At 61.8% G+C, this 55,994-nt stretch carries 53 protein-coding genes and 1 tRNA gene (2 of these 54 running past the window's edge); 25 read left to right on the top strand and 29 right to left on the bottom strand.

Features of this window, described 5'->3' with window-relative positions; all coding sequences use genetic code 11:
• The 3 genes from argF to AKV04_RS06925 form a co-directional block, all read left to right on the top strand.
• Positions 1–768, top strand: the 3' portion of a protein-coding gene (gene argF / locus AKV04_RS06915) for an ornithine carbamoyltransferase (RefSeq protein ID WP_054005719.1). It extends 159 nt beyond the left edge of the window; 768 of the gene's 927 nt are visible here — the last part of the coding sequence; the start codon falls outside the window, past its left edge; the stop codon is at positions 766–768.
• 179 nt (positions 769–947) lie between these two features.
• On the top strand, positions 948–1,436 hold the full coding sequence (locus tag AKV04_RS06920) for a DUF1993 domain-containing protein (protein ID WP_054005720.1): 489 nt from the start codon (positions 948–950) through the stop codon (positions 1,434–1,436).
• A 2-nt stretch (positions 1,437–1,438) separates the two neighbouring features.
• Complete coding sequence (locus AKV04_RS06925; protein ID WP_054005721.1) at positions 1,439–1,996, top strand: isochorismatase family protein; 558 nt, start codon at positions 1,439–1,441, stop codon at positions 1,994–1,996.
• 19 nt (positions 1,997–2,015) lie between these two features.
• Here the strand turns inward: AKV04_RS06925 and AKV04_RS06930 are convergent, their stop codons facing one another.
• The 3 genes from AKV04_RS06930 to AKV04_RS06940 all read right to left on the bottom strand — a co-directional run bounded on the left by AKV04_RS06930 (position 2,016) and on the right by AKV04_RS06940 (position 5,307).
• The gene (locus AKV04_RS06930; RefSeq protein ID WP_054005722.1) at positions 2,016–3,173 is read right to left on the bottom strand and encodes an MFS transporter; all 1,158 of its coding nucleotides are present in this window, start codon (positions 3,171–3,173) and stop codon (positions 2,016–2,018) included.
• Between the two features lie 172 nt (positions 3,174–3,345).
• A complete protein-coding gene (locus tag AKV04_RS06935; protein ID WP_054005723.1) occupies positions 3,346–4,296 on the bottom strand; it encodes an aldose epimerase family protein in 951 nt (316 codons plus the stop codon).
• Positions 4,297–4,386: 90 nt separating this feature from the next.
• On the bottom strand, positions 4,387–5,307 hold the full coding sequence (locus AKV04_RS06940; RefSeq protein ID WP_054005724.1) for a zinc ABC transporter substrate-binding protein: 921 nt from the start codon (positions 5,305–5,307) through the stop codon (positions 4,387–4,389).
• A 69-nt stretch (positions 5,308–5,376) separates the two neighbouring features.
• On the opposite strand from AKV04_RS06940, the gene AKV04_RS06945 reads away from it, so the two are divergent.
• The 4 genes from AKV04_RS06945 to AKV04_RS06960 all read left to right on the top strand — a co-directional run bounded on the left by AKV04_RS06945 (position 5,377) and on the right by AKV04_RS06960 (position 10,120).
• Positions 5,377–5,892: a Fur family transcriptional regulator gene (locus tag AKV04_RS06945; RefSeq protein WP_054005725.1), complete on the top strand. Its 516-nt coding sequence runs from the start codon at positions 5,377–5,379 to the stop codon at positions 5,890–5,892.
• A complete protein-coding gene (locus AKV04_RS06950) occupies positions 5,889–6,662 on the top strand; it encodes an ATP-binding cassette domain-containing protein (RefSeq protein ID WP_054005726.1) in 774 nt (257 codons plus the stop codon). Before AKV04_RS06945 ends, AKV04_RS06950 begins: the two co-directional genes overlap by 4 nt.
• Entirely contained in the window at positions 6,655–7,464 is an 810-nt protein-coding gene (locus AKV04_RS06955; protein ID WP_054005727.1) for a metal ABC transporter permease, read from the top strand. The genes AKV04_RS06950 and AKV04_RS06955 overlap by 8 nt, the downstream gene beginning before the upstream one ends.
• 160 nt (positions 7,465–7,624) lie before the next feature.
• Positions 7,625–10,120, top strand: a complete 2,496-nt coding sequence (locus AKV04_RS06960; RefSeq protein WP_054005728.1) for a GcvT family protein — start codon at positions 7,625–7,627, stop codon at positions 10,118–10,120.
• A 290-nt stretch (positions 10,121–10,410) separates the two neighbouring features.
• On the opposite strand, the gene AKV04_RS06965 is transcribed toward AKV04_RS06960, so the two are convergent.
• From AKV04_RS06965 to AKV04_RS07010, 10 genes are all read right to left on the bottom strand, one after another.
• Entirely contained in the window at positions 10,411–11,091 is a 681-nt protein-coding gene (locus AKV04_RS06965) for an SOS response-associated peptidase (RefSeq protein ID WP_054005729.1), read from the bottom strand.
• Between the two features lie 89 nt (positions 11,092–11,180).
• Entirely contained in the window at positions 11,181–11,594 is a 414-nt protein-coding gene (locus AKV04_RS06970; protein ID WP_054005730.1) for a hypothetical protein, read from the bottom strand.
• Positions 11,591–11,833 carry a hypothetical protein gene (locus AKV04_RS06975; RefSeq protein WP_054005731.1) on the bottom strand — a complete coding sequence of 81 codons (243 nt, stop codon included), beginning with the start codon at positions 11,831–11,833 and terminating at the stop codon, positions 11,591–11,593. The genes AKV04_RS06970 and AKV04_RS06975 overlap by 4 nt, the downstream gene beginning before the upstream one ends.
• A 118-nt stretch (positions 11,834–11,951) precedes the next feature.
• A complete protein-coding gene (locus tag AKV04_RS06980) occupies positions 11,952–12,740 on the bottom strand; it encodes a glycoside hydrolase family 25 protein (protein ID WP_054005732.1) in 789 nt (262 codons plus the stop codon).
• Between the two features lie 142 nt (positions 12,741–12,882).
• A complete protein-coding gene (locus tag AKV04_RS06985) occupies positions 12,883–13,959 on the bottom strand; it encodes an NAD(P)/FAD-dependent oxidoreductase (RefSeq protein ID WP_054005733.1) in 1,077 nt (358 codons plus the stop codon).
• A 201-nt stretch (positions 13,960–14,160) separates the two neighbouring features.
• The gene (locus AKV04_RS06990) at positions 14,161–14,643 is read right to left on the bottom strand and encodes a VOC family protein (protein ID WP_202905576.1); all 483 of its coding nucleotides are present in this window, start codon (positions 14,641–14,643) and stop codon (positions 14,161–14,163) included.
• A 113-nt stretch (positions 14,644–14,756) separates the two neighbouring features.
• Positions 14,757–15,839 (bottom strand): BMP family ABC transporter substrate-binding protein, encoded by a 1,083-nt coding sequence (locus tag AKV04_RS06995; RefSeq protein ID WP_054005734.1) that lies wholly within the window; start codon positions 15,837–15,839, stop codon positions 14,757–14,759.
• Positions 15,840–15,860: 21 nt separating this feature from the next.
• Positions 15,861–16,805 carry an ABC transporter permease gene (locus AKV04_RS07000; protein ID WP_054005735.1) on the bottom strand — a complete coding sequence of 315 codons (945 nt, stop codon included), beginning with the start codon at positions 16,803–16,805 and terminating at the stop codon, positions 15,861–15,863.
• A complete protein-coding gene (locus AKV04_RS07005) occupies positions 16,802–17,893 on the bottom strand; it encodes an ABC transporter permease (protein WP_054005736.1) in 1,092 nt (363 codons plus the stop codon). The genes AKV04_RS07000 and AKV04_RS07005 overlap by 4 nt, the downstream gene beginning before the upstream one ends.
• Positions 17,883–19,439: an ABC transporter ATP-binding protein gene (locus AKV04_RS07010; RefSeq protein ID WP_054005737.1), complete on the bottom strand. Its 1,557-nt coding sequence runs from the start codon at positions 19,437–19,439 to the stop codon at positions 17,883–17,885. Before AKV04_RS07010 ends, AKV04_RS07005 begins: the two co-directional genes overlap by 11 nt.
• A gap of 475 nt (positions 19,440–19,914) precedes the next feature.
• On the opposite strand from AKV04_RS07010, the gene AKV04_RS07015 reads away from it, so the two are divergent.
• The gene (locus tag AKV04_RS07015) at positions 19,915–20,391 is read left to right on the top strand and encodes a nucleoside deaminase (RefSeq protein WP_054005875.1); all 477 of its coding nucleotides are present in this window, start codon (positions 19,915–19,917) and stop codon (positions 20,389–20,391) included.
• Positions 20,392–20,541: 150 nt separating this feature from the next.
• On the opposite strand, the gene AKV04_RS07020 is transcribed toward AKV04_RS07015, so the two are convergent.
• From AKV04_RS07020 to xdhA, 4 genes are all read right to left on the bottom strand, one after another.
• A complete protein-coding gene (locus AKV04_RS07020; protein ID WP_054005738.1) occupies positions 20,542–21,831 on the bottom strand; it encodes an amidohydrolase family protein in 1,290 nt (429 codons plus the stop codon).
• 49 nt (positions 21,832–21,880) lie between these two features.
• Positions 21,881–22,825 carry a xanthine dehydrogenase accessory protein XdhC gene (gene xdhC, locus AKV04_RS07025; RefSeq protein ID WP_054005739.1) on the bottom strand — a complete coding sequence of 315 codons (945 nt, stop codon included), beginning with the start codon at positions 22,823–22,825 and terminating at the stop codon, positions 21,881–21,883.
• 192 nt (positions 22,826–23,017) lie between these two features.
• Positions 23,018–25,357, bottom strand: coding sequence for a xanthine dehydrogenase molybdopterin binding subunit (xdhB, locus tag AKV04_RS07030; RefSeq protein WP_054005740.1), 2,340 nt, complete (start codon positions 25,355–25,357; stop codon positions 23,018–23,020).
• On the bottom strand, positions 25,354–26,748 hold the full coding sequence (gene xdhA, locus AKV04_RS07035) for a xanthine dehydrogenase small subunit (protein WP_054005741.1): 1,395 nt from the start codon (positions 26,746–26,748) through the stop codon (positions 25,354–25,356). The genes xdhB and xdhA overlap by 4 nt, the downstream gene beginning before the upstream one ends.
• A gap of 227 nt (positions 26,749–26,975) precedes the next feature.
• Between xdhA and dnaE the strand changes: the two genes are divergently transcribed.
• Positions 26,976–30,458, top strand: a complete 3,483-nt coding sequence (gene dnaE, locus AKV04_RS07040) for a DNA polymerase III subunit alpha (RefSeq protein WP_054005742.1) — start codon at positions 26,976–26,978, stop codon at positions 30,456–30,458.
• Between the two features lie 187 nt (positions 30,459–30,645).
• Positions 30,646–31,407 (top strand): sulfite exporter TauE/SafE family protein, encoded by a 762-nt coding sequence (locus AKV04_RS07045; protein WP_054005743.1) that lies wholly within the window; start codon positions 30,646–30,648, stop codon positions 31,405–31,407.
• Here AKV04_RS07045 and AKV04_RS07050 read toward each other — a convergent pair whose 3' ends face one another.
• Positions 31,408–31,605, bottom strand: a complete 198-nt coding sequence (locus AKV04_RS07050) for a SlyX family protein (protein WP_054005744.1) — start codon at positions 31,603–31,605, stop codon at positions 31,408–31,410.
• Positions 31,606–31,677: 72 nt separating this feature from the next.
• Between AKV04_RS07050 and hisS the strand changes: the two genes are divergently transcribed.
• The 4 genes from hisS to AKV04_RS07070 all read left to right on the top strand — a co-directional run bounded on the left by hisS (position 31,678) and on the right by AKV04_RS07070 (position 35,379).
• Entirely contained in the window at positions 31,678–33,168 is a 1,491-nt protein-coding gene (hisS, locus tag AKV04_RS07055) for a histidine--tRNA ligase (RefSeq protein WP_054005745.1), read from the top strand.
• Positions 33,165–34,268, top strand: coding sequence for an ATP phosphoribosyltransferase regulatory subunit (locus AKV04_RS07060; RefSeq protein WP_054005746.1), 1,104 nt, complete (start codon positions 33,165–33,167; stop codon positions 34,266–34,268). Before hisS ends, AKV04_RS07060 begins: the two co-directional genes overlap by 4 nt.
• Positions 34,265–34,969 (top strand): ATP phosphoribosyltransferase, encoded by a 705-nt coding sequence (gene hisG / locus AKV04_RS07065; RefSeq protein WP_054005747.1) that lies wholly within the window; start codon positions 34,265–34,267, stop codon positions 34,967–34,969. Before AKV04_RS07060 ends, hisG begins: the two co-directional genes overlap by 4 nt.
• A gap of 68 nt (positions 34,970–35,037) precedes the next feature.
• Entirely contained in the window at positions 35,038–35,379 is a 342-nt protein-coding gene (locus tag AKV04_RS07070) for a hypothetical protein (protein WP_054005748.1), read from the top strand.
• On the opposite strand, the gene AKV04_RS07075 is transcribed toward AKV04_RS07070, so the two are convergent.
• Together AKV04_RS07075 and AKV04_RS07080 are read right to left on the bottom strand one after the other, a co-directional pair.
• Entirely contained in the window at positions 35,380–36,264 is an 885-nt protein-coding gene (locus AKV04_RS07075) for a DMT family transporter (protein WP_054005749.1), read from the bottom strand.
• A 122-nt stretch (positions 36,265–36,386) separates the two neighbouring features.
• Positions 36,387–36,812, bottom strand: coding sequence for a DUF1489 family protein (locus AKV04_RS07080; RefSeq protein WP_054005750.1), 426 nt, complete (start codon positions 36,810–36,812; stop codon positions 36,387–36,389).
• A 163-nt stretch (positions 36,813–36,975) separates the two neighbouring features.
• On the opposite strand from AKV04_RS07080, the gene AKV04_RS07085 reads away from it, so the two are divergent.
• Positions 36,976–39,252, top strand: a complete 2,277-nt coding sequence (locus tag AKV04_RS07085) for an adenosylcobalamin-dependent ribonucleoside-diphosphate reductase (RefSeq protein ID WP_054005751.1) — start codon at positions 36,976–36,978, stop codon at positions 39,250–39,252.
• Between the two features lie 43 nt (positions 39,253–39,295).
• Positions 39,296–39,369, top strand: a tRNA-Gly gene (locus tag AKV04_RS07090).
• A gap of 183 nt (positions 39,370–39,552) precedes the next feature.
• Here the strand turns inward: AKV04_RS07090 and AKV04_RS07095 are convergent.
• The 4 genes from AKV04_RS07095 to fabA form a co-directional block, all read right to left on the bottom strand.
• Positions 39,553–40,332, bottom strand: coding sequence for a site-2 protease family protein (locus tag AKV04_RS07095; RefSeq protein ID WP_054005752.1), 780 nt, complete (start codon positions 40,330–40,332; stop codon positions 39,553–39,555).
• 6 nt (positions 40,333–40,338) lie between these two features.
• Positions 40,339–41,127, bottom strand: a complete 789-nt coding sequence (locus AKV04_RS07100) for an enoyl-ACP reductase FabI (protein WP_054005753.1) — start codon at positions 41,125–41,127, stop codon at positions 40,339–40,341.
• Positions 41,128–41,151: 24 nt separating this feature from the next.
• Positions 41,152–42,381: a beta-ketoacyl-ACP synthase I gene (gene fabB / locus AKV04_RS07105; protein WP_054005754.1), complete on the bottom strand. Its 1,230-nt coding sequence runs from the start codon at positions 42,379–42,381 to the stop codon at positions 41,152–41,154.
• A gap of 64 nt (positions 42,382–42,445) precedes the next feature.
• Positions 42,446–42,955 carry a bifunctional 3-hydroxydecanoyl-ACP dehydratase/trans-2-decenoyl-ACP isomerase gene (gene fabA, locus AKV04_RS07110; RefSeq protein ID WP_054005755.1) on the bottom strand — a complete coding sequence of 170 codons (510 nt, stop codon included), beginning with the start codon at positions 42,953–42,955 and terminating at the stop codon, positions 42,446–42,448.
• Positions 42,956–43,103: 148 nt separating this feature from the next.
• On the opposite strand from fabA, the gene irrA reads away from it, so the two are divergent.
• Positions 43,104–43,556, top strand: coding sequence for an iron response transcriptional regulator IrrA (irrA, locus tag AKV04_RS07115; protein WP_328287141.1), 453 nt, complete (start codon positions 43,104–43,106; stop codon positions 43,554–43,556).
• Between the two features lie 244 nt (positions 43,557–43,800).
• Here irrA and AKV04_RS07120 read toward each other — a convergent pair whose 3' ends face one another.
• Entirely contained in the window at positions 43,801–44,355 is a 555-nt protein-coding gene (locus tag AKV04_RS07120; RefSeq protein ID WP_054005756.1) for a fasciclin domain-containing protein, read from the bottom strand.
• Between the two features lie 124 nt (positions 44,356–44,479).
• Positions 44,480–45,988: a bifunctional metallophosphatase/5'-nucleotidase gene (locus tag AKV04_RS07125; RefSeq protein ID WP_054005757.1), complete on the bottom strand. Its 1,509-nt coding sequence runs from the start codon at positions 45,986–45,988 to the stop codon at positions 44,480–44,482.
• Positions 45,989–46,136: 148 nt separating this feature from the next.
• On the opposite strand from AKV04_RS07125, the gene AKV04_RS07130 reads away from it, so the two are divergent.
• The 7 genes from AKV04_RS07130 to AKV04_RS07160 all read left to right on the top strand — a co-directional run bounded on the left by AKV04_RS07130 (position 46,137) and on the right by AKV04_RS07160 (position 51,356).
• Positions 46,137–46,475 (top strand): DUF952 domain-containing protein, encoded by a 339-nt coding sequence (locus AKV04_RS07130; RefSeq protein WP_054005758.1) that lies wholly within the window; start codon positions 46,137–46,139, stop codon positions 46,473–46,475.
• A complete protein-coding gene (locus AKV04_RS07135) occupies positions 46,472–47,533 on the top strand; it encodes a quinone-dependent dihydroorotate dehydrogenase (protein WP_054005759.1) in 1,062 nt (353 codons plus the stop codon). The genes AKV04_RS07130 and AKV04_RS07135 overlap by 4 nt, the downstream gene beginning before the upstream one ends.
• The gene (locus AKV04_RS07140; protein ID WP_054005760.1) at positions 47,524–47,970 is read left to right on the top strand and encodes a GNAT family N-acetyltransferase; all 447 of its coding nucleotides are present in this window, start codon (positions 47,524–47,526) and stop codon (positions 47,968–47,970) included. Before AKV04_RS07135 ends, AKV04_RS07140 begins: the two co-directional genes overlap by 10 nt.
• A gap of 121 nt (positions 47,971–48,091) precedes the next feature.
• On the top strand, positions 48,092–49,321 hold the full coding sequence (trpB, locus tag AKV04_RS07145; protein WP_054005761.1) for a tryptophan synthase subunit beta: 1,230 nt from the start codon (positions 48,092–48,094) through the stop codon (positions 49,319–49,321).
• Positions 49,322–49,703: 382 nt separating this feature from the next.
• Positions 49,704–50,147 carry a PepSY domain-containing protein gene (locus tag AKV04_RS07150; protein ID WP_054005762.1) on the top strand — a complete coding sequence of 148 codons (444 nt, stop codon included), beginning with the start codon at positions 49,704–49,706 and terminating at the stop codon, positions 50,145–50,147.
• A 179-nt stretch (positions 50,148–50,326) separates the two neighbouring features.
• A complete protein-coding gene (locus tag AKV04_RS07155; RefSeq protein ID WP_054005763.1) occupies positions 50,327–50,773 on the top strand; it encodes a hypothetical protein in 447 nt (148 codons plus the stop codon).
• A gap of 61 nt (positions 50,774–50,834) precedes the next feature.
• Entirely contained in the window at positions 50,835–51,356 is a 522-nt protein-coding gene (locus AKV04_RS07160) for a helix-turn-helix transcriptional regulator (protein WP_082351548.1), read from the top strand.
• Between the two features lie 16 nt (positions 51,357–51,372).
• On the opposite strand, the gene AKV04_RS07165 is transcribed toward AKV04_RS07160, so the two are convergent.
• Complete coding sequence (locus AKV04_RS07165; protein ID WP_054005764.1) at positions 51,373–51,741, bottom strand: DUF2237 family protein; 369 nt, start codon at positions 51,739–51,741, stop codon at positions 51,373–51,375.
• A 21-nt stretch (positions 51,742–51,762) separates the two neighbouring features.
• Positions 51,763–52,974 (bottom strand): FAD-dependent oxidoreductase, encoded by a 1,212-nt coding sequence (locus AKV04_RS07170; protein WP_054005765.1) that lies wholly within the window; start codon positions 52,972–52,974, stop codon positions 51,763–51,765.
• Positions 52,975–53,091: 117 nt separating this feature from the next.
• Between AKV04_RS07170 and AKV04_RS07175 the strand changes: the two genes are divergently transcribed.
• Positions 53,092–55,911 carry a DUF2339 domain-containing protein gene (locus AKV04_RS07175; protein ID WP_054005766.1) on the top strand — a complete coding sequence of 940 codons (2,820 nt, stop codon included), beginning with the start codon at positions 53,092–53,094 and terminating at the stop codon, positions 55,909–55,911.
• Here AKV04_RS07175 and AKV04_RS07180 read toward each other — a convergent pair.
• Positions 55,888–55,994: the 3' portion of a group III truncated hemoglobin gene (locus AKV04_RS07180; RefSeq protein WP_054005767.1), read on the bottom strand. 298 nt of this gene lie beyond the right edge of the window; only the last 107 of its 405 coding nucleotides appear in the window; its start codon lies off the right edge, out of view; it ends in the stop codon at positions 55,888–55,890. The genes AKV04_RS07175 and AKV04_RS07180 overlap by 24 nt on opposite strands.

A 55,994-nucleotide genomic window follows, 5' to 3' on the forward strand; every position in this document is an offset into this window, starting at 1 on the left:
AAACCCTCCACACGGACGCGGGTGTCGTTTGATGTCGGGGTGCGGCAGTTGGGCGGGCAGACCATGGTGCTTTCCGGCAAGGAAATGCAGTTGGGCCATGGTGAGACGATTGCCGATACCGCGCGGGTTTTATCGCGCTATGTCGATCTGATCATGATCCGCACCTTTGAAGAGGCCACGCTGCTGGAGATGGCTGAGCATGCCACGGTGCCGGTGATCAATGGGCTGACCAACCGCACGCATCCCTGTCAGATCATGGCGGATGTGATGACCTATGAAGAACATCGCGGGCCGATTGCGGGCAAGAAGGTGGTCTGGGCGGGCGACGGCAACAACGTCTGCGGCAGCTTCTTGCATGCGGCGGGGCAGTTTGGCTTTGATTTCACCTTCACCGGGCCGGAGACTTTGGAGCCGGAGGGTAAGTTCATCGGGTTTGCCCGCGAGAAGGGCAGCCGGGTGACGATTGAGCGCGATCCAGCCAAGGCGGTCACGGGGGCGGATTTGGTAGTGACGGATACTTGGGTGTCGATGCACGACCCGGAGTCGGCCAAGGAACGGCGGCACAATCAGTTGCGGCCTTATCAGGTCAACGAGGCTTTGATGGCCCGGGCCAAGCCGGATGCTTTGTTCATGCATTGCTTGCCCGCGCATCGCAATGATGAGGCGACTTCTGCGGTGATGGACGGGCCGCATTCGGTGATTTTCGATGAGGCGGAAAATCGGCTGCATGCTCAAAAGGCGGTGATGCGCTGGTGTTTGGGGGTTTGAGGTTTTGGCTGTCCACGCGTGGACATGGGTGCTGATTCATAAGAGTCAATGAGTTACCCGGCGCTGGTTTACATTTTGTTAACCAGCGCCGGATTGAGGGGAGCGATAGCCCCCCTTGCATATTTGGGCTTTGTGCGGCCATCTGCTGGGGATAAATTATCACCCGAAAGGCCTCTCCCATGCAAAATCCGGTTCCGTTCTTCACCCATTCCCTCACCGCGTTGTCGAAGATCCTTGATAAAGCCGAGGCTTTTGCCGAAGCCAAGAAGATCAAGCCTGAGGTGATCCCGCAGTTGCGGTTGATCGCGGATATGTTGCCGCTGTGGCGGCAGGTGACGATTGCCTGTGATCACGCCAAAGGCGCCCCTGCGCGGCTGGCGGGGGTTGAGGTGCCGAGCTTTGCCGATACCGAAACAACGCTGGCTGAATTGAAAGAGCGGATCGCCAAGACCATCGCGTTCCTCGCCACCATTCCGGCAGAGGCGTTTGACGAGGCCGAGGCGCGCACCATCAGCGTTAAGGCGGGGCCGCGCGAGTTGTCGTTTCCGGCGGTGAAGTATTACCACGGCTATGCGGTGCCGAATTTCTATTTCCACATGGCGACAGCCTATAACATCCTGCGCGCCAATGGCGTGGATGTGGGCAAGACTGATTTCTTGGGGGCATAACCATGTCCACGGCTTTGCTGGTGATCGACGTGCAGATGGCCTTTGTGGCGCGGCGTGAGGCGGGCTTTGTCTGGGGCAATCCTGACGCCGACACCAGTATTGCGACCCTGTTGGCCGCCTTTCGCGACAAGGGCTTGCCGGTGCTGCATGTGCATCACAACGACCCGAACCCCGGCGATAGCTTTCATGCCGATCAGCCCGGATCGGCGGTGCAGCCGTTGGCTGCTCCGCTGGCGGACGAGGCGGTGTTTATCAAGCAGGGCTCGTCTGGGTTTATTGGCACGGGGCTGGCGGATCATCTGACCGCCGAGGACATCACCGGGTTGGTGATTGTCGGCGGGGCGGCGAATTACTGTGTGGAATCCACCGCGCGGATGGCGGGGAATTTGGGTTATGCCACCACGGTGGTAGGCGATGCCTTGATCAACTTCCGCCAACGCCTGCGCGATGGCCGCGAAATGGCGGCGAGCGATGTGCTGGCGCTGACTTTGGCCAATCTGGACGGCGAGTTCGCGCATATCGCCTCGGTGAATGAGATTCTGACTCAGGTGGCGAGCTGACCTACGGTCGCCGCAGCCGTCAGAGCGGCTTCAGCCCGTCGGCGGCGGCGGTGCGATGCGCCAGCGCCGTGACGATCAGCAGCACGACGGCGAGAGCGGCGTAGGTGGCGCGAAAGCCGATGTGGTCGGCGATGAAACCGATGCTGGACGGGGCCACCAGAATGCCCGCATAGCCGACCATGGTGACGGTGGAAATTGCCGCTCCGGCGGTCATGCCGGGGTGGTTGCCTGCGGCGGAGAACAGGATTGGCACCATGTTGGCGACGCCCAGCCCTGCAAAGGTAAAGCTGGCGATGGCTATGATGTCATTCGGGGCCAGCGCGCCGCCCAGCAGGCCAGCGGCAGAGATAAGCCCCGAAATTTGTAGAGTTTTTACCGCGCCAAAGCGATTGCGCAAACGATCACCTACAAAGCGCATCGCAGCCATCGCCGCAGCGAATCCGGCAAAGCCAAGGCCCGACCGGAACAAATCCGAGCCTAGTTCTCGGCTGAGGTAGATCGCGGCCCAGTCCAGCACCGCCCCTTCTGGGACCATGCAGAACAGCGCCATGAAGCCCAAGATCCACAGGCTGGCATCACGGGGCAGCAGGGCGTGCGGTTTGGGTTTGGTCTCGACGGGATGGGGGGCGTCGGCGATCAGTTTTGGACTTGCCAGCAGCACGGTGCCAAGCGCGATACAGGCGACGATCAGGGCTTGGGTCTCGGCCCCCCAATGGGCTACGACATAGCTGCCCGCAAAGCCGCCGATGAAGCCGCCCAAGCTCCAGAAGCCGTGGCTGGAGGACATGATGGCGCGACCCATGCGGCGTTCGACCTCGACCGCATTGGCGTTCATCGCCACATCCATCGAGCCGAGCACCGCGCCCATCAGCGCCATCGCCGGGGCCAGCAGCCAGAGGTTTGGCGTAAGCACCACCAGCGGCAGGGTCGGTGCGGCGGCAAGGCCGAAGGCGCAGGCGATGCGGCGCGAGCCATAGGTTTGGATCAGGCGACCGGCGAACAGCATGGCTCCGACCGCACCAAGGCCGAGCGCGAGGATCAGCAGGCCAAGCGTGGTGGCGCTGATGCTGTGGCGGGTCAGCAGCAGCGGGATTTGCGGCGCCCATGCGCCCATCACGAAGCCATTGGTGGCAAACATCGCCGCCACAGCCCAGCGTGCCGATTGTATCTGTTGCATCGTGGCCCTCCCGTTAGCGCTGACAGGCTTAGGGTTTGGCGCGGGCGAGGGAAAGGGGCAGCGCTGCACCTTTTGTTTCAACTGTTTCAGGGCGGCGCGCGGGTTTCTGCGCTGTGGCCCGCCGGTTTGCTGTCAGGGGTAGGAGTCTGCGCCTGATCTTAAGGGTTTGGTTTTATGCGACCGCCTTGAAGCGCCATTCGGTGATTTGGGTCAGGGTTTCGCCTTTCGCCAAGGTGATCGGCGGGAAGCCGGGTTTGTTGGGGGCATCGGGCCAGCCTTGGGCTTCGATGGCGAGGCCTTTGTAGGCGTCGTGGCGGCAATCGTAGATCTGGATGCCGGGTTCGGTGGTGGCGACGGTCATTTCGAGGTTTGATTGGCCGGTTAGGGTGAGGACATCGCGCAGGGGGTGCTGCGTGGTACTGAGACAAAAGCAATTATCGAGGTCGGGGGTGTGGGGGGCGACGGGCTTGGCGTTGCGGAAATCGAACAGTTCGGTGGCGGGGCGGATTTCTCCGGTCGGGATGAAGTCTGCGGTGGCGGGGAGGTAGTGGTCGGCTTTGATCTGTAGGCTGTGGCCGGTGAAATCCGCTGTGCCGTCGAGGTTCCAATAGCTGTGGTTGGTGGCGTTCAGCAGGGTGTCGGCGTCGGTTGTGGTGGTGATGGTTAGGCGCAGGGTGGCAGGGGCGGCAAGTTGGAACAAAGCGGTGATGCGGCGATTGCCGGGGAAGCCGCCTTCGTTGTGCGGCAGGGTGAGGGCGAGCAGGCACTCGGTTTCGGTCGCGTGGATGAGGTGCCAGACCTTCAGATGGGTGCCTGCGTCGCCGGAATGTAGGCAGTGCTGGCCGTTGAAATTGACTTGGAAGTTGAGAGTTTTGTCGTGGAGCGGGGCTGCCGCGCGGGTCAGGCGGTTGACCACGGGGGCGATGATCGAGCCGTGATAGCGCAACGGGCCTTCGTAATCGGCGAGGGTGTTGGAGCCTAGGGTGAGATCGTGAGGGATTTGGCCGAGGCGGACGGATTGCAGGACGGCACCCCAAGTCAGGATCGCGACGCTGAGATCGCCTGCGGTGAGGGTAATTTTCTCCACCGCTTCGCCTGTGGTGGTGGTGCCGAAATATGCCATCTGTGCCTGCCGTTTTGATCCTAACCTGCGGCGATGAAGCTGTATCGCCGCCGCGAGGTCAAGCGGGTTTGGCGGTGGCGTTGGAGCGTGTCAGCCGTTCAGGCAATCGGTCAGGGTGTTGGCGATGCTGCGCATCAGATTGTCGTAGGCGTCGGGGCCGAAGGGCAGCGAGGAGCCGACGGGATCAAGGGCTGCGCCGAGTTTGGTGGCGGTGCCTTGCATCAGTTGCGTCAGCATCGCGGGGTCGTGTTGCACTTCGGGGAAGGCGCAGCTGTAGGCACCGGATTTCAGCTCGGCTTGCAGTTCGGTCAGCTTGGCAGCACCGGGGGTGGTGGCGTCGCCAAGCGCGAGTGATCCGTGATGGGCAAGGCCGTAATGGGCGGCGAAATAGCCGTAGGCGGCGTGGAAGGTGACAAAGGGTTTGTCTTTGATGGCAGATAGTTGCGCGGTGATTTCTGCATCCATCGCTTGGATGCGGGCCTTGGTCGCGGCGGCGTTGGCGGCGTAGGTGGGGGCGTGTTCGGGGTCTAGCGCGCTGAGGTCGGCGGCGATCAGATCTGCCCAGATCGCGGCATTGACGGGGTTCATCCAGGCGTGGGGGTCGGTGCCATCGTGGGCGTGGTCATGTTCGGTGTCGGTCGCGGCCTCGTCATGGGCTTCTTCTTCCTCGCCCTGACCCTCGGGATAGGCTTGGGTTTCGGTGTCTTTCGCATCCAGCAGCACCAAGGATACCGCCTTGCTGTCGGTCATCGCGCGGTCGAGCCATGGCGTCAGTTCCGGGCCGATCCAGATCACGGTGTCGGCGTCGGCAATGCTTTGCATCTGGCTGGGGCGGAGTTGGAAATCATGCTCATCCGCGCCCTTTTCCAGCAGCAAGATTGGGGTGCCGAGGTTGCCCATCACCTGGGCAACCAGCGCGTGGACCGGGGGAATGTCGGTGACGACATTGGGAACTTCGGCGAGGGCTGCGGTGGGCAGGGTGGCAAGGGCGAGAGATATGATATAACGCATCGGGAGGGCCTTTTGTTTGGCGGCAAGAGGCGGTATGATTGTTATAGTATAACATGTCAAGGGGGCCGCATGGCGCATTCTCATATCGACGCTTGCCCCGGCTGCGAAGCGCCGGATCTGGCCTTTGCGGCGCATGACCACGCGCATTGCAGTGCGGATGCGCTGGCACGGGCTGAGGCTTTGGTGGCTGAAAAGGGCCTGCGGCTGACACCGGTGCGCCGGAGGGTGCTGGAGATTTTGCTGGAGGAGCATCGGGCGCTTGGGGCCTATGATGTGCTGACACGGCTGGCCGCCGAGGGCTTTGGCAATCAGCCGCCTGTGGCCTATCGAGCGCTGGATTTTCTGGAAGAACAAGGACTTGCGCATCGCATTCGGCGTTTGAACGCCTTCACCGCCTGTATGCATCCGGGCGAGGCGCATGCGCCTGCTTTTCTGATTTGCCGGGGCTGTAATGTGGTGGCCGAAGCCCCCGCAGCGCCTGTGATGGCGGCTTTGCAGGCGGCAGCGGGGCAGAGTGGGTTCGTGATTGAACGCTCCACCATCGAGGCTTTGGGGCTGTGCCCAAGCTGTCAGGTGGCAGCATGAGCCTGCTTGCGGCGCAGAATATCACCGTGCGGTTTGGCGGCGAGGCGGTGCTGTCGGATGTGTCCTTGGCGATTGAGCCGGGGGAGATTGTGACGATTCTGGGGCCGAATGGCTCGGGCAAATCGACGTTGTTGCGGGCTTTGCTGGGGATTTTGCCGCTGGCTGCGGGGGTTGTGACGCGGGCTGCCGGGCTGCGTTTGGGCTATGTGCCGCAGAAGTTGAGCATTGATCGCTCGATGCCGATGACGGTGCGGCGGTTTTTGTCGCTTCCGGTGCGGGTGGGGGACGTTGAGGCCACGTTGGCGCTGGCGCGGGTGGGTCTGCCGGGGCTGGAGCAGCGGCAGATGGCGGGGCTGTCGGGCGGGCAGTTTCAGCGGGTGCTGTTGGCGCGGGCGTTGTTGTCTGCGCCGCAACTGCTGATCTTGGACGAGCCGACGCAGGGTCTGGATCAGCCCGGTGAGGCCGGGTTTTATCGGCTGATTGAGGAAGTGCGGCGTGAGACTGGGGCGGCGATTTTGATGGTCAGCCACGATTTGCATGTGGTGATGGCGGCGTCGGATCGGGTGATTTGTCTGAACGGCCATATCTGCTGTCAGGGCTCGCCTGTGGTGGTCTCAAACGCGCCGGAATATCGCGCGCTGTTTGGGCTGGGATCGCAAGGCGCGCTGGCTTTGTATCAGCATCGGCATGATCACAGCCACGAGCCGGATTTGGTTGATGCCCATGGCCGCGCGCCGTCGGACCCGCATCATGGACATAATCATGCTTGATAACCTGCTGGGGCTTGACGATTTTCTGGTGCGGGCGGCTTTGGCCGGTCTGGGCTTGGCGCTGGCGACCGGACCTCTGGGGTCATTCGTGGTCTGGCGACGGATGGCGTATTTTGGCGATGCGACCAGCCATGCGGCGATTTTGGGCGTGGCTTTGGCGCTGGCGTTGCAGTTGCCGATTGGGGTGGGCACGCTGCTGGTGGCGCTGGCGATGGCGGGGACGGTTTCGACCTTGGCCGCGCGCGGTTGGGCGATGGATACGACGTTGGGCGTACTGGCCCATTCGGCTTTGGCGTTTGGTCTGGTAGCGATTTCCTATGTGCCTGGGGTGCGGGCCGATCTTTCGACCTATCTGTTTGGCGATATTCTGGCGGTGTCCAAGGCCGATCTGGGGTTTATATGGGCCGGGTCTTTGGGGGTGGTGGCGCTGCTGGTCTGGCGTTGGCAGGCGCTGCTGACTGCCACGCTGAATGAAGATCTCGCCCATGCTTCTGGCCTGAACCCGGATCGCGAGCGGTTGGTTTTGACGCTGGCCTTGGCTTTGGTGGTGGCGGTGGCGTTGAAGATCGTCGGGGCTTTGCTGATCGCGGCGATGCTGATCATCCCGGCGGCGGCGGCGCGGGGGCTGGCGCGGACGCCGGAAAGCATGGCGGCTTATGCGACGGGGTTTGGCGGGCTGGCCTGTTTGGTCGGGCTGCGGCTGTCGTTGTGGCAGGATACACCTGCGGGGCCGTCGATTGTCAGTGCGGCTGCGGTGATTTTTGCGCTGGTGGCGGTGTTTGGCAGGATACGACGCGCGTAGAACCGGGCCACGATTTTTCTCAAAAATCGTCTCGGTTGCGCGCGCAGCGATGCCGCTTTCTGGCGACTATGTCGTTTTCGTCTGTCGAATGTCGGCTGCCCTAGCTCGCCAGAGCGTGCTTGCGGCACATATGGGTGCAAATCCCATTCGGAGAGACTCGATGAAGACTCATGTCAAAGCGCTGGTTGTTGGCGGTGGTGCGGTCGGCAATGGCATTGCCTATCATCTGGCGAAGGCCGGATGGGATACCATGCTGGTGGAGCGGGATGAGTTGACGAGCGGGTCAACTTGGCACGCGGCGGGGCTGCTGCCTTTGTTCAACATGGGCTATGCGACGACGCATATTCACAAGTATTCGGTGGATTTCTATAAATCGCTGGAGGCTGAAACCGGGCTGAACGCTGGTTTCGCCGTGGTGGGTAACTTGCGGATGGCGCAGCATCAGGAACGGATGGATGAGTATATGCTCTATTCATCGGTGGCCGAGACGGCGGGGGTTTATCACGAGTTTCTTAGCCCTGCGCAGATGAAAGAGCGTTGGCCGTTGTTGCGCACCGATGATCTGGTTGGCGCGCTGTACCACCCGCAGGACGGCTATATTAACCCGGCGGATGTGACTCAGGCGATGGCCAAGGGCGCGCGTCAGCATGGCGTGACGATTGAGCGTAAGGTGCAGGTGGACGGTTATAAGTGGACCGGCAGCGAGTGGATTGTCTCGTGCACCCGGATGGTCGAGCAGGGCGGCAATCTGGTCGCCTCGGACGACAAGTTTGAAATCCGGGCTGAGCATGTGGTGACGGCAACTGGCAACCACGCACAGCGCACGGCGCGTCTGTTGGGCGTGAAGATCCCGGCGATTCCGGTAGAGCATCAGTTTATCGTGACCGAGCCTGATCCGATGTTGGTGGAGTATCGCAAGAACAACCCGGAGCATCCGGTTTTGCGCGATGCCGATGCGAAATGGTATGTTCGCGAAGAACGCGGCGGCTGGATTTTGGGGCCGTATGAGAAGGGTGCGCCCGCGCGGTTTGAATATTCGGTGCCGGATAGCTTTAGGGCAGACCTGTTCCCGCTGGATCTAGAGCGGATCGAGGCCGAATATATGGCGATGATCCACCGCTTGCCGTCCTCGGAAGTGGTTGGTTTGAAAGACGATTTCAACGGCCCGATCTGCTACACACCGGATGGCAACCCGCTGGTTGGCCCGGTGCCGGGCTTGCGCAATATGTGGATTGCCGAGGGTTTCAGCTTCGGTATCACGGCGGCGGGCGGCACGGGGTATTACCTCGCGCAGTTGATGGTGAATGGCGAGGCTGAGATCGACATGGCCTCGCTCGATCCGCGCAGGTATGGCTCGTGGATCACGACTGAGTATGCGGCGCGCAAGAACGAGGAATGTTACGACCACGTTTTCGTGCTGCACCACCCGGATGAAGAACGTGAGGCGTGCCGTCCGCTGCGGACTGCTCCGGTCTATGATCGGCAGAAGGCTTTGGGCGCGCAATTTGGTCAGGTGAATGGCTGGGAGCGGCCGATTTATTACGGGCCTTTGGATGCACCGGAGGATTTCGATCACAAGTCGCGCAGTTTCCGCCGTGGCGCTTGGTGGCAGTATGCCGTCGAGGAAGCCAAGGCGATCCGCGAAACCGCTGGTTTGATTGATGCAACTGCGTTCACCAAGCATGTGGTGAAGGGGCCGGGGGCGACGGCGTTCCTCGATTGGTTCACCTGCAACGCTTTGCCGAAAGTGGGCCGGATCAACCTGACCTATGCGCTGACCCCTGCGGGGACGACGCGGACGGAATACACCATCGTGCGCAATGGCGAGAATGACTATTATCTGGTCAGCGCCGGGGCCTGGACGGCCTATGACGCGGATTATCTGCGCAAATGTGCCGAGGATAAAGCGCCGGAGTTCGGCTATATCGAGATCCATGATGTGACGACGCAGTGGGGGGTGTTCGCGATTGCGGGACCGAAGGCGCGGGCGATTCTGGCCGAGCTGATCAAGGATGAAAACCCGGCGACGGCCCTGTCGAACAAGCGCTTCCCGTGGCTGTCGGCGCGGCGGATTGAACTGGGGATGTGCCCAGTCAATGCGATCCGGGTGGCTTATACCGGCGAGTTGGGCTGGGAATTGCACCATCCGATCGAGATGCAGCGCTATTTGTGGGATCAGTTGATCGCCGCTGGGGCGAAGCATGGCATGAAGCTGGTCGGCGCGCGGGCGCAGAACTGGCTGCGGCAGGAGAAATCTTACCGTGCGTTCGGCAACGAATTGGGTCGCGATGCGACGCCGTTGGAGGCGGCTTTGGATCGGTTTGTCGATCTGAAGAAGGATTTCCAGGGCAAGCAGGCGATGCTGGATGTGGGTATTCGCTCGAAGTGCTGCACGTTGTTGATTGATGGGCCGTCGGATACTGATCCGTGGGGTAAAGAGGCTTTGTTGCTGGACGGCGTGAAGATTGGGCGGCTGACTTCGGGTGGCTATTCGGTGGCGTTCGGCAAGCAGATCGGGATGGGCTATGTGCGGCCTGATCTGGCGGAAGTTGGCACCAAGCTGAAGGTTCGGATGAACCGCGAGCTTTGGGATTGTGTGGTGGTCGAGGATTCGCCGTTTGATCCAAGCAACGCTCGGATTCGGGTGGATGGCTGATTTGTCCGCGCGTGGGCGCTGGGGCTAGTCTTTTAGGATCAAAGGGTTAGGTTTCGGTGTTTGCGAATTGTTAAGGATTGGGGGCGGTGGGAGTAATCCTGCCGCCCTTGGCTTTTGTTGCTGGTCGCCGGGGTTTCACACCCCGGACCCCGTGGGATATTTGAGCCAATGTGAAATTAGAGAGCCGCGTGTGTAGGGCAGGGAAAATTTTAGGCAAATTGTTGGGGTTTGAGGGTGGGACTGTATCGGTCAAGTTGAGGGACGCAGTAGATACCGCGCGGGGTGCAAGATCATGTCGCGTCTTCTCGCGCGCCTTCCAGCACGATATCCAACTCACCATCGGGAAGGGCGTGTTGCAGGTGCAGCGCTTGTTTGATCGGAGCTGTCAGCCAGAGGCGGCATTCCTCGGGGCGTAGCAGGATGACAGGCATCGCCTTGGGGTGAATGCGTGCGACCTCGCGATTTGGTTCGCAGGTGAGGAAGGCGAAGGCCTCCACCGTGACCTCGCCCTCTTTCAGCTTGCGGGTCGAGGTCCATTCGGTACGAATGCCTGCGAAGAAAGCCAGCGGACGATCCGCGCCAAGAGCGAACCAAACTGGCTTACCTTTGTTCGGGCCGGATCGGCTGTCCGGCTCGGCAAAGCTGGTGAAGGGCACCAGGCAGCGATGTTCGACCCCCAGCCATCTTTGCCAATGCGGGGAGGCAAGGTTGCGGATATTCGTCACCCCCGGATCGGTGCGTTTGCCGTGTAGAAACTGCGGCGGCGTTGGCAGGCCCCAGCGGGCCATCGACAACTGCCAACCGCCAGTGGCAGCGGGGCGGAGGATTGGCGCGGCATAGTCGGGGTAGATGCCTGACAGAGGCGGTAGATTGCCGGTAAAATCTTCGATCACGTCATCGTCTTCGGCGATCTCTTTGGAGGCTTGATGTACCTCGTCTTGGCTTTTGGTCTGCGAGTAGAGATTGCACATTTGTGTTGCCGGGAATGAGAAGGCTGCCAAGGTGGGAGCACTTTGGCAGCTTGTCCAGTGCTGGATGTGCTTTGAGAGTCTTTCCGGGGTTACTCGGCAGCAATCCGTGTATCCGTGACGATCAGCGCGCAGGTGGCGCAGGCTTTCGGGCCGGTTTGAGCGAACCAGCGGCAACTGGCGCGGATGGTGCAGGGGGGCAGGTCGGGAGTTGCATGGGCTTGCAGGGCTTCCATCGCGCGGTCGATCACGCCGCAGCGGCTGCCTGTCCATTGGACGCACGCCGAGGTTTGGCAGGTGCCTGAGAAGCGCATGCGGGCTTCGGGTGGGCCTGCGGCTTTCGCGGCGTTCAGGAAATCTGCGTCGACCGTCATCGGTGTACGCAGGTTGTGGATGCGACCGTCCGGGCCCAACACGCCGATGAGACCAGCGCCCGCGTTCGCGGGGGCGCTGGGGCAGGTGTAGGGCGCGCGGGCGGTGGGGGGATCACCGCCCGCGGCACTCATAATCCGGCCCTTGCGGTGACGAAGGCGCGGTTGAGTTGCTTTTCAGCGTCAAACAGCATGTCAAAATCATGCCGGGCAACCAGCCCCCACCAATCGCGGGGGAATTTGGTCACGAAGGGTTGGTCATACCGGATGCCCGCCAAATGGCCGAGCACCAGCTTTTGCATGTCGCCACTGATGGCGGCCTGCGTCTCTTTCGACAGGGCAATATCGCCCAGATCAACCACAAAACGGGTCATGCGAGCCTCCTGAAAATCGCGATGCGCTTGAAATATGCGGCGCAGGGTCAGGCTAGCTGAGAATCGCCTTTAGGGCGAGTCTGTGGCAGGTATGGAATTCCGTAGGGTGTAAGGGGCGTCAGCGCTGGCTGGCCGCCAGCCATGCTTGCCAATCGCGGGCGTTGCCCGCGAAGGCGTTTAGGTCAACTTTGCCTGTGATACCGGGGACTTGACCGGTGCCGCTGTATTGCCAGAAGGTCCAGCGCTGGCCCGCGTAAAGGTCGCGCGGATGGGCTGCGACCGAGCGCAGCCAGAAATCGGCGCCTTGGACTTTCCACATCTGGTTGTCTTCAAAGAAGTCGATGGCGGTGTAGACGATCGGGCGCTGGCCGTAGTGCGATTGCAGCGCACGGATGAAGATTTGCGCCTCGGCGCGGATGTGTTCGGGGCTGTTGCGGATGCGGCAGGTGGGGGAAGTCGGGGTCCATTCCATGTCGAGGACCGGGGGAAGCGCTCCGGGCGTGCGGGGGACATGGGCGATGAACCAGCGCGCCTGCTCGATGGCGGGGCGGCAGTGGTAGAAGAAATGGTAGGCGCCGCGTGGGATCCCAGCGCGGGCGGAGCCTTGCCAGTGTTGGGTGAACAGCGGATCGGCTTGGTCGCCGCCTTCGGTGGCTTTGATGAAGGCAAAGCTGACGCCATTGGCTTGCGCGGTTTGCCAATCAACGGCGGTCTGGAATTTCGAGACGTCGATGCCGTGGATGCGGTGGTCTTGGGGGGCAACCGAACCGAAATCTTGCGGATGCCCATCGCCGAAATTGGCGCGGTTGGGGGTGGCTGTGTGCGAGGCGGTAGATTCGTGGGTTTCACGGCGACCGCCGCAAGCGGCGAGGGTGAGGATCAGGGCGAGGGTGAGGGCGTGGCGCATTAGGGCAAAATGCCAGAGCCTGTGGGATTTGTCAGTGGGGGAAATTGTGAGATCGGCGGGATTCCCCGGCGGTTTTTCGGCGGCCTCATGCGGTGGGGATCAGGAGGCCCCGGCTTTCGCCGGGGCGCCTTGGCGGAGGGGGTTAGCCGAAGCGCGAGGGCGACAGCGATGCGATCAGCGTGGCGCTGGCGCTGGGTGGGGTGGCGGTGATCAGATCGGCGGCGAGTTGGCTGGCTGCGGGGCTGGATTGAAAGCCGTAGCCGCCTTGGCCTGCGAGCCAGAAGAAGCTGGGATCGGTGGCGTCGGGGCCGATCACCAGCACACGATCGGGCGAGAAAGTGCGCAGGCCGGCCCAGTTCGACAGCAGCTTGGTGACGGGTTCGGTGACAAATTCTTCGTAGCGCGCGAGGCCTTCGGCCAGCACCATATCGTCGGCCCAAGCGTCATGCGGCTCCATCGGGTGTTCTTCGGCGGGCGAGACGATCAGCGCGCCTGCGTCGGGCTTGGCATACCATGTCTCACCACAGCCGAATATCATCGGCCAGTTTGTCACATCATGGCCGCCGGGGGCCGGGATACGGGCCATAGAGCGGCGGTTCGGTTGGAAGCCTAAGGGGGTGATGCCTGCCATCTGCGCGGTGTGATCGACCCAAGCACCGGAGGCGTTGATCAGGATGGCGGCTTCGTATTCGCCGTTCGCGGTGCTGACACGCCAGCCTTTGGCGGTTTTGCTGATGGCGGTGGCGCGGGCGTTGAGGTGGAATTCTGCGCCGTTGGCTTTGGCTTCGCGGGCGAAGTTTTGCAGCAGGAGATCGGTGTCGATGTCCCATGCGTGCGAGGCGAGGGCAGCACGGGTGACGGTTTCGGGGTTGAGGATGGGGACGATGGCGCGGGCTTGCTCAAAAGCGATTTCGGGCAGTTGCATGTCGGCGATGTCATGCTCGAAGGCTTTGTCTTCGCCGGGTCGGCCCAAGATCATGATGCCGCGGGGGGAGAGAACGTTGGCCTGCGCGCGGAAGAAATCGCCGGAGGCGATGGAGAGTTCGACGACGGGGGCGAGGCCGTAGCGGGGTTCATAGAGGGCGGCGGAGCGGCCCGATGCGTGGTGGGCGAGGTTCGATTCAGCTTCCAGCAAAGTGACTTTGCCGTGCTGTGACAGGCGCGCTGCGGCGGAAACGCCTGCGATGCCGCCGCCGATGATCAGGAAATCTGTCTGCATATCCGCCCCCGTGATTTTGCGCGATTGGTTGGTATTGGGGGGCGGAATGCAAGGGGGCGGCGGCAAAATGGTGTGGGATTTCGGCGATATGGCGGGTGCGGCGAAGTGAGCTGTGGCGAAGTGCGGGTTGGGTCCGCGCAGTTTGAGTATTTGAGAAAGAGCAATTCTGTGTTGGTTCGGTTTGGGGGCGGGGCGGAGCGGTCAGCCGCGTCGGGCGGCGTCGATTTTGGCGACATCGATCTTTTGCATCGTCATCATGGCGGCAAAGGCGCGCTGGGCTTCCGCGCCGCCTGCGGTCATCGCGTCGGTCAGGGTGCGCGGGGTGATTTGCCAGTTGATGCCCCATTTGTCTTTGCACCAGCCACATTCGCTGGTCTGGCCGCCATTGCCGACAATGGCGTTCCAGTAGCGGTCGGTTTCGGCTTGGTCATCGGTGGCGATCTGCATGGAGAAGGCTTCGGTGTGTTTGAACGCAGGGCCGCCGTTCAGGCCGATGCAGGGGATGCCGCAGACGGTGAAATCGACAGTGAGGACATCGCCTTTTCGGCCCGAGGGGTAGTCGCCGGGGGCGTGGAAGACGGCGTTTACTTTGGTGTCGGGGAAGACGGAAGCGTAGAAGTTTGCGGCGGCTTCTGCGTCTTTGTCATACCAGATGCAGATAGTATTTTTGGCGATCTTTGCCATTGGGCGGTCCTTTCGGTCTGCGGGGATGGGCTTAGTTTTCCACCTGAACGGACGTGTGGCAAGCAAAAGGCCCGCGCTGGGTGCGCGGGCCTCCTTTGGTGGCAACGATTGGCTTAGGAAGCGCTTTCGACGCCTTTGACGAACCAGTCGATGCTGGCGAGTTGTTCCAGCGTCATGATCTCACCGGCTTTGACCTTTTCCACCCCGTCTTGGTCGAAAATCGGGCCAGTGAAGATGTCGTAGCTGCCGTCTTTGTAGCCCGCTTGCACGCCGTCGGCCAAGGCCACCACGTCGGCGGGAACGGCGGCGTTGTAGGGGGCGATCACCACGGTGCCCTCTTTCATGCCATCCCAAGTGTCGGTCGAAGTCCAGGTGCCGTCCACAATCGCCTGCGCGCGGGCGACGTAATAGGGGCCCCAGATATCCTCAATCGCGGTCAGGTGGGCGGTGGGCGCGAAGGCCGACATATCGGCGCCTTGGCCAAAGCCGTAGAGGCCTTTCTGCTCAAGAATTTGCAGCGGGCCTGGGCTGTCGGTATGGGTGGTGACGATATCGCAGCCGAGGTTGATCAGGGTTTCGGTCGCGGCGGCTTCTTTCGGTGGGTCGAACCAAGAGTCGATCAGCACCAGTTTCACGGTCGCAGCGGGGTTTTGCTTTTGCGCGGCGAGGGCGAAGGCGTTCACGCCCAAGACGACCTCGGGAACCTTGTAGGAGCCGAGATAGCCCAGAGTGCCGGATTTAGACATTTTGCCCGCGATGGTGCCCAGAACGGCGCGGCCTTCGTGGAATTTGGAGTTATAGGTCGCGACGTTATCGGTGCGCTTGAAGCCCGTGCAATGTTCAAACTTCACATCGGGGAACTCGGCGGCGACGGCAAGGGTTTGGTCCATGTAGCCGTAAGAGCAGGTGAAGATCAGCTTGCAGCCTTGTTGGGCCAGATCGCGGATCAGCGGGATGGCAGAGGCGTCTTCCATGACGTTTTCGACATAGATCGTCTCGACCTTATCGCCAAGCGCGGCGTCCACCGCCTCGCGGCCTTTGTTGTGGGCCCATGTCCAGCCATAGTCGCCAATCGGACCAAGGAAGATGAAGCCGATTTTGATCTTGTCATCGGCACGGGCTGCGGTGCCGACCAGCGAAAGCGTGGCAGCAGCGCCTGCGGCTTTCATCAGGCTGCGACGGTTGAGTGTCGTCATTTTAGTCTCCCTGTTGGTGTTTTAGGTAGAGGGTAGGAATGGTTTGCCGAGGCAGGCGGGGGCAGAGGCCCCGACATTGCCACGGGACGAAATCAGGGTCAGGGCCACCACTGTCATAACGTATGGCATAGCCGCCCAGAATTGCGAGGGAATCGCTTGGACAAACGGCAGGCTGTTACCAAAGCCATTGGCCTTGGCGAACAATTCCAGCCACATCAAGAAGCCGAAGAAATACGCCCCCGCCAGCAAGCGCCCGGTGCGCCATCCGGCGAAGACCACCAGCGCCAGCGCGATCCAGCCACGCCCGGCGGTCATTTTCTCGGCCCACATTGGGGTGATCACCATGCTGAAGTATGCGCCGCCGATGCCTGCCATAGCACCACCGAAGGCGATGGCGGCGTAGCGCACGCCAGTGACGGAATAGCCGATAGAATGGGCGGAATGGTCGTTTTCGCCCACCGCGCGCAGGATCAGGCCGGCCCGGGTGGATTTGAGGAACCATGCGGTCAGTGGCACCATGGCAAGGGCGAAATAGACCAGCGGCGAGTAGCCGAAAAACAATTTCAGGATCGGGTCTTTCGCGAGCGCATCGGGGAAGATTGAGCCGAACTGCGGCACGATGCGGCCAGTGAACGAAACACCGATCAGCGAGGACAGGCCAGTGCCGAAGATCGACAGCGCAAGGCCGGTGGCGACTTGGTTGGAGTTGAGTTGCAGCACGAGGACGGCGAACAGCATCGACGAGAGCGCGCCACCTGCGGCGGCACCGATGACGCCAAGCCACGGATTGAACGTCAGGGCGGTGATGACGAAGCCCGAAATCGCCCCCATCAGCATCATGCCTTCGACGCCGAGGTTCAGCACACCGGACTTCTCGGTGATCAACTCGCCCAAGCCCGCCAGCAGGATCGGCGTGGTGAGGCCGATGATGGTGACAATGGAGGCGATGACGAATTCCGGGCTCATGTGTGCGCTTCCGTTGAGTTGGCGGGTTTTTTGGCGATGAAGCGGACGCGGTAGCGGATCAGGATGTCTGAGGCGAGGATGAAGAACAGCATCATGGCTTGGAAGATGCCCGCGGTGGAATTCGGGATATGCACGGTGGTTTGCGCGACTTGGCCGCCGACATAGGTGACGGCCAGCACAAAGCCTGCGATCAGGCAGCCGATGGGATTGAGGCGGCCGAGGAAGGCGACGATGATCGCGGTGAAGCCGTAGCCGGAGGGGAAGCCGAGGTTGATGGCTTTCAGGCTTCCGGTGAATTCTAAGGCTCCGGCAAGGCCTGCCATGCCGCCGCCGATCAAGAGGGCCATCCAGATGGTTTGCTTGGCGTCAAAACCGCCGTGGCGGGCGGCGTGCGGGGCGGAGCCGACGACGCGGATCTGGAAGCCGAAGACGGATTTGGACATCAGCACCCAGAAGACGAAGGGCAGGATCAAAGCGATGGCGACGCCAAGGTGGACAGTGGTGCCGGGGAACAGGATCGGCAGAGTGAGGCTTTCAGGCAGGGGGGCGGTGGCGGGGAAGTTGCGGCCATTGGGGTCTTTCCACGGGCCGCCGACGAGATAGCCCAAGACTTGGAATGAGACGTAGGTGAGCATCAGCGAGGTGAGGATTTCGTTCACATCCCAGCGTGTTTTCAGAAACGCCGGGATGGCTGCCCAAGCCGCACCGCCGACGATGCCGGCGAGGATCATTAAGATCAGGGTGAAGGGGCCGCCCGTTGGGCCTGCGGCAATACCGACGCCCGCCGCAAACAGCGCGCCCAGCACATATTGGCCCTCGGCACCGATGTTCCAGATTTGCGCCCGGTTGCCGATGGAGAGGCCAAGCGCGATGATGATCAGGGGGGCGGCTTTGACGGCGACGTCCTGCCATTTGTAGCTGGCGAGGATCGGGGTCAGGAAAATGTCGATCACCGCACGTTCGCCCTCGATGCCAATGGCGTCGAACACGATGACGCCGATCAGCATGGTTAATAACACCGAAGCGATGGGCGTGGCGATCAGCATGAAGGTGCTGGGGGCCGGGCGTTTTTCCAGCTTAATACGCATGGGCGACCTCGCTGGAGATATGGGTGGGCGCATTGGGGTCGCCGTGGACGCCGCCCATCAGCAGGCCGATTTCCTCGATATTGGCACCCGCGACAGGCATCGGTTTTGAGAGGTTGCCTTCGTTGATCACCGCGAGGGTATCGCAGAGCGAGAGCAGCTCATCCAGATCTTGGGAGATCACCACGATGGCCGATCCGGTGGCGGCAAGGTCTACCAGCGCCTGATGGATGGCGGCGGCAGCCCCGGCATCGACGCCCCAGGTCGGCTGGCTGACCACCAGAACCTGCGGCTTTTGCATGATCTCGCGGCCCATGATGAATTTTTGCAGATTGCCGCCGGAAAGGCTGTCGGCCATCGCACCGGGGCCGGTGGCTTTGACTGAGAAGGCGGCGATCACCTCGCCTGCGTAGGTGCGGGCGGATCGGGCGTTGACCATACCGCCTGACACCATGCCCATGCGGTCGCGCGCGGTGAGGATGGCGTTGTCGGACAGGCTGAAATCGGGCACGGCGGCGTGGCCGTTGCGTTCCTCGGGGACAGACGCCATGCCAGCGAGGCGGCGTTGTTTGGCGGTGAGGGCGGCGATTTTGCTGCCGTCGATCTGGATGGCGTCGGGTTTTAGCGACGGGGTTTCACCTGAAAGAGCGAGCAGCAGGGCGTTCTGGCCATTGCCCGCGACGCCTGCGATGCCGAAGATTTCGCCTGCCTTCACCGAAAAGGAGATGTCTTTCAGCGCGATACCGAAGGGGCCGTCTTTCGGGATGCTGAGGTTTTGGACTGTTAGCTTGGCAGTCCCCAAGGCGCGACCTTCGCCGCGTTGAATGTCCTTCAGGCTGCCGCCGATCATTTTCTCTGCCATCGAGCGGGAGGTTTCCTTCGCCGGATCGCAGGTATCGACCAATTTGCCGCCGCGCAGGATAGTGGCGGTGTCGCACAGGGCTTTGATTTCGTGGAGTTTATGCGAGATATAAAGGATCGAGCAGCCTTCCTTGGCCAGTTGCCGCAAGACGACGAACAGCTGTTCGACCTCTTGCGGCGTCAGCACCGAGGTCGGCTCGTCCATGATCAGAAGGTTGGGGTTCAAGAGCAGGGCGCGGACGATCTCAATCCGTTGACGCTCACCTACGGAAAGCGTCGAAACGATGCGGTGAGGCTCAAGTTTCAGCCCATACTGCTGCATCACAGCGACGATTTTTGCCTCAAGATCGCGGGCGGGGATTTTGGCGTCCATGCCAAGCGCGATGTTTTCCAGCACCGTCATCGCCTCAAACAGCGAGAAATGCTGGAACACCATGCCGATGCCAAGTTTGCGGGCGGCTTTGGGGTTGGCGATGGTGATGCGCGCGCCGTTCCACGCGATCTCGCCCGCGTCGGGCTGCATGATGCCGTAGATCATCTTTACCAGCGTCGACTTGCCCGCGCCATTTTCGCCGAGCAGCGCGTGAATTTCGCCGGGTTGCACCGCAAAGCTGACCTGATCATTGGCGAGCACGCCAGGGAAGCGTTTGGTGATGCCCGAAAGATCAAGGCGGGGCGGGGTTTGCATCGGGCGCTTGGTCCTTAAGGCTGGGACGTGGTGGCGTAGTGGACACTGTGACAGGCTTGGGTGGCTATGCGGATTGAGGTTGAAAGACTTTCAAGATTTCTCTGGGTAATGGCCTTGGTTTTTCTTGAAAGCGGCATGGTTTTTTGGGTTTCCCAACGGACGGCAGATGCCCGATTTTTGCGCAGATGGGCTGAGTGAGGTTAGACCGGATGCGCGCAGGCTCGCAAGCGTTGGCTCGGGGGATGGGTGAGAATTATGACAGAGGCGCAGGTAGAGATATTCGATATATATCAATGGTGTAGACGGTATTTTATGCAGTTTCGGTCCGGGTGGACGCGAGGGCGCGCTTGATTATCAGGCGAAGACAGAAGCAGTTGCGGATTTTTGATGCAGTTTCAGGGTGAAACTTGGCTTGATTGACGGTTGGGATGGCGCGACTCTGTCGCCAACAGATTGGGCGGAAAAGGAGCAAGCGATGGCGGAATTGGATCATGTGGCACTGCTGCGGCTGGCGATTGCGGAGTCGGAGAAAGCCAAACGGGCCGGGGTGCATCCGTTTGCGTCCATTTTGGTCGGGCCGGATGGCGCGGTGCTGATGACGCAGCACAACGCCTTCATGCCGGATCACGATATGACCGGCCATGCCGAGCGGGTTTTGATGACGCGGGCCTCGACATCGCTGCCGATCGCATTGCTGCGCGAGTGTACGATTTACACCTCGGCCGAACCCTGCGCGATGTGCGCGGGGGCAATTTATTGGACCGGGCTGAAGCGGGTTGTCTACGGCATGTCAGAGCATCAGTTGAAGCAGATCACTGGCAATCACCCCGAGAATCCGACCTTGGATTTGCCTTGCCGGGTGGTGTTTGACGCCGGGCAGCGGCAGGTCGAGGTGATTGGGCCGATGCTAGAGGATGAAGCGGCTTTGGTGCATGAAGGGGTCTGGGGATAGCGATTTATGAGGCCATAAATCGGAGGGGCTGTCAGCCCCCCCGGCTTCGCCTCACCCCTGCGCGTATTTCGGAAAGAGCAACTGCTTGAGAGAATTGCTCTTTTTGAAATACTCCCGCCGGAGGCTTGCATAGGCGGCGCAAGCGCGGCGCTAGTAATCTGGTGCGAAGTCAATCGCGGGGTCGATTGCAGACGGGCGACCTTCTAGGAACAGCGTTCCCACACGCGGGGCGGTGCGGGCGATGATTTTGCCCGCTTTGATCACCAGCAGTTTAGTGGCTTTCAGGCGCAGGGCCTCGGCGGGATCGCGGGCTTGCAGCAGAATCAGGTCGGCGTTGCGGCCTTTCTCCAGCCCGTAGTTTTCCAAGCCCATGGTTTTGGCTGAGTTCACCGTCAGGGCGTTGAAGATCTTGGTTTTGTCTTCCAGAGAGGCCATCTGGGCACTGTGGATGGCCATATGGCCGACCTCCAGCATGTCGCCAGAACCCATCGCATACCACGGGTCCATCACGCAATCATGGCCGAACGAGACGTTGACACCAGCGGCCATCAGTTCCGGCACCCGGGTCATGCCACGGCGCTTGGGGTAGCTGTCGTGGCGGCCTTGCAGCATGATGTTGATCAGCGGGTTGGGGATGACGTTCATCTGGGATTCCGCGATCAGCGGGATCAGTTTTGAGACGTAGTAATTGTCCATCGAATGCATCGAGGTCAGGTGCGAGCCCGCAACGCGGCCTTGTAATCCGTGGCGGATGGTTTGCTGTGCGAGGGTTTCGACGTGGCGTGACATTGGGTCGTCGGTTTCGTCACAATGCATGTCGACCGGCAGGCCGCGCTCGGCGGCGAGGCGGCAGAGGGCTTCGACGCTGGCTTGGCCTTCGGCCATTGTGCGCTCGAAATGCGGGATGCCACCGACGATATCGACGCCCATGTCGAGGGCGCGGGTGAGGGATTTCACCCCTTCGGGCGCGCGGTGGTAGCCGTCTTGCGGGAAAGCCACCAGTTGCAGGTCGATGTAGGGGGCAACGCGGCGTTTGACCTCCAGCATCGCCTCAACGGTGGTGAGTTTGGGGTCAGAGGTGTCGACATGGGTGCGGATCGCCAGCAGGCCTTGGGTGACGGCGAGGTCACAGTAGCGCAGGGCGCGGGTGACGAGGGCGTCGATGGTCAGTGTCGGGCGGAGTTCGCCCCAAAGCGCAATGCCTTCTAGCAGGGTGCCAGAGCGGTTCATCCGGGGCAGGCCGAGCGACAGGGTGGCGTCCATATGGAAATGCGGGTCGACGAAGGGCGGCGAGGCGAGGCGGCCTGTGGCGTCGATGTCTTCACGGGCGCCGGCTTGGATGTGGGGGGCGATTTCGGCGATTTTGTTGGCCAAGATGGCGATGTCTTGGCCTTTGCGGCCATCGGGGAGGTTGGCGTTTCTTAGGATCAGATCGAACATGGGCACCCCTTGGAGGTTTGCGGCAGGGTTGAGGGTTTTCGCTTTGGCGTCAAGCGGTGCGGCTGGGGGCGGTTAGGCTGTAGCCAGCCTGTGCGGTGGGGCGCAACACGTGGGCGGCGACGCCGATGGCGATGGCATTTGGGTGTTTGCCAAGGCTGGGGTCGCCGATCGGGCAGGTGATTTTGGCGATGGTTTGGGGGGCGTGGCCGAGGGCTTTCAGGCGGCTTTGGAAGCGGGCCCATTTGGTTTGTGATCCGATCAGGCCCAGCGATTGGAAGCCGTGCAGCAGCAGGCGGTGGCAGAGGTCTAAGTCCAGGGCGTGGGAATAGGTGAGGACCAGATGCTCGGCACCATGGGGGGCGAGGGCGACGGCGTTGGCGGGGTTTTCGACGGGGAGGGCGGTGGCGTTGTGGGGGACGGCGTCGGGGAAGCGGCTGGGGGCTACGTCGATCCAAGTGATGTGGAGGTCAGGCAGCGGGGCGAGGGTGTGGACGAGGGCGCGGCCGACATGGCCTGCGCCCCAGATCCAGAGTTCGCGCATCGGGCGGGCGAGGGGCTCGATCATCCAGCCTTGCAGCAGGTGGGGGCTGGGGAGTGTGCCTTGGTTACGGGCGTTTGCCAGCAGGCGTTTGACGGCGAGCGGCATCGGCTGGTCGGTGGTGGGGCGGGCGATCAGCGGGCTGGGTTCGGGCAGGGTTTCGCTGGTGAAGACTTCGGTGAACAGGGTGACCGCGCCGCCGCAGCATTGGTTTAGTTTTGGGCCGAGGGCGGTGTGGGTGACGGATTTTTCTTGGGTTTGCAGCAGGGTGCGGGCGTGTTGGGTGGCTTGATGCTCTAGCGCGCCGCCGCCGACGGTGCCGGATTGGCCCGTGGACCAGACCAGCATGGATGCACCGACTTCGCGGGGGGAGGAGCCCTGATGCGCGGCGATGACGATGCGGGCGGTGGGGCCGTGTTGGGTGACGGTTTGGCTGAGGCTGGCAAGGTCAAACATGGCGGGGCCGGGGGCAGGCGCGTGCAGCCGCCAAAGGGGTGGGGCGGTGGCTTGCGGTTATTGGTTTCGCGCAGTGGAAAAGATGTGATGCGGTGGCTGGGCCGTGACAAGCCGTGCTTTGCGACAGAGCGACGTGGCGCACAATCTGCAAGCCGGGGCCACGATTTTTCTCAAAAATCGGCTGCGGGCGGGTCATGCGCGTTGACCTTGCACGGCGGCGAGGATGCGTTCGGGGGTGGCGGGGGCGTCGAGGTTTGGGTAGCGCGTACCGTCTCCGCAGGCGGCTATCGCGTCGGATAGGGCGAGGAAGGCAGAAATGCCGAGGTTGAAGGGGGGTTCTCCGACGGCTTTGGATTTGCCGACGGTGTTTTCTCGGTTGGGGCTATCCCACAAAGCGACATTGAAGATTGGCGGGCGATCCGAGCAGGCGGGGATTTTGTAGGTGCTGGGGGCGTGGGTGGTGAGTGCGCCTTTGGCGTTCCAGACCAGTTCTTCGGTGGTCAGCCATCCGACACCTTGAACGTAAGCGCCTTCGACTTGGCCGATGTCGAGCGCGGGGTTCAGGCTGGTTCCGGCGTCGTGCAGAATGTCGGTGCGCAGGATGCGGTTTTCGCCGGTGAGGGTGTCGATGACGACTTCTGTGATGGCGGCTCCGTAGGCGAAATACAGGAAGGGGCGGCCTTTGCCTTTGACGCGGTCCCAGTTGATTTTGGGGGTGGCGTAGAAGCCGGTGGAGCTGAGGGAAATTCGGGCTTGGTAGGCCCATGCGACGACTTGGGCGAAGGGGTAGGATTCGCCGCCTGCGCGCACGGTTCCGTTCTCAAACCGGACTTCGTTGGGGTGGGTGCCAAGCTTGTCGGCGAGGAAATCGGCCATGCGGGCGCGGATGATCTCGCAGGCGTTTTGCGCGGCCATGCCGTTCATATCAGCCCCGGATGACGCGGCAGTGGCGGAGGTGTTGGGGACTTTTGCGGTATCGGTGGCGGTGATTTTTACTTGGGATGTGTCGACGCCGAACACCGAGGCTGCGACTTGCGCGACCTTTTGGTTCAGGCCCTGGCCCATCTCGGTGCCGCCGTGGTTGAGGTGGATCGAGCCGTCTTGATAGACATGCACCAAGGCTCCCGCTTGGTTCAGCCAAGTGAGGGTGAAGGAGATGCCGAATTTGACCGGGGTGAACGCGAGGCCACGTTTTAGGATCGGGTTTGTGCTATTCCAAGCGGTGATTTCAGCACGGCGGGACTGGTAATTGCTTGATTTTTCTAAGGCATCGTGGATGTCTTGGCCGACGAAGTCTTCGACTTCCATGAAATAAGGGGTGGTTTGTGGGGCGGAGTTCGCGGGGGAATAGGTTGAACCAATCCGGTGGCCGGTGCCGGGTCCGGTGGGGCCAGCGGCGCGGTAATAGTTAAGTTTGCGGATATCGTTGGGGTCTTTTTTCAGCGTGTGGGCGATGTGGTCGATCACTCGCTCAATCCCGATGATGCCCTGCGGGCCGCCGAAGCCGCGGTAGGCGGTGGCGGATTGGGTGTTGGTTTTCAGGCGGTGTGACTCGATGCGAATGTCGGGCAAATGGTAGCAGTTGTCGGCGTGCAGCATGGCGCGGTCGGCAACGGCAAGCGACAGGTCTTGCGCCCAACCGCAGCGGACGAGATGGGTGAAATCCATGCCAAGGATGCGGCCTTCGGCGTCAATTCCGGCGCGATAGGTGATGCGCAGATCGTGGCGTTTGCCGGTGATCATCATATCGTCGTCGCGGTCGTAGCGCATTTTGCAGGGCTTGTTCAGGTCTCGGGCGGCGATGGCGCAGGCGATGGCGAGGGCGTTGCCTTGGCTTTCCTTACCGCCGAAACCGCCGCCCATGCGGCGGGTTTCTACGCGGACGGCAGACATCGGCAGGTGCAGGGCGTGCGCGACTTTGTGTTGGATTTCCGTGGGGTGCTGGGTGGAGGAATAGATATGTATGCCGTCTTCTTGCGGGACTGCGGCGGCTATTTGGCCTTCGAGGTAGAAGTGTTCTTGGCCGCCGACTTCTAGCGTGCCTTCGATGATCTGGGCGGCGGTGGCGATGGCTTTGGCGGCGTCGCCTTTGGCCCAGATGATCGGGCCTTGCTCGAAGCGGGAGTTGGCTTTGAGGGCGTCGTCTACCGTCAGCAGGGCGGGGAGGTCGGCGTAGGTGATTTGGCCCAAGCGCGCGGCTTTGCGGGCGTTGAGATGGGTGTCGGCGATGACGAGGAAAACGGGTTGGCCGAAGTAGTGGACTTTACCCACGGCGAGCAGGGGCTCGTCGTGGATGGAGGGCGAGCAATCCGGCATCTCGGCGAAGTCGGCAGTGCTATAGACTTTGATCACGCCGGGGGCGGCGCGGACTGCGGAAAGGTCGATGGCGGTGATGCTGCCGTGGGCGCAGATGGAGAGGCCGAAGGCGGCGTGCAGGGTGCCTGCGGGCAGCGGAATGTCGTCAAGATAGCGGGCTTGGCCTGTGACGTGCAGGGGGGCGGAGTCGTGTGGGAGGGGTTTGCCCATGGTCATAGCGCGACCTCCAAAACGTTTGTCGCGGTGCCGTTGAGGTCGTGGAAATAGCGGATCAGCAGGTTTTGTGCGGTGGTGAGGCGGTAGGTGGACGAAGCGCGCATGTCGGTGAGGGGTTGAAAATCTTTGACGAATTCGGGGAGGGCGGTTTGCAGGGTTTCTAGGGTGAAGGGTTTGTTTAGGACGGCGGTTTCGACATGGCTGGCGCGTTTGGGGATGCCTGCCATGCCGCCGAAGGCGATGCGGGCTTGGGTGATTTGGTTGGCCTCAACGGTGATGTTGAAGCAACCGAGCACGGCGGAAATGTCTTGATCGAAGCGTTTGGTGAGTTTGTAGCAGCGTAGGGCGGGGGCGTTTGACGGGATGGATATGCCTGCGACGAACTCACCGGGGTGGCGGTCTTGTTTGCGGTATTCGATGAAGAAGGATTCGAGGGGGATCGAGCGGAGGTCGTGGCCTTTGCGCAGGTGCAGCGTGGCACCGAGGGCGATCAGGGCGGGCGGGCCGTCGCCGATCGGCGAGCCATTGGCGATGTTGCCGCCGATGGTGGCGGCGTTGCGGACTTGCTCGGAAGCATAGCGGCGCAGCAGTTCGGCGAAGGAGGGGTGGTGCGGCAGCAAGGCCTCGCGCAGCTGATTAACGGTGACGCCCGCGCCGATGTGGAGCTGGCCGGGGGAGTGTTCGATCTGTTGCAGGTCGGTGACGGCGTTCAGGAAGGCCACCGGGCCGAGGTCGCGCAGTTGTTTGGTAACCCAGAGACCGACATCGGTGGCCCCGGCGATCAGGGTGGCGTTGGGGTTTTGCTGATACCAGTCGGCGAGATCATCGCTGTTGGTGGGGCGGAACGCGCCGGGGAGGCTATGCGCCTCCCCCGTCCCCACCGTGTCGGGCAGGCTGTGTTGGTCGGTTTGCATCCAGTCGGGGATCGGGGCTGATTCGGCGGCTTTTGCGGCGCGGATGATCGGGGCGTAGCCGGTGCAGCGGCAGAGGTTTCCGGCGAGGGTGGTGTCGTGGTCGGTGCGGTTCAGGGTGTGGGCGATGGCCATTGAGGCGATAAAACCGGGGGTGCAGAAGCCGCATTGGCTGCCGTGGTGGGCGATCATCTCGGCTTGGACAGGATGGAGGGTGCCGTTCGGGCCAGAGATGCCCTCGACGGTGCGGACGGCTTTACCGTGCAGTTGTGGTAGGAACAGGATGCAGGCGTTCAGGGCTTTCGGGCCATTGGCATCGGTGACCATGACAGTGCAGGCGCCGCAATCGCCTTCATTGCAACCCTCTTTGGTGCCGCAAAGGGATTTATCTTCGCGCAGGTATTCCAGCAGGGTGCGCGTCGGACTGCCGCCTGCGATGCGCACCGGCGTTCCGTTCAAGAGAAACGCTGTCTCGGTCATGGTCTATCCTGCCGCTGTCTGTCTCAACTGGGCCTTGTGCGCGCCCGCCCGATGCGGCGTAAAGCGGGTCGCGCGACCTTAAGATTGGTCCGTGTCAGGATTTATCAAGCCTGCACCGACATCGTTTGGCAAGCATTACCTTTTTGGCGCTGAGGATAGCAGTTTCAGGATTTGCCTGCGAATAGGGCGGGCTTTTGTTCCGGGCGCCGGTTGGTTAGGCTAGGCCCATGTCAGCACCTCGATTCATCCATCTGCGCACCCATACCGAACATTCACTGTTGGAGGGTGCTGTGCCTGTGAAGGCGCTTTTGAAGCTTTGTGCCAAGCATGAGATGCCTGCGGTGGCGGTCACCGACAGCAATAACATGTTCGCGGCGCTGGAGTTTTCGGTTTACGCGAAAGACGCCGGGGTGCAGCCGATTGTGGGCTGTCAGGTGTCTGTCGCTTATGATCCGGGGGCGGCGGGGGAGAAGGTGAAGGCGGCGGCTTCGGTTGTGCTGCTGGCGCAGAACGAAGCGGGTTACATGAACCTGATGAAGCTGAACTCTTGTCTTTATATCGACAAGGGCGGGGCTTTGCCGGAGGTGACGGTTGCGGAGTTGGAGCGGTATTCGGATGGGCTGATCTGTTTGACTGGCGGGGCGGATGGGCCTTTGGGGCGGTTGGTGCAGACGGCGCAGCTGCCGAAAGCGCGGGTGTTGTTGGAGCGGTTGGCGGCGGCTTATCCGGGGCGGCTTTATGTGGAATTGCAGCGGCATCCGGGCGAGGGTGGGCGGCTGACGGATGCCGAGGCGGGCACCGAGCGCTGGTTTATTGAGACGGCTTACGAGTTGGACCTACCTCTGGTGGCGACCAATGACGTCTATTTCCCGGCGGCGACGATGTATGAGGCGCATGACGCGCTGATTTGCATTGCCGAGGGGGCTTATGTGGATCAGCAGCAGCCTCGGCGGCGGCTGACGCCACAGCATTATTTCAAGACCGAGGCCGAGATGGTGACTTTGTTCGCCGATCTGCCGGAGGCGGTGGAGAATACGGTAGAGATCGCGCGGCGCTGTGCGTTTGCGGCGTTCAAGCGCGCGCCGATTTTGCCGAAGTTCGCCGATGATGAGGTGAATGAATTGCGGCGGCAGGCCAATGCGGGCTTGCAGGCGCGGCTGGCGATTATTCCGCATGCGGTGAGCGTCGAGGAATATCAGGCGCGGTTGGACTTTGAGCTGGGCATCATCGAGAAGATGGGGTTCCCCGGCTATTTTCTGATCGTCGCGGATTTCATCGGTTGGGCGAAGAAAGAGCATATTCCGGTGGGGCCGGGGCGGGGTTCTGGTGCGGGTAGCCTCGTGGCTTATGCGCTGACGATCACTGATTTGGACCCTTTGCGCTATGCTTTGCTGTTTGAGCGGTTTTTGAACCCCGAGCGGGTGTCGATGCCCGACTTCGATATCGACTTCTGCATGGATCGTCGGGGCGAGGTTATTCAATACGTTCAGGGCAAGTATGGCCGTGATAAGGTGGGGCAGATCATCACTTTCGGCGCTTTGCTGTCGAAGGCGGCGGTGCGCGACGTGGGGCGCGTGTTGCAGATGTCTTATGGGCAGGTGGACCGGCTGTCGAAGATGATCCCGGTGGAGGGGGTTAAACCCGTCAGCATTACCAAGGCGTTGGCGGATGAGCCTCGGCTGCGCGAGGCGGCGAAGGAGGAGGTTGTCGCGCGGCTTTTGGACTATGGCGCGCAGATTGAGGGGCTGTATCGGAATGCGTCTACCCATGCCGCCGGGGTGGTGATTGGCGACCGTCCGTTGGATGAGTTGGTGCCGCTGTATCAAGACCCGAAATCGGACATGCCTGCGACGCAGTTCAATATGAAATGGGTCGAGCAGGCCGGGCTGGTGAAGTTCGACTTTCTTGGGCTGAAGACGCTGACGGTGATCCAGAACGCGATTGACCAGATCAACAATGGCAAGCGGGCGCTCAATCAGTCGGCGGATGGCCGGGTGTTGTATGAGGCGAAACCGGGGGCGGAGAACGACATCGGGCTGATCCCGTTGGACGATAAGGCGTCGTATGAGCTTTATGCGGCGGCGAAAACCGTGGCGGTGTTTCAGGTGGAATCCAGCGGCATGATGGATGCCTTGCGGCGGATGAAGCCGACCTGCATCGAGGATATCGTGGCGCTGGTGGCTTTGTATCGACCCGGCCCGATGGAGAATATTCCGACCTATTGCGAGGTGAAGAACGGGCTGAAGGATCTGGAGTCTATCCATCCGACGATTGATCATATTCTGGCCGAGACGCAGGGGATTATCGTTTACCAAGAGCAGGTTATGCAGATTGCTCAGGTGATGGCGGGGTATTCTTTGGGCGGCGCGGATTTGCTGCGCCGCGCCATGGGCAAGAAGATCGCCGAGGAGATGGCGAAGGAACGGCCGAAGTTCGTTGAGGGCGCGAAGAAGACCCATAATGTCGATGTGAAGAAGGCCGGGGAGGTGTTCGACCTGCTGGAGAAGTTTGCCAATTACGGTTTTAACAAATCGCATGCTGCGGCCTATGCGGTGGTCAGTTATCAGACCGCTTGGCTGAAGGCGAACCATCCGGTCGAGTTCATGGCCGGGGTGATGAACTGCGATATTCATCTGACCGACAAGCTGGCGGTGTATAAGCGCGAAGTCGGCAAGCTGGGGATCAAGACGGTGGCGCCCTGTGTGAATGCGTCTTTGGCGACGTTCACGGTGCGGGATGGCGCTGTGGTCTATGCTTTGGGCGCGTTGAAGGGTGTGGGCGCGGACGCGATGGGGCTGATTGTCAGCGCGCGGGGCCAGAAACCGTTCGCGACTTTGTTCGATTTCGCCCGCCGTGTGGATATGAAGCGGGTGGGAAAACGCCCGTTAGAGATGCTGGCGCGGGCCGGGGCGTTTGACGTTTTGGACGGCAACCGGGCGCGGGTGTTTGAGGCTTTGGATGCGCTGGTGGCCTATTCGGCGGCGATCCATGAGGCGCAAAACTCCAATCAGGTCAGCCTGTTTGGCGAGGCTGGGGCGGATATTCCGGAGCCTCGGCTGGCGTACCGGGACGATTGGCTGCCGGTAGAGCGGTTGACGCAAGAGCATCTGGCGATTGGGTTTTATCTGTCGGGGCATCCGCTGGATGACTATATGTCGGCGTTGAAACGGCGGGACGTGTTGACCCTGACGGAAGTGACGCGGAAAGCCGAGCGGGGGATGTGCATTGCCAAGATTGCGGGCTCGGTGGCCAGCAAGCAGGAGCGCAAATCGGCGAAGGGCAACCGCTTTGCTTTCGTCTCGCTCTCCGATCCGACCGGGCTTTATGAGGTGACGGTGTTTTCCGACACGCTGGAAGCCGCGCGTGATCTGTTGGAACCGGGGATGAACGTGGTGCTGACGGTGAAGGCCGAGCTTGAGGGCGAGACGCTGAAGCTGCTGGCCAATGCGGTGCAGCCGATTGATCAGGTGGCGGATGCGGCAGGCGCGCAGGCGTTGCGGATCCATCTGAACCGGGCTGAGGCGGCGGTGTCGATAGCGATGCTTTTGGGCAAGGTTGAGGGGCGCAACAAGGCGCAGATCACGCTGTGTGTGCCGGATGATCAGGGCCGCGAGATTGATCTGACCCTGCCGCAAAGCTATCCGGTGACGGCGCAAATCAAGGGCGCGATCAAGGCGATGCAGGGCGTGGTGATGGTCGAGGAAGTGTGACGCCGCCACGTCTAGCCACCGACAACCCCCGCCCTAGGTTGTGCGAAACCTCGCCGATGATGACGCTTTTGTGAGCAGAAGGGTCGAATCTCTGCCAAATTCCTGCAAAAGAGAAAAAAATAGTTGTTTGCTGGGCTTAATCAGTAAATATCTACGGGAATTGTCGTAATTAAGGGGCGAAATCTGCATGGACAGCATCTGGGATTACATGCTCATCGGGTTTATTGCGCAGTTGATTGATGGATCATTGGGCATGGGCTTTGGGGTGATCTCGTCCGCCGTGCTGCTGGCGCAAGGTGTGCCGCCGCCGTTGGTCTCTGCCTCGGTCAATGCCGCGAAGCTGCCGACGGGGGGGACGGCGGCGCTGTCGAACCTCTATCATCGCAATATTGACTGGCGGATTGTGGGGGCTTTGGCGCTGTTTGGCTCGATTGGCGGCATCCTTGGGGCTACCCTGCTGTCGGGGCTGAAGGGCCATGCTTTGCAATATCTGGTGAACGGCTATCTGGTTCTGATGGGCAGCTATATCGTTTATCGCGGCATCTATGGCATCGCCGTCAAAGTGGTGAAAACCCGGCGGTTTCAGGCGATTGGCTTTGCGGGCGGGGTGATTGAAGGCATCGGCGGATCGTGGGGGCCGATTGTGAACACCGGGCTGTTGGGCTCGGGCGTGGAGTCGCGCTATGCGATTGGATCGACGAATTTCTCGGAATTTATCGTCAGTTTTGTGGTGTTTACCGCGCTGGGCGTGGCCTATTATTTCGGCTGGTGGGGCGAGGAAACCGACTGGAGCCAAGTGCGGATGACGGTGTTTGGTCTGGCCTTGGGCGGCTTGCCTGCGGCGTTTTTTGGCGGCTATCTGGCCAAGATGGCCCCACGCAGGCCGCTGACGATTGCGGTCGGGCTGTTTGCGCTGGGCGTGGCGGTTTACCGTTTGGTGAATATGTAGTTACCAGTGGGGGGGGCGGACGTTGGCTTCGGGCGCTTGGCCGGGGCCTTCGCGTTCCGCCTCTCGTTCGGCCAGAAGTTGCGTCAGGCGCAGCAGGCGGTCTAGGTCTTTTGACTGGCGCGCGACCACGTCCGACAGGTCTTCGACGGCGCGGGTCAGATGGGCGATGCGTTCTTCAAGGGCTTCGGTGCGGTCCATCTTCGTCCCCTGCTTGCTGCGGATGCCCCCATCCGTTACACGGAGCGCGAGAAAAAGCGAAGGCTGTAAGCTATGGCAAATGATAAAACCCAAGGCGCAAAAGTGGCACGTCGCCCGCGCGCGGAGACCCCCAAGGGCTTTCGCGATTACTTTGGCGCGGAAGTGACCGCCCGCAAGGCGATGCTGGACAAGATTGCCGAGGTTTACCATCGCTATGGCTTTGATCCGCTGGAGACTTCGGCTGTGGAAACGGTTGAGGCTTTGGGCAAGTTTCTGCCCGATGTGGATCGCCCGAATGAAGGCGTGTTCGGCTGGCAGGATGAAGACGCCGACTGGCTGGCGCTGCGCTATGACCTGACAGCGCCACTGGCGCGGGTGGCGGCGCAGTATCGCAACGATCTGCCGTCGCCGTATCGGCGGTATGCGATGGGTCCGGTTTGGCGCAATGAGAAACCGGGGCCGGGGCGGTTCCGGCAGTTTTATCAATGCGACGCCGATACGGTGGGGTCGGCTTCGGTGGCGGCGGATGCCGAGATTTGCGCGATGTTGTCGGATGCGCTGGAGATCGTTGGCATCCCGCGCGGCGATTATGTGGTCAAGGTCAACAACCGCAAAGTGCTGAACGGGGTGATGGAAGTCGCCGGTTTGGCGGGCGACGACAAGGAAGCCGAGCGCGGGATTGTGCTGCGGACGATTGATAAGATTGATCGCTTGGGCGACGCGGGTGTGCGGGCCTTGCTGGGTGCTGGCCGCAAGGATGAGAGCGGCGATTTCACCAAGGGCGCGGGGCTGAGTGATGCGCAGGCGGATGTGGTGATGGGGTTCACCTCGGCCAAGCGCGACACTGGGGCTGCGACGGTCGCGCGATTGCGCGAATTGGTGGGCGGTTCGGTGATCGGCGCTGAGGGTGTGGACGAGTTGGAAAGCATCGCGGCGTTGTTGGATGCGCAGGGCTATGGCGCGGATCGGATCGTGCTTGACCCGGGCGTGGTGCGGGGTTTGGGCTACTACACTGGCCCGGTCTATGAGGCGGAACTGACCTTTGAAATCCTCGACGAGAAGGGCCGCAAGCGGTCTTTTGGCTCGGTGGCGGGCGGGGGGCGCTATGATGATTTGGTCAAGCGCTTCACGGGCCAAGCGGTGCCTGCGACGGGGGTTTCCATCGGGGTGGATCGGTTGCTCGCGGCTTTGGCTGCCAAGGGGCGGCTGGCTGCGGATACGGCGGGGCCTGTCGTGGTGACCGTGATGGATCGCGACCGGATGGCGGATTATATGGGGATGGTGGGGGAGTTGCGTCAGGCTGGTATCCGGGCGGAGGTTTATCTCGGCAACCCCAAGCAATTCGGCAACCAGTTGAAATATGCGGATAAACGCCAGTCTCCGATTGCGGTTATTCAGGGTGGGAATGAGGCTGAGAAGGGCGTTGTGATCCTGAAAGACCTGATCCTCGGCGCGAAGATTGCGCAATCTGCGACGCTGGAGGAATGGAAGGATCAGCCTGCGCAGGTGGAAGTGCCGCGCGGTGATCTGGTGGCGGCAGTGCGGAAGATGTTGGGGCAATGAGCCAGCCCGTTAACAAAGCTGCAATCCGGGCCGAGGCTTCGCTGCTGTTTGCAGCGTTTCAGGCGGCGGGGGCTGTGGCGGTTGAGGCGGATTTGCTGCTGCCGGCGGAAACTCTGCTGGATTTGTATGGCGAGGATATTCGGGCGCGGGCTTATGTCACCACCGACCCGTTGCGCGGCGAGATGATGCTGCGGCCTGACTTCACCGTGCCGGTGGTGCAGGCGCATATGGCGGATGGGGCGGACCCGGCGCGCTATTGCTACATGGGCGAGGTGTTTCGCAAGCAGGAGCATTTGGGCAACCGGGCCAGCGAATATTTGCAGGTGGGGTTTGAGGTGTTTGATCGTGCGGCACCCGAGGCGGCCGATGCCGAGGTGTTCGCGTTGTTCGCGGGGCTGGTCAGCGGACTGGGCTTGCGGGCGGTGACGGGCGACATCGGCATTCTGATGGCGGCGGTGCGGGGGTTGGAGACGACCGAGCGGCGGCGGGCGGCGTTGTTGCGGCATATCTGGCGGCCGAAGCGGTTCCGGGCGCTGCTGGATCGGTTTGCCGGGCGGGCGGCGGTTTCAGCGGGGCGGCTGGCTTTGCTGGAGCGGTTGGCGGGCGGTGCGCCGGAGGCATTGATTGCGGCGGCGGGGGCGTTCATCGGGCTGCGTGCGCCGGAAGATATTGCGGCGCGGGCCGAGGCGTTGATTGAAGATGCGCAGGCTGCGCCGATCAAGGCGCCTGAGGCGGCGTTACTGTATGATCTTTTGGGGTTGCAGGCCCCAGCTGAGGCGGCTTTGGGGCATTTGAGTGGGATTACGCCCTTGTTGCCTGCGATTGCGCCTGCGGTGGATCGGTTTGCGACTCGGTTGGACGCGCTGCGTGCGCGTGGGGTGGCGGTAGATACGCTGGCGTTTGAGGCGAGCCTTGGGCGGACCTCGATGGAATATTACGACGGCTTCGTGTTCTCGTTTCATGCCGAGGGGATGCCTGCGGTGGCGACGGGCGGGCGGTATGATGCGCTGACGGCGGTGCTGGGGGCTGGGCGGTCTATTCCGGCGGTGGGGGGGATCATTCGCCCCCACTTGGTGGCGGCATTGAAGGGGGCGATCTGATGTTGAAGATCGGGGTGCCCTCGAAGGGCCGGTTGATGGAAAAGACCTTTGAATGGTTCGGACGCCGCGGTGTGGTGATGCGGCAAACCGGGGCGGAGCGGGAGTATTCCGGCGCTGTCGAGGGCATTGACGGGGTGGAATTGGTGATGCTGTCGGCGGGGGAAATTCCGCGCGAATTGGCGGCGGGGCGGATTCATCTCGGGGTCACCGGCAGCGATTTGGTGCGGGATAAGCTGGCGGATTGGGATGTGCAGGTGGCGGAACTTGCCGCCTTGGGCTTTGGCCATGCCGATCTGATCATCGCGGTGCCTGCGTGCTGGATTGATGTCGATACTGTCGATGATCTCGACGCGGCGGCGGCGGCGTTTCGCGCGGCGCATGGCTTTCGGTTGCGGATTGCGACGAAATATCATCGCTTGGTGCGTGAGTTTCTGACCGCGCAGGGCGTGGCGGATTATCAGCTGGTCGACAGTCAGGGCGCGACTGAGGGCACGGTGAAGAACCTGACGGCTGAAGCGATTGCAGACATTACGTCGTCGGGCGAGACCCTGCGGGCGAACCATTTGAAAGTCCTGTCGGATTCGGTGATTTTGCAAAGTCAGGCGGTGCTATTCGCCAGCCGTGGGGCCGATTGGTCGCATGCGCGCGGCGTGCTAGAGCGGTTGGCGATGAAGCTGGGGCTGACGCTGCCCGCGATCTGACGGCGCTTGAAGCGGCTTGACCTTGCGGGGCGAAGAGTTAACTCTGGCGGCAACCGAGGAGGCCTGCCGTGCGCTATATTCTGCCGCTGATGCTGCTCGCGACGCCCGTTGTGGCGGCCGATCTGGCGACGGGTGATGCGATTCGTTCTGCACTGGTTGGCAATACCGTGACCGGCAGCATGGCGGCCTCGGGCGCTTATGCCGAGTTTTATGCCCCCGATGGCAGTTTGCACGCGGCAGATTACACCGGGGCCTGGGCGGTGAAGGGCAATAAGATGTGCTTCACCTATGGCCAAGACCCGGAAGTGTGCTGGTCGGTTGCGATCAGTGGCGCGCAAGTGGTTTGGATGAGCGAAGCTGGCGAAGAAGGCCATGGCAAGATAAAATCGGGCAATCCGGGCGGCTGGTGATCAGGGTTTTGCAGCGGGTTTTCGGCTCACCAAAGCCACCCCCAGACCCGCCAATGCCATGCCTGCCCATGCCAAGGGCGGCATTGCCTCGCCCAGCAGCGGCCATGCGAACAGGGCTGACAGGGCTGGGACAAGGTAGAACAGCGCCGAGACGCGGGCGACTTCGCCGACGCGGATCATTGCCAGCAAAAGGCTGATCGCGAGGATGGAGTTGCCGATCACCAAATAGCCCAAGATCAGCAGGAATGCGGGCGACCAGTGCACCGCCATGCCTTCGGTCAGGTAGGCGGCGGGTAGGGTGAAGATGGCTCCAGTGGCGTATTGGATCAGGTTGGCGGTGATCGGGTGCTGATGGGTGCCGAAGCGCTTTTCGTAGAGCGTGCCGCTGGTGATCCCCAACAATCCGCCGAACGCCAGCAGGATGCCCCATGGGTTTTCGGCCTGTAGGCTGGAGCGCGACAGGATGGCGATGGCAGCCCCGGCGAGGCCGAGGGCGAGGCCGATCCAGCCGAGGCGGGAAGTGGCCTCACCCACGGTATAGGGCGCGGCGAGGGCGACGAGAATCGGTTGCAGGCAGACGATAATCGCGACGCCACCAGCCGAGACTCCGGCTTTGAAGGCGATGTAGCAGAGGCCGAAATAGACGACTTGGATCAGAAAGCCGGTGATGGCGATGTCGGCCCAAGCGCGTTTGGTTTTCGGCATTGGGGGTCGGATGATCAGGGCGAGCGGCAGCAACAGCGCCAAGACGCAGGTGTAGCGCAGTGCCAGCAGGGTGAGCGGTTCGGCGTGTTGCAGGCCAAGTTTGGCGATGCCAAAGCCCGCCGACCACAGCAGCAGGAAGATCACGGGGGCGGCGGCGAGCCAGAGCGGACGTTTGATCATATCTGGGTTGTGGCGCGGATTTTAGGCGAAGGGAAGGGTGGATGCCGCGCATTGGGGGCTCGCCCCCAAACCCCGAGGATATTTGAGCACAGAGGATGACAATTTTAGACAAGTTTTGGCGGTTAGCGCAGGCCGATTTCTGCCAGGGCTGCGGCGAGGGCCGGGGGGAGGGTGTCGTCCTGCGCGCGGGTTTTTGGCAGATCGCGTGGCGATTCGGCGGGATCGAGGTAGCGCCAGCCTTGGAACGGGCGGCGCAGGGCGTTTTCGGTGCGGATGACTTCGGCATCCAGCACAAGGGCGCAGCGCAGAATGCCGTCTTGGCCGCGCCGCTCGGCGAGGCCCAGCAGGCGCTGGCGGGCTTGGATCACGCCTTTGATCACCCAATAGAGCGAGCCACCGTTGAGAATTTCGTCTTCACGCTTCGGCCACATCCGGGTGACATGTTCGGTGGTGCCGGGGGCCCAGACATGCGCATGGGCGCGGTGCCATTGGGTGAGGTCATCGACCGATTCCGTCCCGACGCTGAGTTTTAGGATATTGAGCGTCATTGAGTCCCTCGTGGCATAGAGGACATAGAATAGACCTAAATCTGGTATGCTCAAGGGTTGCTCGCGCAGGAAGTTGCGCGTATCCTGTCGACCTGCCCGTGGCCGCTTTTGCTGTCGTGGGCTTTTGCATTTTGCCCCCTATCAAGATAAGTGAGAACGCCTAATGTCGCGCTTCGCCGCCCCTATCGCCGAGCAAATCTGGGACATGAAATACCGCCTGAAGGCGCAGGATGGCACGCCGATTGATGGCTCGGTCGAAGACAGCTGGCGGCGAATCGCGCGGGCTTTGGCTGAGGTCGAGGCCGAGCCTGCGGTTTGGGAGGAGCGATTCTACAAGGCGCTCGAAGGCTTCAAGTATCTGCCTGCGGGTCGGATCACGGCGGGCGCTGGCACGGGCCGCAACGTCACGATGTTCAACTGCTTTGTCATGGGCACTGTGCCTGATTCGATGGGCGGGATTTTTGATGCGCTGAAAGAAGCCGCGCTGACGATGCAGCAGGGTGGCGGCATTGGCTATGATTTCTCGACCATTCGCCCGCGTGGCGCCGAAGTGAAGGGTGTGGCGGCGGATGCCTCGGGGCCTTTGAGCTTCATGGATGTGTGGGATGCGATGTGCCGCACCATCATGTCGGCGGGGTCGCGTCGCGGGGCGATGATGGCGACGATGCGCTGCGATCACCCGGATGTGGAAGCGTTTATCGAGGCCAAGAAGGATGCAGCCCGGCTGCGGATGTTCAACCTTTCGGTGCTGATCACTGATCCGTTCATGGATGCGGTGAAGGCCGATGCGTCTTGGGATCTGGTGTTTGAGGGCAGGGTGTTCCGCACCCTGCAAGCGCGCGATCTGTGGAACAAGATCATGCGCAACACCTATGATTTTGCCGAGCCGGGGGTGATTTTCATCGATCGGATCAACAAGGCCAACAACCTGGGCTATTGCGAGACGATTGCCGCGACCAATCCTTGCGGCGAGCAGCCCTTGCCGCCTTACGGGGCATGTCTGCTGGGGTCGATCAACATGCCGACGCTGGTGGCGGGGGCGTTTACCAAGGGCGCGAAGCTGGATCTGGTGGCACTGGATGATCTGGTGCGGCTGGCCGTGCGGATGATGGACAACGTGGTGGATGCCTCGCGCTTCCCGTTGCCGGAGCAGCAAGCTGAGGCGAAGGCGAAGCGGCGGATCGGGCTGGGCGTGACCGGGCTGGCGGATGCGTTGCTGATGGTGGGCCTCCGCTACGGCTCGGTTGAGGCCGCCCGCCAGACCGAGGATTGGATGCATGCGATCGCGCGGGCATCTTACTTGGCGTCGGTTGATCTGGCGAAGGAAAAGGGCGCGTTTCCGTTGTTTGAGGCGGAGGGGTATCTGGCTTCGGGCAATATGATGCAGATGGATGATGATGTGCGCGACGCGATCCGCACGCATGGGATTCGCAATGCGTTGCTGACCTCGATTGCGCCAACGGGGACGATTTCTTTGTATGCGGGGAACGTGTCTTCGGGCATTGAGCCGGTGTTTGCTTATGCCTACACCCGGAAAGTGCTGCAAAAGGATGGCTCGCGGACCGAGGAAGAAGTTGTTGATTATGCGGTGCGGCTGTGGCGTGAATTGAAGGGCGATGCGGCACTGCCGGATTACTTTGTGAATGCGCAGACTTTGCCTCCGCTGGACCATGTGCGGATGCAGGCGGCGGCGCAGAAGTGGATTGATAGTTCCATTTCCAAGACCATCAACTGCCCCGAGGATATCAGCTTTGAGGCGTTCAAAGAGGTCTATATGGCCGCTTGGGATCAAGGTTGCAAAGGCTGCACCACCTACCGGCCCAATGCGGTGACCGGCTCGGTGCTGACGGTTTCGGAAAGCACGGATAAGGTTCCGGCGGAAGCCCCGGCAATGGTGGCGGGGGGCGAGGTGGTCTACCTGACCGATCCGCTCGACCGCCCTGCGGCGCTGGAGGGGCAGACCTATAAGGTCAAATGGCCGGGCAGCGAACACGCGCTCTATATCACCATCAATGACATCATCATTGCTGGGCATCGGCGGCCGTTTGAAGTGTTCATCAACTCGAAAAACATGGAGCATTTCGCCTGGACCGTGGCGCTGACCCGGATGATCTCGGCGGTGTTCCGGCGTGGTGGGGATATCTCGTTTGTCGTCGAGGAGTTGAAAGCGGTGTTCGATCCGCGCGGCGGGGCCTGGATGGAGGGGCGGTATATTCCCTCGATCCTGGCCGCGATTGGCGGGGTGATTGAGCGGCATCTTGTCTCCATCGGCTTTATCGCGGGCGAGGGGATGGGGCTGAAATCTGACCCTCATGCGCAGGTGATGGCGGTGGGCGAGGCTCCGCGGGGCAAGGCTTGTCCCTCTTGCGGCAGCTATGCGTTGCAGATGAAAGAGGGCTGCATGACCTGCAATGATTGCGGGCATTCTAAATGTGGGTGAGGGGTGTTGAGCCTGCCTTCCAGCGGTGCTAGAAGGCAGCTGCGCGGGCGTTGTGTAATGGTAAGACCTTAGCCTTCCAAGCTAAAGACGCGGGTTCGATTCCCGCCGCCCGCTCCAAAAATTCTGGATTGAAAAGTGAGGGTCCCAACTCGGGACCTTTTTATTTTGTGCGTTTCCAAGGGCTTGGGGGTACGCCGTTAAGGGGAATTTAACGATTTGGCGCGATGCGCGGCGCCGGGGCTGAATTTCTGTTCCAGAAATTTGCACGGATTTTTTCTGCAAAATCCGGTTTCGCTGACGCTAAAACAGGCTTTGCACGAACTGAGCGGCACCCAAATACAGCGCGCCTGCAGTGGAGAGGTAAGCGGCCAGCGCCACCCATGCGGTGGATTTGCGCATCGGGCGTTGCAGTTCGATCAGTTGTTCGGATTGGATCAGGCCTTGCCAGCCCAGAAGCACGAAGAACAACAGGATGTAGGAATGGGTTGCTACACAGAGCGCGGCGGCGGCGGCGGACATCAGGATCGACACCGTGCGGGTGGCTTTGGGGAAGAAGGTGTAGGTCAGCAATCGCACGATTTTACCGCCGTCCAACGGCCAGAACGGCAGCAGGTTGAACAGGTTAAGGCCGCCGAGGACGAGGCCTTGGATGTAGAGAAAGCTTGCCACAGCGGGGGCTTGTGGGAAGATCAACTGCGCCACCGCAAAGCATAGGGCCATTGGGCCGAGGCAGATCGCTGGGCCCATCAGGCTGATGAACAGGTCACGGTCATGGCTGGCGGGCAGGCTGCGGGATACTGCGACGCCGCCGAACAATGGGATCAGCCGGAACTGCGCGTCTTTGTGGCCGCAGACCCGGAAGGCGGCTACATGGCCGATCTCGTGGATCATGATGGCTGCGATGAAGGCCGCGCCATATTGCCAACCGAAAAACCAGATCGCGGCGGCGACAGCGACGGCGGACAGGCCCAAAGCGTTGACATCAAAGCCGACGCGATTCCAGCCCGCGCCCGCAAAGCCGCCGCGCAGGGCAAGGCCGGTGACGGCGATCAGGCCGAGGGAGAGGACAAGGGCAAGCACCTGAGCTTACAGGTTTTCCTGCTGCGGCATCCCCAGCACATGATAGCCGGAATCGACGTGGATGATCTCGCCAGAGGTGCAAGCGCCGAAGTCGGAGCAGAGGTAGACGGCGGTGCCGCCGATGGCCTCTAGGGTCGCGTTGGTGCGCATCGGGGCGTTGGCCTCGGTATGGCGGAAGGTGGCGCGGGCGCCACCGATGGCTGCGCCGGCGAGGGTTTTCATCGGGCCGGGGCTGATGGCGTTGACGCGGATTTGCTGCGGGCCAAGGTCATTCGCCAGATAGCGGGTGGCGGATTCGAGGGCGGCTTTGGCGACGCCCATCACGTTGTAATTCGGCGTCACGCGGTTGGAGCCGCCATAGGTCAGGGTGATCAGGCTGCCGCCGTTTGGCATCAACTCCGAAGCGCGGCCTGCGACGTCGATGAAGCTATAGCAAGAGATGCACATCGAGTTTTTGAAATTCTCGCGGCTGGTGTTGATGAAACGCCCGGTCAACTCGTTCTTGTCAGAGAAGGCGATGGCGTGGATCAGGAAATCCATCGTGCCCCATTTTTCCTTCAGCGTGGCAAAGCAGGCATCCAAGGAGTCGTCGTTGGTGACATCAACATCGACCATCACATCGCTGTTCACGGTGGCGGCGAGGGGGGCAAGGCGTTTGCCGAAAGCGTCGCCTTGGTAGGAAAATGCCAGTTCGGCCCCTTCAGCGGCCAGCGCTTTGGCGATACCCCAAGCGATGGACCGCTCATTCGCTACGCCCATGACAAGCCCGCGCTTGCCCTTCATCAGATCAGCCATACTGGCACTCCTTTTAGTGGCGGATTAGGCCAGATACTTGCTCATCAGAAGGGTCGCATTGGTGCCGCCGAAGCCGAAAGAGTTCGACAGGACGGAGTCGAGTTTGACGCCCTCGCGCAGGGTCATCACGATTTCGGATGGGTCTAGGGCAGGGTCTAGGGTGGTGATGTTGGCGGAAGCGGCGATGAAATCACCGTTCATCATGAGCAGGCTGTAGATCGCTTCGTGGACGCCGGTGGCACCGAGGCTGTGGCCGGTCAGCGATTTGGTCGAGGCGACGGGCGGGGTGTGGCCTTTGCCCCAGACGCGGCGGATCGCTTCCATCTCGGTCACATCACCCACCACGGTCGAGGTGCCGTGGGAGTTGATGTAATCCACGCTGCGGCCTTCGGGTAGGGTGGCGATGGCGAGTTTCATCGAGCGTTCACCGCCTTCGCCGGAGGGGGCGACCATGTCGTAGCCATCCGAGGTGGCACCATATCCGGTGACTTCGCCGTAGATTTTCGCACCGCGCGCGAGGGCGTGGGAGAGTTCTTCCAGCACGACAACACCGCCGCCACCTGCGATGACAAAGCCGTCACGGGTAGCGTCATAGGTGCGCGAGGCGGTTTCCGGGGTGTCGTTATACTTGCTGCTCATCGCGCCCATCGCGTCGAACAGGCAGGACAGCGTCCAGTCGAGTTCTTCGCCGCCGCCTGCGAACACCACGTCTTGCTTGCCCATCTGGATCAGTTCCACGCCATTGCCGATGCAATGCGCCGAGGTCGAGCAGGCCGAGGTGATCGAATAGTTCACGCCCTTGATCTTGAACGGGGTGGCGAGGCAGGCGGAGTTGGTCGAGGACATGCAGCGGGTGACCATGAATGGACCCATCTTTTTGGGCGCGCCCTTGTTGATCACCGCATCAAATGCGAGGAAGAAGTTTGAGGTCGAGGGGCCGCCGGACCCCATGATCAGGCCGGAGCGTTCGTTGGATACGTCGCTTTCTTCCAGACCGGAATCGGCGATGGCCTGCTGCATGGCGAGGAAGTTGTAGGCGGCACCGGGGCCCATGAAGCGCAGATCGCGCTTGTCGATGTGATCGGCAAGGTTGATCTGCGGCATGCCGTGGACTTGGCTGCGGAAACCATGCTCGGCATATTCGGGCGCGAACACGATGCCGGATTTGCCTGCGCGCAACGATGCTTCGACCTCGGCGGCATTGTTGCCGATCGAGGAAATGATGCCGATCCCGGTGATGACGACGCGACGCATGGGCTATCTCCTTTGGTGTCGTAAGCGCCATCAGACAACGAATCTGAGGGCCGATTTTGTCAGATTAATTCTCTGACAGGGCAACTTTCATATCTTTGACAAGGTAGATGGTTTCGCCATCAGCCTCGACCCGGCCATCTGCGACGCCCATAGTCAGGCGGCGGGTTTGGATGGCTTTGGTGAAATCAACATAATAGGTCAGGCGCTTGCGGTCAGGGCGGACCATGCCGGTCAGCTTAACTTCGCCGACGCCCAGAGCATAGCCGCGCCCCTGCCAGCCGCGCCAGCCGAGGTTGAAGCCGGTGAGCTGCCAGAGGCCGTCAAGGCCAAGGCAGCCGGGCATGATCGGGTTGCCGGGGAAGTGGCATTCGAAGAACCACAGGTCAGGCGTGATGTCGAACTCAGCGACGATATGGCCCTTGCCATGTGCGCCGCCATCGGCGGAGACTTCGGTGATGCGGTCCATCATCAGCATCGGCGGGGCGGGCAGTTGTGCGTTGCCGGGGCCGAACAGCTCTCCGCGCGCGCATTTCAGCAGGTCGTCCTTGTCGAACGAAGTTGGAAAACCGCTCATGCCCTCGAAATCCCCCCAGTGGCTGGCCTTTTTCCCCATGTAACACCCAGCGAGAGGGCGAACAAGTGTGGGGCGGCGGGGCTGGGCAGGGGAGTTTGGGGTTTTCGTTTGAAACGCACGGCTTTTACACTCTATATAGGGGGCTAGGATGGATGCGGGCTATGGCCTGCCTTGGAAAGTGGCGATGGGTTTGAGCGAACAACAGCGCAGCACGACATGGTTGGCGAGGGGCGGATTGCGCCCGACGCGGCAGCGGTTGGCTTTGGCGGGGTTGTTGGTCGGCGATGGCATGAACCGGCATGTCACGGCGGAGAGCCTCTACGCGGCGGTCGGGGTGTCTGGCGCGAAGGTGAGTTTGGCCACGGTCTACAACACGCTCAGGGCGTTTTGTGAGGCGGGGTTGCTGAACGAGGTCGTGGTGGACGGCGCACGCAGCTATTTCGACACACGGTTGGATGATCACCCGCATTTCTACTGGGAAGACACGCACGCCTTGACCGATGCGCCTGCGGAGGAGTTGATGATTGCGGGGCTGCCAGAGGCACCCGAGGGCATGGCGGTGAGCCGTGTCGATGTGGTGATCCGGTTGAAGCGGGCTTGAGCCTGCCCCGACTGATCTTGTCAGCCTGATCCTGCCACCAGCGGTTTTCAAATTGCGCGGCAAGCACCGCATTATTTTAGGTCGCCTGCGCGGCGTGCCGCCGCTTGTCTCCGCCGGGATGTGGCACGAGGCTCGGTTTTGCATAACAAAAGGCGCGATCTACCTGGGGGCAGACCGCGCCATATGGCCAGCACGGGAGGAGAATTGTGCTGGCCTGTCACTGGTTACAAACTTGTGCGACTGGTTACTTCGGTAGCAAAACTTTGTTCACGACTTGGATCACGCCATTCGACTGTTCCACGTCGGAAATGGTGACTTTGCCCGCGGTGCCGGATTCGTCGTAGATATAGAGACTACCGCCCTTCATCTTGGCCGAGAGATGATCCCCCGACAGGGTGGTCATGTTGAAATAGCCGTCTTTCGAGGCTTTGGCTTTCTTCGCCATCTGCGCGGTGGTGAAGTGGCCAGCAACGACATGTGCGGTGAGGATCTTGGTCAACATGTCTTTGTTTTCGGGCTTCAACAGCGTGTCAACCGTGCCTGCGGGAAGCGCTGCGAAGGCGTCATTGACCGGGGCGAACACTGTGAACGGACCAGCCCCTTGCAGCGCATCGACCAGACCTGCGGCTTTGACGGCGGCGACGAGGGTGGTGTGATCTTTTGAGTTCACCGCATTTTCGACGATGTTTTTATTTTCATACATCGCAGCGCCGCCGACCATCGGGTTTTCGGCGAGTGCTGGGCCAGAGATCAACGCGAAGGCAAGGACGAGAGCAGAGGTTTTCCCAGAGGTTTTCATGGCAGCTTCCCTTTCAATCGGCCGGTTGATTCCGTGCCGTATGAAAGGGAAACGAGGTTGTGGGCCGGGAAGTTTCAGCCGTCCCGGTGCGTTCACGCTTTCGTGATCTTGGTTAGCCCCGGCCTTACTGGCCGAGCTTCTTGATGCGGCCCTCGACTACGGGTTTCACCGTGCCGAGTTTTTCGACATAGCGCATGACATCGGTTGCGACGAGATTGCCCGCCCCGGTGTCGGTGATCAGACGACCCCCACCTAGGCTGCTGTAGCCATCGCCACCGCCCAGAATGTAGTCGTTGACCGCGACTTTGTAGAGCGCATCGGGGTTCAGGGCGGTGCCATTCACCATCACCTCAGAGACCCGGGCACCGGGTTCGGCGGAGGCGTCATAGCTGAAGGTCACGCCCGAGACCTGCGCAAAACGGCCTGCGCCTTTTTCGACCTGTGACACGGCATTTTCCAGCGCACCAAGCAACTGGCTGCCCGGCAGCTCGGTCAGCACGGTGACATTGCCGAACGGCAGTTCGGTCAGAATGTCGCGGCGGGTCAGTTTGCTGCCTGCGTCATAGGTGCGATCAGCCCGAATGCCGCCGCCGTTCATGATCGCTACATCTGCGCCGGTGGCGTCGCGCATCGCATCGGCGATCAGGTTGCCCATCGCGGATTCCTCGGCCCGCACCACGTTGCGGCGGCTGTCGAGCGGGGTTTCGGTGGTGCCGATCTCGACGTTCAGGGTTTCATCAAGGCCAGCGGAGAGTTTATCGACCATGGCCTGCGTCTCGGGATCAGGGGCGACGGTGGCGGTGTCGATGAAGCGGAAGGCCGGGGTCCAGGCGATGGTGCGCTTGCCGTCTTTCTCGCCCACCTCAACCGTCAGATCGACGGGGCTTAGGAACTGGCCGTCCAGTGAGGTTTCGACATAGACGGTGACGCCATCATAGGCGGTGGCATAGGAATGGTCGTCGCCCGACAGGATCACATCGAAGACGTGCGATTTCAGCAGCTTGCGGTCATTGTCCATATCTGTCTGCACCACACCGACCACGATATCGGCCCCATCCGCGCGGGCGGCTTTGGCGGCTTTGATCGCGGTATCGACGGTGGGCAGGAATTTCAGATCCTCGGTTGAGGCGACCGAGGGCGAGGTGTCTTGCGCCACCGGGATCAGGGCGACTTTCAGCCCTGCGATATCCTTGACCGTCACCCCGCCGACGCCTTCCAAGCCTGAGCCATCCGCATTGGTGATGTTAATCGCGGCCCAAGGGTATTTCGAGGCTTTGACCTTTTCAAGGAAGTTCGCCGGGCCAAAGTCAAATTCATGATTGCCGGGAACCGCCAGATCGAAGGGCACGATATTGGTCAGATCAATGGTGTTTTGGCCCTTATCGAAGCCCGACAGCAAGGAGGGCGACAGCATATCGCCGTCAAAAAGGTAAAGCGTGTTGGGGTTGGCGGCGCGCTCGGCCTTTGCCACCGCGTTCAGGCGGGCAAAGCCGCCCCGACCGTCTTCCTCGGTGAAGTTATAGACATCGCCGACACCCAGCAGGGTGAGTTTCACGGTTTCGGCGTGTGCGCTCAGCGGCAACAAGGCGGTGGCGGACAACAGGGCGGCACGGATGCTTTGCGACAGGGGCATGGCGATCTCCACTTCGGGATTGGATGCGGGTACAGTGCAACCTGAGCTTGAGTCTGTCAAAGCCCGGATTTCTGGAGCATTGGGCTTGGCGGTGACGCGCTGATGACAGATGCTTGACCGAAAGCTTAGGGCAGGGCATGAGGCGGTCATGCTGATTTACAAGATATTCCTGCGCGTCGAATGGGACGCTTTTCGCGAAGCTGGCGAGACGGCGGGTGCGCCTGTTGATCTGGCGGATGGCTTTGTGCATTTCTCGGCCGCCCCGCAACTGGCCGAGACGGCAGCGAAGTATTTCGCGGATGTGTCTGATCTGGTGCTGGTGGCTTGTGATGCCGACCGGCTGGGGGCGACGCTGAAATGGGAAGCGTCTCGCGGCGGAGCGCTGTTTCCGCATCTCTATCGGCATTTGGTTTTGGCCGATGTGGTGTGGGACAAATCGCTGCCTTTGGGGGCGGCGGGGCATATCTTCCCGGAGGGCGTGTTTTGAGCGTGATTGAGGCTTTGGGGCTGGCGGTTTTGCATCGGTTTGACCCCGAGCGCGCGCATGGGTTGTCGTTGAAAGCACTGTCGGCGGGGCTGGTGCCTTTGCCGGGAGTGATTACGTCGGATCGGTTGCGGACGACGGTTGCGGGGTTGGATTTGCCCAATCCGGTCGGGCTGGCGGCGGGGTTTGACAAGAATGCGACGGTGGTGGGGCCTTTGTCCCGCGCGGGGTTCGGCTTTGTCGAGGTGGGGGCTGCGACGCCGCGCCCGCAGCCGGGCAATTCGCGGCCCCGGTTGTTTCGGCTGACCGAGGATAGGGCGGCGATCAATCGGTTTGGCTTTAACAATGAGGGAGCCGAGGCGATTGGGGCGCGGCTTTCCGCAAGGGTGCGGGGGCCGGTTCCGGTGGGGCTGAACCTAGGGGCGAATAAGGATTCGGCGGATAGGGCGCAGGATTTCGCGCGGGTGCTGGCGGTGTGCGGGCCGCATGTCGATTTCGCGACGGTGAATGTCAGTTCGCCGAATACCGAGAAATTGCGCGATTTGCAGGGGCGGGCGGCGTTGTCGGCACTGCTCGCGGGGGTGATGGAAACGCGGGCGGCTTTGGCGCAGCCGATCCCGGTGTTCCTGAAGATCGCGCCGGATTTGAATGAGGATGAACTGGCCGAGATTGCCGAGGTTGCGCTGGCGTCGGGGGTGGCGGGGATCATTGCCACCAATACGACTTTGTCGCGCGAAGGTTTGGTAAGCGCTGATAAGGCCCAGATGGGCGGACTTTCGGGGGCGCCGTTGTTTGAAAAGTCGACGCGGGTGCTGGCGCAACTCTCGGTTTTGACCGAAGGCAAGCTGCCGCTGATCGGGGTCGGCGGCATTGCCAGCGCCGAGGAGGCGTTTGTGAAGCTCCTTGTGGGGGCCTCGGCTGTACAGTTCTATACGGCGATGGTGTATCAGGGGATTTCCTTGGCGGCAAAGATCGCGCGGGGCTTGGATGTGCTGCTGGAGCGTGAAGGCTATGCCTCGGTCGCCGATGCGGTGGGCAAGGGGCGGGCGCAATGGCTGTAAGCTTTCGCGACGCCATTCGTGCAGATGTGGCGGCTGTGGTGGCGCTGCTGGCCGATGATCCACTGGGGCAGGCGCGGGAGAGCGGTGATCTTGCGCCTTACCTTTCGGCGTTTGATGAGATCGCGGCCAATCCGATGCATCAGCTGATCGTGGGGGAGAGCGACGGGCGGATTGTGGCGACCTGCCAGCTGACCATTTTGGCGGGGCTGTCGCGGCAAGGGGCGAAGCGGGCGCTGGTGGAAGCGGTGCGGGTGGTGGCCGATCTGCGCGGGCAACGCATTGGCGAGGCGTTGATGGCGGAATGTGAGATGCGGGCACGGGCGGCGGGGGCGAATGTGATCCAGCTGACCACCGACAAAACCCGGCTGCGGGCGCATGCGTTTTATGATCGGCTTGGGTTTTTGCCCTCTCATATCGGCTACAAAAAGACACTCTAAGCCCATCCTCTGCGCTCAAATCTCCTCGGGGGTGAGCCCGATAGGGCGAGGGGGCCGGAAGGCCCCTTTTCCCCGGCGATCAAGGGCGCTACACCCTTTGCAACAAACGGGGAGATCAGCGATGGAAGACGGCATCAACAGCTTTATGACCGGGCCGGATGAGCAAGGCCGCTTTGGCAAGTTCGGCGGGCGGTTCGTGTCGGAAACGCTGATGCCGCTGATCCTTGATCTGGAAGAACGCTACGAATTCGCCAAGACCGATCCGACGTTTTGGGCAGAGATGGATGATCTGTGGAAGCACTATGTCGGTCGCCCAAGCCCGCTGTATTTCGCGCCACGGCTGACCGCGCATCTTGGCGGGGCCAAGGTTTACATGAAGCGCGACGAGCTGAACCACACCGGCGCGCATAAGATCAACAACGTGCTGGGGCAGATCATTCTGGCGCGGCGGATGGGGAAAACCCGGATCATTGCAGAGACGGGCGCGGGGCAGCATGGCGTGGCGACAGCGACGGTTTGCGCGAAGTTCGGGCTGAAATGCGTGGTCTATATGGGCGCGCATGATGTCGAACGGCAGGCGCCGAACGTGTTTCGGATGCGGCTGCTCGGGGCGGAGGTTATTCCGGTGACTTCGGGCCGTGGCACGCTGAAGGATGCGATGAACGATGCGCTGCGCGATTGGGTGACCAATGTGCGCGACACGTTCTATTGCATCGGCACGGTGGCGGGGCCGCATCCCTATCCGGCGATGGTGCGGGATTTCCAAAGCATCATCGGCAAGGAAGTGCGTTGGCAGTTGGCGGAACAAGAGGGCGAAGGCCGTTTGCCTGATACTCTGGTGGCGGCGATTGGTGGTGGTTCGAACGCGATGGGGCTGTTCTTCCCGTTCTTGGACGATCCGTCGGTGAATATCATTGGCGTCGAGGCGGGCGGCAAAGGGGTTGACGACCGGATGCAGCATTGCGCTTCACTGACGGGCGGTCGCCCCGGTGTGCTGCATGGCAACCGCACCTATCTGTTGCAGGACAATGACGGGCAGATTCTGGAAGGCTTCTCGATCTCGGCGGGGTTGGATTATCCGGGGATCGGGCCGGAGCATTCTTGGCTGCATGACATGGGTCGGGCGCAATATGTCAGCATCACCGATGCCGAGGCTTTGGAGGCGTTTCAGCTGTCCTGCAAGCTGGAGGGTATCATCCCGGCGTTGGAGCCGAGCCATGCCCTCGCGCATGTGATGAAGATCGCGCCGACGCTGCCGAAGGACCATATCATTGTGATGAACATGTGTGGGCGCGGCGACAAGGATATCTTCACCGTCGCCAAGCACCTTGGCTTTGATATGAAGATCTGAAGCCGGATTGAACGTTGAAGGGCCGCGGCGATGCAGATTGGCGCGGCTTTTCGTTGTGCTGCCCGAATCACTCTGCTGCCCGGTCAGACCATGGTCTTAGCATGGGCGCGGAAGCTTCAGACCAATGTCTTAAGCATTTGATATAGGCTTATTTTTCTGGATTTTCGAGGATAGTTTCCCGCTATGCTTCTGGCGCTGCCTTTCGCCATAACCCGCGCTTACGTCGGGTTTTGCCTAAACTGCGGTTTATATCCGCAAACTCTGGGCTGATCTGATCGGGCTAAACTCTGCGCCAATAGGCAGCGGCGGTTTGGGCTGTCATCGCTGAACCTGTCGCCGGATGCGGCTTCGTTTGGCAGTTCAGCAAAGTTAGGAACACAGGATGATACGGACAGCGAAACCCTTGATTTTCACGGTCATACTCGGCTTTTCCGCCAGCATGGCGCAGGCGATCACCGTGGCGGATGTGGTGAAAACCTATCAGGACCAAGCCTATTCGGGCATCGAGGTCAAGGAAAGCCCGAACCAGATCAAGGTTGAGGCCGCCAAAGATGGCGTCAAGGTCGAGGTGGTTTATGACAAAGCCACGGGTGAGGTGATCAAACACGAATCCCAAACCGTTGGGGCGGGTGAGACGAATAGCGGTTTGGAAGTATCGAGCACCGATCACGATTTTACGGGTGACGACAGTGCCGATGACAACAGCGCGTCGGATGATGGCCCGGATCATGATGCAGGCGACGACAATGGCGGCACCGGCCACGACGACAGCGGCCATGACGACAGCGGCCATGATGGTGGCGGCGAGGGCAGCTCAGACGATTGAGACCGGTTTTGCAAGGACTAAGCACCCCGGCCTTGCCGGGGGGCTTGGCATGGGTGATAATGTGGGTGCAGCCGGGGCAGGTTTAGGCCTCGAAGGGAAACGGGATGAACCGCAGAGTTTTCTTAGGGCGCAGAGCTTTCTTGGGGCAGTGCGCTGGCGGCGTACTTGGCGCTGTCTTTATGGCCAGCGCCGCGCGCGCGGACAGCTTTCAAAGCTCGGTGGTGGCGCAGTTGCGCGGCCAAGGTTATCGCGAGATCAATGTGGAAACCACGATGTTGGGGCGGGTGCGGATTGTCGCCGCGCGCGGTGGGGCCTCACGCGAGATCATCCTGAACCCGCGCACAGGTGAGATTTTGCGCGATGTTTTGCTTGCCGAGGATGGTCGGGTGCTGCCGGAGATTGCGGGCGGCGATAATTCGGGCAAAGGCAGCTCGCAGGGTGATGGGTCGGATAGCAGCGGATCAGGAGATGACGGGTCAGATGATAATGGCTCTGACAGCAGCGGGTCAGGCGATAACGGATCAGGTGACAATGGCTCGGAGGATCATGACTCGGGCGATGATGGTTCGGAGGATCACGGCGATTCCGATAACAGCGGTTCGGGCAAAGGCGGCAACGAGAACTAAGATGCGCGGCTCGGTGACGGGGCCGCGCAGAATAATTTATCGTGGAAAATTTGGAGCGTAAGTGAGACATCCGGCTTTCGTCTTTGCGATCTTTCTGTTGCAGGCGGCTTGCGCGATCTTTTTCGTGTCGGATATTTTGTCGTCTTTTGTTGGCATCACCACCACGCCTCTGCCGTGGGAGCTGCGCGAGATCATGGAGATCTGGGCAGCGTTCGGCCTGATTGTTGGCGTGGTTTTGGGGGCAATCCTGTTGCGTCGGGCGATTGTGGATCGGCGTGAGGCTGAAACCCGGCTGCGGCGGGCCTCGGGCGCGTTCATGGTGCTATTGGCCGAGCGGTTTGCCGAATGGGGGCTGACGCCTGCGGAAAAGGATGTGGCTTTGTTCGCGATCAAGGGCATGTCTACTGGCGAGATTGCGGCTTTGCGCAGCACGTCTGAGGGCACGGTGAAAGCACAGACCAATGCGATTTACCGCAAGGCGGGGGTCAGCGGGCGCTCGCAACTTCTGTCGCTGTTCATCGAGGATCTGATGCGGGATGAAGATGGCACCTTGCGGCTGCCAGTACCGCAAACCGCCGCGTGATCAGTCGGCAGGCCAATCAGTCGGCGGCGTAGGTTTGCAGGATTTGCAAGGCCACCACATCCAGCGTGCGGTGGTGGGTGGATTTCAGCAAGATTTGCGGGGCGACGCCTTCTTCATGTGCTTGCAGGAAGCGGCCCGCGCACAGGCACCATTGATCGCCCGGCTTGAGGCCCGCAAAGCCGTATTCGGGGCGCGGGGTGGACAGATCATTGCCTAAGTATTTGGAATAGGCCAGAAACTCTGCCGTCATCAGCGCGCAAACGGTGTGCAGGCCTTGGTCCATCGGTCCGGTGTTACAGCAGCCATCGCGGAAAAACCCGGTGATGGGGGCAGTGGAGCAGCTTTCCAAAACGCTGCCAAGCACGTTGAGAGAGGGGTCACGCATCGGGTTTCCTTTGTCTGTAGCCTAGCGCGCTGGCTGCTGCTGTCCAGCGGTTTGCGGCCAGTGCATCCCGGCGACGGCGGGTAGCATGGTGCCTGAGACCAGCGCCGTCAGCATCCGGTTGATCGGCCACAGCGTCGCCATTGGGGCCAGCAGGTGATCGCGCAGTAGCGGCAGGGTGGTGCTGGCGGATTGATACATCGGCGTGAAGGCGGCGGACATGGCTTGATAAGCGCGGACATGCCAGCGGCGCATTTGGGCGTAGCGGGGCAGGGCCTCGCTCAGCGGCAGGCGCAGGGCTTCGCGCAGCGCGAAGGCATCCAGCAGCGCCATATTGGCCCCTTGGCCAAGTTGAGGGCTGGCGCGGTGGGCGGAATCGCCGATGAACGCCAGCGCTTCGCCGTAGGGGCGGCGCAGGGTGCCGTGGCTGTAGCGGGCGGGGGTGAGGTCGGCGGGGGAGCGCAGGGTGGTGAGGAACGGGGCCATTTGCGGCCAAAGCTGGGTAACTTCGGCTTTCCATTGTCTCAGGTCTTGGCTGGGCCAATCGTCCAGCTTGGCGCGGGGCAGTGACCAGAACACGGCGGCATGCGGCGTCGGGTTGCCGGGAAGTTGGCCGATCGGCAGCACGCCAGCCATGTGGCGGGCGGCTTGGTAGCGTTGCGTCAGCTGATCGCGCGGCAGGTCGGTGTCTGTCGGCCAAGGTACGGTGCCCCAGACCGCGCCGAAGCTCAGTGGGCGGGCCTGCATCGGCGAGAGTGTCGAGCCCGCACCTGAGGCGTCGATCACCAGATCGAACGGGCCGAGCGGGTCGGCATTATCCCGCAGGATCAGGCGTTTGCCTTTGGATAGAGGGGCATCAATGCAGGCCGCACCGGTTTGCAGGGTGATGCCTGCGGCGGTGGCGGCGTGCCAGAGCAGCGAGAACAGGCTGGCGCGGTGGATGGCAAGGCCGGGGGCATCGGGTTTGTAGGCGACATCGAGGATTTTGCGTTTTCCGGCGTGGCCCAGCATTTGGGTGATGGATGCTCCGAACGCGCGCGCGTCTGCGCCGATTGTCTCCAGCACCGCAAGGCCTACGGGTTGCAGCACGAGGCCGGAGCCGAGCGGCTGGGGGGTGGCAAAACGCTCCGCCAGCGTGACGCGGTGGCCGGATTGGGCGCAAAGGGCGGCTGCGGCCAAACCGCCGATGCCTGCGCCGACGATGCCGATGGTTAGCGGGGGGAATTGGCTGCTCATAGCCGCATTTGTGCGGGTTATTTCAGCGGCGGCAAGGCCTTATCGGGTGGGATATTCCCCACTGTGCAGAGCGGTTGGCTGCGGCTAGTGTACCCCAAAACGTGTGGGAGATCGCGGATGGATGGGTTGCTGGTTCTGCTGGCCTTGGTGGCGCTTGCCATTCCGGTGCTGATCATCGTGCTGCTGATCGGGCAAAGCGGCTTGCGCAGGCGGGTCGGTGATTTGGAACGGCAGTTGGCTGCGCAAGGTGCTCGGTTGCATGCAATGCTGGGTGCGGTGGATGTGGCGCAAGCGCCTGTGCCGGACCGGCTTGCCCCCACGGGGGGTGCGGCGACGGTGATAGCTGAGGCGGCGCCAGTTGATTCGGTTCTGAATGAAGCGGGGCCGGTTGAGGGTGACGCGGCTGCGCCTGTTGTCGAAGCCAAAACTGGCGAGCCTGCGCGTGTGGAAGCTGCGCGACCGATGACGCCGTGGGAGCGGGCGGCGGCGGCGCGTGGCGCGGCCGCGACACCTGCCGCACCTGCGCCTGTGGCGGCGCGGCTGCCTGCGGGGCCGAGTGTGGTCTCGCGCTTGGCGGATTGGTTAAAGGCGAATTGGGTTTACGCGGTGTCTGCCGCCTCGCTGGCGTTGGCGGGGGTCTTTTTCGTGCAATATGGCATTGAAAACGGGCTGTTGCCGCCGGGGCTGCGCGTGTTGGCGGGGATTGCGTTTGGGCTGTGCCTGATTGCGGCGGGCGAATGGCTGCGGCGCAGGTCTGGTGACGGCGAGGATGTTTCGACCGCCTATCTGCCGTCGGTTTTCGCGGGGGCGGGGCTGGTGTCGGTGTTTGCTGCCGTGCTGTCGGCGCGGCTGATGTATGGGTTGATCGGGCCGCAGATGGCGTTTGCCGGGTTGGTGGCAACGGCGGTGTTGGCGCTGGTGTTGGGTTGGTTCTATGGGCCGCTGCTGATCGCAGTGGGGCTGTTGGGGGCGTTTGCCGCACCCTTTGTGGTGGGGGGCGGGGCAGAGGCCGCGCCTTGGCTTTATGGTTATTTCGCTCTGATCGCGGCGTTGGGCTTGGGCGTCGATACGATGCGGCGCTGGGCTTGGGTTTCCGTGCTGGCGCTGGTGTTGGGCTATGCGGGCGGCTGGCTTTCTATGGCGGCGGGCGCGGGGGTTTTGGGCTGGGTTGCGCTGTTGCTGGGGCTAGCACTGCTGGCGGTGGCTATTCCTGAGCGCGGCTTGGTGCCCCGGCAAAACGGGCCGTCTGTGCTGCTGGCGGGGATGCTGGGCAAAGTCAGGCCGCCGTTCCCGGTGCTGCTTGCGGCGGGGGGCGCTTTGGCCTCGACACTGGGGCTGGTGCTGTTGGCGGGGGCTGCGGGGGCCGAGGCGATGCTGGCATTGGGCGGGCTTGCGCTGTTGGCGCTGGCTTATGTTTTGTGGGCAGAGCGGGCCGAGGGGCTGGCCGATCTGGGCTTTGCCCCGGCGGTGGGGTTCTGGCTGATGCTGGTGCAGATCGGCTCGGCGCAGATGCCGCTGTTCTGGGAGTTTCTGGACGCGGCGGATCGGGCACCCGAGGTGGCGGCGCCAATGACGATCACGCTGCTGGTCGGGATGGCGGCGCTGATCTCGGGCGCGTTTGCGTGGCGATCAAGGCAGGAGGGCGTGTTGGCGCTGCTGCACGGGGCGGCCGCGGCTTTGGTCGCGCCTGTGGCGGTGGCGATTTTGGCGCTGCTGTGGATACCGGAGCGGGTGATCGGGGCCTATCCTTGGGCGCTGCATGTGATGGCGGTGGCGGTGGGGATGGTCGGGCTGGCGGTAATGTTCGCGCGCGGGCCGGATCGCCGCCGCCCCGCCTATGCCACGCTGTCGGCGCTGTCGCTGATCGCCTTGGCGCTGTTCTTGGTCACCACGCATACCGCGCTGACCCTAGCCTTGGCGCTGCTGGCGCTGGTCGCGGCGGGCTTGGATCGGCGGTTCAAGCTGCCGGAAATGGGCTGGTTCATTCAGGTCGCGGTGGCGGTGTTGGGTTACCGCTTGCTGGCCGATCCGGGGTTGGATTGGGCATTTGAGGCCCCGCTTGGGCAGGTGCTGCTGGCATTTGTTGGGGTAATCATGGCCCTGCTGGCGGCGTTGCGGACACTGCCAGAGGGGCGGATTCTGCCGAAAGGTGTGCTGGAATCGGCGGCGGCGGGGCTGGGGGCGATCTTGGCTACCCTATTGATTTCAAGCCTGATTTTGCGCGCCGGTGTGCAGGAGGATGGTGACACATTCTCGCATTGGGGCATGAGCCTGCAAGCCCTGCCGTGGCTGGTGCTGATGCTGATGCAGATCTATCGGGCGCGGTTGGGTGGGCCGCTTGTGCGCTTGCGTCAAGGCGTTGCGGTGGTCGCAGGCGGCTTGGCTGCGGCCGGGTTGGCGCTGGCTATCGCCCTTAATCCGATGTTTTTCTACAGCCCAACCACGCCGGGGGCTTTGGTGCTGGGGCCGCGGGTGCTGGATACGCTACTTCTGGCCTACGGTGTGCCGGGGCTGATGCTGCTGGCGGCGGTGTGGAAGCTGCCGGGGCTGGGGCGGCGCTTGCGGCTGGGGTTCCTTGTGGTGGGGCTGGCCTTGCTGGCGCTTTATCTTGGGCTGGAGATCCGGCGGTTCTGGCAGGGCGATTGGCTGGGCGCTTCGGGCGTCGTGCAGGGCGAGCTTTACAGCTACACCCTCGCGCTGATGCTGCTGGGGGCGGGGCTTTTGTATCAGGCGATTGCGCGGCGCTCGGGTCTGCTGCGGCGGGTGGCGATGGCGGTGATTGGGTTGACGATTGCCAAGGTGTTCCTGCTGGATGCAGCGGGCCTGACGGGCCTGACACGGGTGGTCAGCTTCCTTGGGTTGGGGCTGTGTTTGGCGGGGCTGGCGTGGCTGAACCGCTGGGCGGGCGAGGTTTCAACGCAGAAGCGGGACGCCTGAGTCGGTCTTGGCGCTATCGACCAGCCCATAGCGCAGGCCCCGGCCAATGCGATGGGCAAGGGTGGACCATGCTTTGGCGGTTT

Origin of the sequence: Cypionkella psychrotolerans, assembly GCF_001294535.1 — a bacterium.
Lineage (GTDB): Bacteria > Pseudomonadota > Alphaproteobacteria > Rhodobacterales > Rhodobacteraceae > Cypionkella > Cypionkella psychrotolerans.

What these genes read in the sequence shown, in the direction of transcription:
- AKV04_RS07050 (WP_054005744.1), bottom strand. Translation starts at nt 31,605, where the DNA reads ATGGACCGCACCGAAGCCCTTGAAGAACGCATCGCCCATCTGACCCGC.
- AKV04_RS07125 (WP_054005757.1), bottom strand. Translation starts at nt 45,988, where the DNA reads ATGCCCCTGTCGCAAAGCATCCGTGCCGCCCTGTTGTCCGCCACCGCC.
- AKV04_RS07100 (WP_054005753.1), bottom strand. Translation starts at nt 41,127, where the DNA reads ATGGCTGATCTGATGAAGGGCAAGCGCGGGCTTGTCATGGGCGTAGCG.
- AKV04_RS06990 (WP_202905576.1), bottom strand. Translation starts at nt 14,643, where the DNA reads ATGGCAAAGATCGCCAAAAATACTATCTGCATCTGGTATGACAAAGAC.
- fabA (WP_054005755.1), bottom strand. Translation starts at nt 42,955, where the DNA reads ATGAGCGGTTTTCCAACTTCGTTCGACAAGGACGACCTGCTGAAATGC.
- AKV04_RS07150 (WP_054005762.1), top strand. Translation starts at nt 49,704, where the DNA reads ATGATACGGACAGCGAAACCCTTGATTTTCACGGTCATACTCGGCTTT.
- AKV04_RS07005 (WP_054005736.1), bottom strand. Translation starts at nt 17,893, where the DNA reads ATGCGTATTAAGCTGGAAAAACGCCCGGCCCCCAGCACCTTCATGCTG.
- AKV04_RS06985 (WP_054005733.1), bottom strand. Translation starts at nt 13,959, where the DNA reads ATGCAGACAGATTTCCTGATCATCGGCGGCGGCATCGCAGGCGTTTCC.
- AKV04_RS06970 (WP_054005730.1), bottom strand. Translation starts at nt 11,594, where the DNA reads ATGAGTGCCGCGGGCGGTGATCCCCCCACCGCCCGCGCGCCCTACACC.
- AKV04_RS06945 (WP_054005725.1), top strand. Translation starts at nt 5,377, where the DNA reads ATGGCGCATTCTCATATCGACGCTTGCCCCGGCTGCGAAGCGCCGGAT.
- AKV04_RS06960 (WP_054005728.1), top strand. Translation starts at nt 7,625, where the DNA reads ATGAAGACTCATGTCAAAGCGCTGGTTGTTGGCGGTGGTGCGGTCGGC.
- dnaE (WP_054005742.1), top strand. Translation starts at nt 26,976, where the DNA reads ATGTCAGCACCTCGATTCATCCATCTGCGCACCCATACCGAACATTCA.
- AKV04_RS07130 (WP_054005758.1), top strand. Translation starts at nt 46,137, where the DNA reads ATGCTGATTTACAAGATATTCCTGCGCGTCGAATGGGACGCTTTTCGC.
- AKV04_RS06940 (WP_054005724.1), bottom strand. Translation starts at nt 5,307, where the DNA reads ATGCGTTATATCATATCTCTCGCCCTTGCCACCCTGCCCACCGCAGCC.
- trpB (WP_054005761.1), top strand. Translation starts at nt 48,092, where the DNA reads ATGGAAGACGGCATCAACAGCTTTATGACCGGGCCGGATGAGCAAGGC.
- AKV04_RS07045 (WP_054005743.1), top strand. Translation starts at nt 30,646, where the DNA reads ATGGACAGCATCTGGGATTACATGCTCATCGGGTTTATTGCGCAGTTG.
- AKV04_RS07000 (WP_054005735.1), bottom strand. Translation starts at nt 16,805, where the DNA reads ATGAGCCCGGAATTCGTCATCGCCTCCATTGTCACCATCATCGGCCTC.
- irrA (WP_328287141.1), top strand. Translation starts at nt 43,104, where the DNA reads ATGGATGCGGGCTATGGCCTGCCTTGGAAAGTGGCGATGGGTTTGAGC.
- AKV04_RS07085 (WP_054005751.1), top strand. Translation starts at nt 36,976, where the DNA reads ATGTCGCGCTTCGCCGCCCCTATCGCCGAGCAAATCTGGGACATGAAA.
- xdhC (WP_054005739.1), bottom strand. Translation starts at nt 22,825, where the DNA reads ATGTTTGACCTTGCCAGCCTCAGCCAAACCGTCACCCAACACGGCCCC.
- AKV04_RS06920 (WP_054005720.1), top strand. Translation starts at nt 948, where the DNA reads ATGCAAAATCCGGTTCCGTTCTTCACCCATTCCCTCACCGCGTTGTCG.
- AKV04_RS07170 (WP_054005765.1), bottom strand. Translation starts at nt 52,974, where the DNA reads ATGAGCAGCCAATTCCCCCCGCTAACCATCGGCATCGTCGGCGCAGGC.
- AKV04_RS07175 (WP_054005766.1), top strand. Translation starts at nt 53,092, where the DNA reads ATGGATGGGTTGCTGGTTCTGCTGGCCTTGGTGGCGCTTGCCATTCCG.
- AKV04_RS07060 (WP_054005746.1), top strand. Translation starts at nt 33,165, where the DNA reads ATGAGCCAGCCCGTTAACAAAGCTGCAATCCGGGCCGAGGCTTCGCTG.
- AKV04_RS07140 (WP_054005760.1), top strand. Translation starts at nt 47,524, where the DNA reads ATGGCTGTAAGCTTTCGCGACGCCATTCGTGCAGATGTGGCGGCTGTG.
- AKV04_RS07080 (WP_054005750.1), bottom strand. Translation starts at nt 36,812, where the DNA reads ATGACGCTCAATATCCTAAAACTCAGCGTCGGGACGGAATCGGTCGAT.
- hisS (WP_054005745.1), top strand. Translation starts at nt 31,678, where the DNA reads ATGGCAAATGATAAAACCCAAGGCGCAAAAGTGGCACGTCGCCCGCGC.
- AKV04_RS07120 (WP_054005756.1), bottom strand. Translation starts at nt 44,355, where the DNA reads ATGAAAACCTCTGGGAAAACCTCTGCTCTCGTCCTTGCCTTCGCGTTG.
- AKV04_RS07020 (WP_054005738.1), bottom strand. Translation starts at nt 21,831, where the DNA reads ATGTTCGATCTGATCCTAAGAAACGCCAACCTCCCCGATGGCCGCAAA.
- AKV04_RS07165 (WP_054005764.1), bottom strand. Translation starts at nt 51,741, where the DNA reads ATGCGTGACCCCTCTCTCAACGTGCTTGGCAGCGTTTTGGAAAGCTGC.
- AKV04_RS06995 (WP_054005734.1), bottom strand. Translation starts at nt 15,839, where the DNA reads ATGACGACACTCAACCGTCGCAGCCTGATGAAAGCCGCAGGCGCTGCT.
- AKV04_RS07015 (WP_054005875.1), top strand. Translation starts at nt 19,915, where the DNA reads ATGGCGGAATTGGATCATGTGGCACTGCTGCGGCTGGCGATTGCGGAG.
- AKV04_RS06930 (WP_054005722.1), bottom strand. Translation starts at nt 3,173, where the DNA reads ATGCAACAGATACAATCGGCACGCTGGGCTGTGGCGGCGATGTTTGCC.
- fabB (WP_054005754.1), bottom strand. Translation starts at nt 42,381, where the DNA reads ATGCGTCGCGTCGTCATCACCGGGATCGGCATCATTTCCTCGATCGGC.
- xdhA (WP_054005741.1), bottom strand. Translation starts at nt 26,748, where the DNA reads ATGACCGAGACAGCGTTTCTCTTGAACGGAACGCCGGTGCGCATCGCA.
- AKV04_RS06950 (WP_054005726.1), top strand. Translation starts at nt 5,889, where the DNA reads ATGAGCCTGCTTGCGGCGCAGAATATCACCGTGCGGTTTGGCGGCGAG.
- AKV04_RS06980 (WP_054005732.1), bottom strand. Translation starts at nt 12,740, where the DNA reads ATGCGCCACGCCCTCACCCTCGCCCTGATCCTCACCCTCGCCGCTTGC.
- AKV04_RS07155 (WP_054005763.1), top strand. Translation starts at nt 50,327, where the DNA reads ATGGCCAGCGCCGCGCGCGCGGACAGCTTTCAAAGCTCGGTGGTGGCG.
- AKV04_RS07010 (WP_054005737.1), bottom strand. Translation starts at nt 19,439, where the DNA reads ATGCAAACCCCGCCCCGCCTTGATCTTTCGGGCATCACCAAACGCTTC.
- AKV04_RS07075 (WP_054005749.1), bottom strand. Translation starts at nt 36,264, where the DNA reads ATGATCAAACGTCCGCTCTGGCTCGCCGCCGCCCCCGTGATCTTCCTG.
- AKV04_RS06925 (WP_054005721.1), top strand. Translation starts at nt 1,439, where the DNA reads ATGTCCACGGCTTTGCTGGTGATCGACGTGCAGATGGCCTTTGTGGCG.
- AKV04_RS06935 (WP_054005723.1), bottom strand. Translation starts at nt 4,296, where the DNA reads ATGGCATATTTCGGCACCACCACCACAGGCGAAGCGGTGGAGAAAATT.
- AKV04_RS06955 (WP_054005727.1), top strand. Translation starts at nt 6,655, where the DNA reads ATGCTTGATAACCTGCTGGGGCTTGACGATTTTCTGGTGCGGGCGGCT.
- xdhB (WP_054005740.1), bottom strand. Translation starts at nt 25,357, where the DNA reads ATGACCATGGGCAAACCCCTCCCACACGACTCCGCCCCCCTGCACGTC.
- AKV04_RS06965 (WP_054005729.1), bottom strand. Translation starts at nt 11,091, where the DNA reads ATGTGCAATCTCTACTCGCAGACCAAAAGCCAAGACGAGGTACATCAA.
- AKV04_RS06975 (WP_054005731.1), bottom strand. Translation starts at nt 11,833, where the DNA reads ATGACCCGTTTTGTGGTTGATCTGGGCGATATTGCCCTGTCGAAAGAG.